Annotated in this window: 48 protein-coding genes and 1 pseudogene (1 of these 49 only partly in view); 28 read left to right on the forward strand and 21 right to left on the reverse strand. The window is 63.9% G+C overall.

The window, feature by feature from the left end; translation table 11 throughout:
- The 3 genes from UP09_RS10605 to metG form a co-directional block, all read right to left on the reverse strand.
- Nucleotides 1-2865: EAL domain-containing protein (locus tag UP09_RS10605; RefSeq protein ID WP_044538095.1), on the reverse strand; the 2865-nt coding region annotated here is incomplete at its 3' end.
- A 117-nt stretch (nt 2866-2982) separates the two neighbouring features.
- Nucleotides 2983-3984, reverse strand: a complete 1002-nt coding sequence (locus tag UP09_RS10610; RefSeq protein ID WP_044538096.1) for an NAD(P)H-quinone oxidoreductase — start codon at nt 3982-3984, stop codon at nt 2983-2985.
- 69 nt (nt 3985-4053) lie between these two features.
- Nucleotides 4054-5733 carry a methionine--tRNA ligase gene (gene metG / locus UP09_RS10615; RefSeq protein ID WP_044538097.1) on the reverse strand — a complete coding sequence of 560 codons (1680 nt, stop codon included), beginning with the start codon at nt 5731-5733 and terminating at the stop codon, nt 4054-4056.
- Nucleotides 5734-6013: 280 nt separating this feature from the next.
- Here metG and UP09_RS10620 point away from each other — a divergent pair, with 280 nt between their 5' ends.
- From UP09_RS10620 to rcdA, 3 genes are all read left to right on the forward strand, one after another.
- Entirely contained in the window at nt 6014-6205 is a 192-nt protein-coding gene (locus tag UP09_RS10620; protein ID WP_044538098.1) for a DUF1192 domain-containing protein, read from the forward strand.
- A 38-nt stretch (nt 6206-6243) separates the two neighbouring features.
- A complete protein-coding gene (locus tag UP09_RS10625; protein ID WP_044538099.1) occupies nt 6244-6504 on the forward strand; it encodes a hypothetical protein in 261 nt (86 codons plus the stop codon).
- Between the two features lie 471 nt (nt 6505-6975).
- Complete coding sequence (gene rcdA, locus UP09_RS10630) at nt 6976-7488, forward strand: protease adaptor protein RcdA (protein ID WP_044538100.1); 513 nt, start codon at nt 6976-6978, stop codon at nt 7486-7488.
- An 18-nt stretch (nt 7489-7506) separates the two neighbouring features.
- Here the strand turns inward: rcdA and pdxR are convergent, their stop codons facing one another.
- Nucleotides 7507-9015 (reverse strand): MocR-like pyridoxine biosynthesis transcription factor PdxR, encoded by a 1509-nt coding sequence (gene pdxR / locus UP09_RS10635; protein ID WP_044538101.1) that lies wholly within the window; start codon nt 9013-9015, stop codon nt 7507-7509.
- Between the two features lie 88 nt (nt 9016-9103).
- On the opposite strand from pdxR, the gene UP09_RS10640 reads away from it, so the two are divergent.
- Both UP09_RS10640 and UP09_RS10645 read left to right on the forward strand, forming a co-directional pair.
- The gene (locus UP09_RS10640) at nt 9104-9730 is read left to right on the forward strand and encodes an FMN-binding negative transcriptional regulator (protein ID WP_044538102.1); all 627 of its coding nucleotides are present in this window, start codon (nt 9104-9106) and stop codon (nt 9728-9730) included.
- 14 nt (nt 9731-9744) lie between these two features.
- Nucleotides 9745-10362, forward strand: coding sequence for a LysE family translocator (locus UP09_RS10645; RefSeq protein ID WP_044538103.1), 618 nt, complete (start codon nt 9745-9747; stop codon nt 10360-10362).
- Nucleotides 10363-10672: 310 nt separating this feature from the next.
- Here UP09_RS10645 and rpmE read toward each other — a convergent pair whose 3' ends face one another.
- Nucleotides 10673-10900: a 50S ribosomal protein L31 gene (gene rpmE / locus UP09_RS10650; RefSeq protein ID WP_044538104.1), complete on the reverse strand. Its 228-nt coding sequence runs from the start codon at nt 10898-10900 to the stop codon at nt 10673-10675.
- 195 nt (nt 10901-11095) lie between these two features.
- Between rpmE and UP09_RS10655 the strand changes: the two genes are divergently transcribed.
- From UP09_RS10655 to UP09_RS10665, 3 genes are all read left to right on the forward strand, one after another.
- Nucleotides 11096-12952, forward strand: a complete 1857-nt coding sequence (locus UP09_RS10655) for an ABC transporter ATP-binding protein/permease (RefSeq protein ID WP_044538105.1) — start codon at nt 11096-11098, stop codon at nt 12950-12952.
- A 149-nt stretch (nt 12953-13101) separates the two neighbouring features.
- Nucleotides 13102-14595, forward strand: coding sequence for an amidohydrolase family protein (locus UP09_RS10660; RefSeq protein WP_044538106.1), 1494 nt, complete (start codon nt 13102-13104; stop codon nt 14593-14595).
- Nucleotides 14596-14597: 2 nt separating this feature from the next.
- Nucleotides 14598-15527 (forward strand): CobW family GTP-binding protein, encoded by a 930-nt coding sequence (locus UP09_RS10665; RefSeq protein WP_044538107.1) that lies wholly within the window; start codon nt 14598-14600, stop codon nt 15525-15527.
- A 5-nt stretch (nt 15528-15532) separates the two neighbouring features.
- Here UP09_RS10665 and UP09_RS10670 read toward each other — a convergent pair whose 3' ends face one another.
- Nucleotides 15533-17065 carry an FAD-dependent monooxygenase gene (locus tag UP09_RS10670; protein ID WP_044538109.1) on the reverse strand — a complete coding sequence of 511 codons (1533 nt, stop codon included), beginning with the start codon at nt 17063-17065 and terminating at the stop codon, nt 15533-15535.
- Between the two features lie 141 nt (nt 17066-17206).
- On the opposite strand from UP09_RS10670, the gene UP09_RS10675 reads away from it, so the two are divergent.
- On the forward strand, nt 17207-17803 hold the full coding sequence (locus UP09_RS10675) for a TetR/AcrR family transcriptional regulator (RefSeq protein WP_044538111.1): 597 nt from the start codon (nt 17207-17209) through the stop codon (nt 17801-17803).
- A gap of 55 nt (nt 17804-17858) precedes the next feature.
- Here the strand turns inward: UP09_RS10675 and UP09_RS10680 are convergent, their stop codons facing one another.
- Both UP09_RS10680 and UP09_RS10685 read right to left on the reverse strand, forming a co-directional pair.
- A complete protein-coding gene (locus UP09_RS10680; protein ID WP_156164551.1) occupies nt 17859-18728 on the reverse strand; it encodes a GNAT family N-acetyltransferase in 870 nt (289 codons plus the stop codon).
- Between the two features lie 722 nt (nt 18729-19450).
- Nucleotides 19451-20008, reverse strand: coding sequence for an HNH endonuclease (locus tag UP09_RS10685; RefSeq protein ID WP_044538112.1), 558 nt, complete (start codon nt 20006-20008; stop codon nt 19451-19453).
- 262 nt (nt 20009-20270) lie between these two features.
- Here UP09_RS10685 and UP09_RS10690 point away from each other — a divergent pair, with 262 nt between their 5' ends.
- Nucleotides 20271-22031: a chloride channel protein gene (locus UP09_RS10690; RefSeq protein WP_044538114.1), complete on the forward strand. Its 1761-nt coding sequence runs from the start codon at nt 20271-20273 to the stop codon at nt 22029-22031.
- Nucleotides 22032-22210: 179 nt separating this feature from the next.
- Here the strand turns inward: UP09_RS10690 and UP09_RS10695 are convergent, their stop codons facing one another.
- The 5 genes from UP09_RS10695 to UP09_RS10715 form a co-directional block, all read right to left on the reverse strand.
- The gene (locus tag UP09_RS10695; protein ID WP_044538115.1) at nt 22211-23188 is read right to left on the reverse strand and encodes a peptidyl-alpha-hydroxyglycine alpha-amidating lyase family protein; all 978 of its coding nucleotides are present in this window, start codon (nt 23186-23188) and stop codon (nt 22211-22213) included.
- A 133-nt stretch (nt 23189-23321) separates the two neighbouring features.
- Nucleotides 23322-25109, reverse strand: a complete 1788-nt coding sequence (locus UP09_RS10700; protein WP_044538116.1) for a flavin-containing monooxygenase — start codon at nt 25107-25109, stop codon at nt 23322-23324.
- Between the two features lie 110 nt (nt 25110-25219).
- Nucleotides 25220-26320: a DUF2855 family protein gene (locus UP09_RS10705; RefSeq protein WP_044538119.1), complete on the reverse strand. Its 1101-nt coding sequence runs from the start codon at nt 26318-26320 to the stop codon at nt 25220-25222.
- Between the two features lie 90 nt (nt 26321-26410).
- Nucleotides 26411-27970, reverse strand: a complete 1560-nt coding sequence (locus UP09_RS10710; RefSeq protein WP_283806003.1) for an acyl-CoA synthetase — start codon at nt 27968-27970, stop codon at nt 26411-26413.
- Nucleotides 27967-28938, reverse strand: coding sequence for an NAD(P)H-dependent flavin oxidoreductase (locus UP09_RS10715; RefSeq protein ID WP_044538123.1), 972 nt, complete (start codon nt 28936-28938; stop codon nt 27967-27969). The genes UP09_RS10710 and UP09_RS10715 overlap by 4 nt, the downstream gene beginning before the upstream one ends.
- Before the next feature lie 174 nt (nt 28939-29112).
- Between UP09_RS10715 and UP09_RS10720 the strand changes: the two genes are divergently transcribed.
- The 4 genes and pseudogenes from UP09_RS10720 to UP09_RS10735 form a co-directional block, all read left to right on the forward strand.
- Nucleotides 29113-30000 (forward strand): LysR family transcriptional regulator, encoded by an 888-nt coding sequence (locus UP09_RS10720; protein WP_044538124.1) that lies wholly within the window; start codon nt 29113-29115, stop codon nt 29998-30000.
- Between the two features lie 540 nt (nt 30001-30540).
- On the forward strand, nt 30541-32109 hold the full coding sequence (locus tag UP09_RS10725) for a prenyltransferase/squalene oxidase repeat-containing protein (RefSeq protein ID WP_044538125.1): 1569 nt from the start codon (nt 30541-30543) through the stop codon (nt 32107-32109).
- A 9-nt stretch (nt 32110-32118) separates the two neighbouring features.
- Complete coding sequence (locus tag UP09_RS10730; RefSeq protein WP_044538126.1) at nt 32119-32709, forward strand: NAD(P)H-dependent oxidoreductase; 591 nt, start codon at nt 32119-32121, stop codon at nt 32707-32709.
- A gap of 650 nt (nt 32710-33359) precedes the next feature.
- A pseudogene (locus UP09_RS10735) lies at nt 33360-33566 on the forward strand (LysR family transcriptional regulator); the annotation flags it as partial.
- Between the two features lie 289 nt (nt 33567-33855).
- Here the strand turns inward: UP09_RS10735 and UP09_RS10740 are convergent.
- Both UP09_RS10740 and UP09_RS10745 read right to left on the reverse strand, forming a co-directional pair.
- Nucleotides 33856-34182 (reverse strand): cupredoxin domain-containing protein, encoded by a 327-nt coding sequence (locus UP09_RS10740; protein WP_044538128.1) that lies wholly within the window; start codon nt 34180-34182, stop codon nt 33856-33858.
- 26 nt (nt 34183-34208) lie between these two features.
- Nucleotides 34209-35567: a hypothetical protein gene (locus tag UP09_RS10745; RefSeq protein ID WP_052833050.1), complete on the reverse strand. Its 1359-nt coding sequence runs from the start codon at nt 35565-35567 to the stop codon at nt 34209-34211.
- A gap of 300 nt (nt 35568-35867) precedes the next feature.
- On the opposite strand from UP09_RS10745, the gene UP09_RS10750 reads away from it, so the two are divergent.
- Nucleotides 35868-38201, forward strand: a complete 2334-nt coding sequence (locus UP09_RS10750) for a putative bifunctional diguanylate cyclase/phosphodiesterase (RefSeq protein ID WP_052833051.1) — start codon at nt 35868-35870, stop codon at nt 38199-38201.
- A 374-nt stretch (nt 38202-38575) separates the two neighbouring features.
- On the opposite strand, the gene UP09_RS10755 is transcribed toward UP09_RS10750, so the two are convergent.
- Complete coding sequence (locus UP09_RS10755) at nt 38576-39223, reverse strand: DNA-3-methyladenine glycosylase family protein (RefSeq protein ID WP_044538129.1); 648 nt, start codon at nt 39221-39223, stop codon at nt 38576-38578.
- A gap of 152 nt (nt 39224-39375) precedes the next feature.
- Here UP09_RS10755 and gluQRS point away from each other — a divergent pair, with 152 nt between their 5' ends.
- The gene (gluQRS, locus tag UP09_RS10760; RefSeq protein ID WP_044538130.1) at nt 39376-40245 is read left to right on the forward strand and encodes a tRNA glutamyl-Q(34) synthetase GluQRS; all 870 of its coding nucleotides are present in this window, start codon (nt 39376-39378) and stop codon (nt 40243-40245) included.
- A gap of 87 nt (nt 40246-40332) precedes the next feature.
- The gene (locus UP09_RS10765) at nt 40333-41577 is read left to right on the forward strand and encodes an ATP-binding protein (protein WP_044538131.1); all 1245 of its coding nucleotides are present in this window, start codon (nt 40333-40335) and stop codon (nt 41575-41577) included.
- Here the strand turns inward: UP09_RS10765 and UP09_RS10770 are convergent.
- A complete protein-coding gene (locus UP09_RS10770) occupies nt 41504-42364 on the reverse strand; it encodes a YihY/virulence factor BrkB family protein (RefSeq protein ID WP_502689041.1) in 861 nt (286 codons plus the stop codon). The two genes, UP09_RS10765 and UP09_RS10770, sit on opposite strands and share 74 nt — an antisense overlap.
- Nucleotides 42365-42522: 158 nt before the next feature.
- On the opposite strand from UP09_RS10770, the gene UP09_RS10775 reads away from it, so the two are divergent.
- The 7 genes from UP09_RS10775 (at nt 42523) to UP09_RS10805 (ending at nt 47924) form a co-directional block, all read left to right on the forward strand.
- Complete coding sequence (locus UP09_RS10775) at nt 42523-42717, forward strand: twin transmembrane helix small protein (protein ID WP_044538134.1); 195 nt, start codon at nt 42523-42525, stop codon at nt 42715-42717.
- Between the two features lie 135 nt (nt 42718-42852).
- Nucleotides 42853-43425: a cob(I)yrinic acid a,c-diamide adenosyltransferase gene (locus UP09_RS10780; protein ID WP_044538135.1), complete on the forward strand. Its 573-nt coding sequence runs from the start codon at nt 42853-42855 to the stop codon at nt 43423-43425.
- Nucleotides 43426-43546: 121 nt separating this feature from the next.
- Nucleotides 43547-44296, forward strand: coding sequence for an electron transfer flavoprotein subunit beta/FixA family protein (locus tag UP09_RS10785; RefSeq protein ID WP_044538136.1), 750 nt, complete (start codon nt 43547-43549; stop codon nt 44294-44296).
- Nucleotides 44296-45246 carry an electron transfer flavoprotein subunit alpha/FixB family protein gene (locus UP09_RS10790; protein WP_044538137.1) on the forward strand — a complete coding sequence of 317 codons (951 nt, stop codon included), beginning with the start codon at nt 44296-44298 and terminating at the stop codon, nt 45244-45246. Before UP09_RS10785 ends, UP09_RS10790 begins: the two co-directional genes overlap by 1 nt.
- A gap of 149 nt (nt 45247-45395) precedes the next feature.
- On the forward strand, nt 45396-46277 hold the full coding sequence (locus UP09_RS10795) for a 3-hydroxybutyryl-CoA dehydrogenase (RefSeq protein ID WP_044538230.1): 882 nt from the start codon (nt 45396-45398) through the stop codon (nt 46275-46277).
- 254 nt (nt 46278-46531) lie between these two features.
- Nucleotides 46532-47626, forward strand: coding sequence for a branched-chain amino acid aminotransferase (locus UP09_RS10800; protein WP_044538138.1), 1095 nt, complete (start codon nt 46532-46534; stop codon nt 47624-47626).
- A 103-nt stretch (nt 47627-47729) separates the two neighbouring features.
- Complete coding sequence (locus UP09_RS10805) at nt 47730-47924, forward strand: YjfB family protein (protein WP_044538139.1); 195 nt, start codon at nt 47730-47732, stop codon at nt 47922-47924.
- Nucleotides 47925-47927: 3 nt separating this feature from the next.
- Here UP09_RS10805 and tlpA read toward each other — a convergent pair whose 3' ends face one another.
- Nucleotides 47928-48608, reverse strand: a complete 681-nt coding sequence (gene tlpA, locus UP09_RS10810) for a thiol:disulfide interchange protein TlpA (protein WP_044538231.1) — start codon at nt 48606-48608, stop codon at nt 47928-47930.
- A 127-nt stretch (nt 48609-48735) separates the two neighbouring features.
- Between tlpA and argH the strand changes: the two genes are divergently transcribed.
- From argH to lysA, 3 genes are all read left to right on the forward strand, one after another.
- On the forward strand, nt 48736-50133 hold the full coding sequence (argH, locus tag UP09_RS10815) for an argininosuccinate lyase (protein ID WP_044538140.1): 1398 nt from the start codon (nt 48736-48738) through the stop codon (nt 50131-50133).
- A gap of 187 nt (nt 50134-50320) precedes the next feature.
- Nucleotides 50321-50593 carry an LPS translocon maturation chaperone LptM gene (gene lptM / locus UP09_RS10820; RefSeq protein ID WP_044538141.1) on the forward strand — a complete coding sequence of 91 codons (273 nt, stop codon included), beginning with the start codon at nt 50321-50323 and terminating at the stop codon, nt 50591-50593.
- Nucleotides 50594-50689: 96 nt separating this feature from the next.
- Nucleotides 50690-51955: a diaminopimelate decarboxylase gene (gene lysA, locus UP09_RS10825; RefSeq protein WP_044538142.1), complete on the forward strand. Its 1266-nt coding sequence runs from the start codon at nt 50690-50692 to the stop codon at nt 51953-51955.
- A gap of 79 nt (nt 51956-52034) precedes the next feature.
- Here the strand turns inward: lysA and UP09_RS10830 are convergent, their stop codons facing one another.
- The 3 genes from UP09_RS10830 to UP09_RS10840 form a co-directional block, all read right to left on the reverse strand.
- A complete protein-coding gene (locus UP09_RS10830) occupies nt 52035-53762 on the reverse strand; it encodes a tannase/feruloyl esterase family alpha/beta hydrolase (protein ID WP_044538143.1) in 1728 nt (575 codons plus the stop codon).
- Between the two features lie 118 nt (nt 53763-53880).
- The gene (locus tag UP09_RS10835) at nt 53881-54792 is read right to left on the reverse strand and encodes an NAD(P)-dependent oxidoreductase (RefSeq protein WP_044538145.1); all 912 of its coding nucleotides are present in this window, start codon (nt 54790-54792) and stop codon (nt 53881-53883) included.
- A gap of 119 nt (nt 54793-54911) precedes the next feature.
- Nucleotides 54912-55295: a carboxymuconolactone decarboxylase family protein gene (locus UP09_RS10840; RefSeq protein ID WP_044538146.1), complete on the reverse strand. Its 384-nt coding sequence runs from the start codon at nt 55293-55295 to the stop codon at nt 54912-54914.
- A gap of 181 nt (nt 55296-55476) precedes the next feature.
- Here UP09_RS10840 and UP09_RS10845 point away from each other — a divergent pair, with 181 nt between their 5' ends.
- Nucleotides 55477-57671, forward strand: partial view of a TIGR02302 family protein gene (locus UP09_RS10845; RefSeq protein ID WP_044538147.1) — the 5' portion only. The gene runs 433 nt beyond the window's last position; the window shows 2195 of its 2628 coding nt (coding positions 1-2195); its start codon is at nt 55477-55479; its stop codon lies off the right edge, out of view.

Consider the following 57671-nt stretch of genomic DNA (forward strand, 5'->3'; position numbering starts at 1 on the left):
CTCGAGCCGTTCCTCGGTGAGTAGCCGCGTCGCGGCGTCGGCGTCCATCGGCTCGCCGAAAGCAAAGCCTTGGGCGTATTCGCAGCCGAGCTGGTAGAGTTCGACCGCGTCCGAGTCCGTTTCGGCGCCTTCCGCCACCACGTCCATGCCGAGGTCGTGGGCCAGCGCGATGATCGATTTGAGGATCACCGGGCGGGTGCCGCGGCTGGTGGTGCGGACAAAGGACTGGTCGATCTTGATGGTGTCGAACGGGAAGCGCTGCAAATAGGACAGCGAGGAGTGGCCGGTGCCGAAATCATCCAGCGACAGCCCGGTGCCGAGCTCGCGGATCCGCGCCAGCATCTGGGCGGCGTGCTCCGGGTTCTCCATGACCAGCGATTCCGTCAATTCGAGCTTGAGCGTGCCGCGCGCCACCGAGGAGCGCGACAGCACCGTGCGGATATCGTGGATCAGATCGTGGCGCAGCAATTGCCGGGACGAGACGTTGACGGAGGCGAAGATCGGCTCGCGCGCGCGCATTGCGCGCTGCCACACCGCGAGCTGGCGGGCGGTCTGGTCCATCACGAACATGCCGAGATCGACGATCAGGCCGGTCTCCTCGGCGACGCCGATGAATTCCGACGGCGACATCCGCCCGAGCTTGGGATGGTCCCAGCGAACCAGCGCCTCGAAGCCGGCGATTGAGCGATCCTCCAGCCGCACGATCGGCTGGTACAGGATGGTGAGCTCCTGGCGCTCGATGGCGCGGCGCAGGTCGCTTTCCAGCGTCAGGCGGTCGGTCTTCCGCGCGCGCATCGCCGGCTTGTAGACGTCGATGCGGTCGCCGCCGATGCGCTTGGAATGATACATCGCAAGTTCGGCATCCTTGATGATCTCATCGGTGAGCGGCGCCTGCGGATCTGACAGTGCAAGGCCGATCGAGGCGGTCAGGAAGATCTCGCGGTCGTTGAACGCGATCGGGGCGCGGATGGTCTTGCGGATGGTCTCGGCGAAATTGGTGATCCGCGCCGAGTCCTGCTCGGACAGCAGGATCAGGCCGAACTGGTCGCCGGCGAGCCGCGCCAGCGTGTCCTGCGGTTTGAGGATGCGGGTCAGCCGTCGCGCCAGTGTCAGCAGGATCGAATCGCCGACCGCGATGCCGACGGAGTCGTTGACCTGCTTGAAGCGGTCGAGATCGATCACCATCAGCGTCGGCCGCAGCGTCGGCATGGTCTTGGCGAGGTTTGCGACCGCGCCGAGGCGATCCATGAACAGCCGGCGGTTCGGCAGGCCGGTCAGATTGTCATGCACGGAGTCATGAAGCATCCGCTCTTCGGCGTTCTTGGCCTCGGTGACGTCGGTCAGCGTGCCGACCACGCGCGAGACTTCGCCATCGGAGCCGACCACGGGCCGCGCCTTGAGCGCGAACCACATGAAATGGCCATCCGGGGTGCGCAGCCGGAAATCCTGCACCAGGCGGCCGCGGCGCTGGTCGAGCACGCTGTCGAGTGCGGCGCGGAAGCGGTCCTGATCGAGCGGATGCAGCACCTCGAGCCATTTGGCGGCGGGGCCTTCCAGCGTGCCGCGCTTGAGGCCGAGCAGGGCTTCGGTCTCAGGGCTGGTGAACACCTTGTCGGCGGAGACGTCCCAGTCCCAGATCAGGTCGCCCGAGCCGGTCAGCGCCAGCGCGCGGCGCTCGACGTCGGAGACGATTCCGGTGGTCGCGCCGCCGCCGGCGAAGGCGTGCTGCATCACCGTAAATCCGATCAGCATCACGATCAGCACGAGGCCGCCGAGCAAGGCCGGGCCGACGATGTCGTTGGTCACCGAGCCGGCGACCGTCATGCCGGCCGCGATCACCCAGATCACCAGCAGGAACCAGGTCGGGATCAGCAGCACCGCGCGGTCGAAGCCGTGGGTCGAGAGATAGACGATCAGCGCAAAGCCGGCGAACGCGATCATCACCAGCGACATCCGCGCGATGCCGGAGGCGACCGCAGGATCGAACAGCGCCAGCGCCACCAGCGAGCCGAGGAAGGCGAGCCAGCCGATCGTGATGTGCGAGTAGCGCACGTGCCATCGGCTGAGATTGAGATAGGCGAACAGGAACACCAGCAATGTCGCTGCCAGGATCGCCTCGCCTGCCGCGCGCCAGACGCGCTCGGCGTTGTTCGACATGTCGAGCACCTTGCCCCAGAAGCCGAAGTCGACGCCGATGTAAACCAGAACCGCCCAGGCCAGCGCGGCGGCGGCCGGGAACATGATCGAGCCCTTCACGACGAACAGAATGGTGAGCACGAGGGCTAGAAGTCCGGAGATGCCGATCACGATGCCCTGGTAGAGCGTGAACGAGTTGACCTTGTCCTTGTAGGCGTCGGGTTCCCACAGATAGAGCTGCGGCAGCTTGTCGGTGCGCAGTTCGGCGACGTAGGTGACGACAGCACCGGGATCGAGCGTGATGCGGAACACGTCGGCGGTCGGGCTCTCCTGCCGCTCCGGACGATCGCCGACCGAGGGCGTGATGGTGGCGATGCGGGACAGGCCGAGGTCGGGCCACAACAGGCCGGATGACACGATGCGATAGTGCGGCGCAACGATGAGGCGGTCGAGCTGGTCGTCGGTGTTGTTGGCGAGCGCGAACACCACCCAGTTCTGGCCGCCTTCGCGGGCGCGGACCTCGATGCGGCGGACGATGCCGTCGGTTCCGGGCGCGGTGGAAACCTGGATGCGGTCGGCCTCGGTGTGCTGATGGTCAAGCACGGCGGTCAGGTCGATCGCGGGCGCGTCACCGCGGACGCTGACGGCGTCGATCGCGTACGCGTCAGGCGCAGCGGCAAAAATCATGAGGCCCAGCGCCAACAGCGCAAGGCACCTGATCAGACGCAATGTCAGTACTCCGCGATCGACAATCTGTCCGAGCCCGGCGACCGGCTCGGTGGCGCGATAGATGACACGAAAGCGAAGGAAATCAAAGGGTTTCCACCCCTGCTTCGGTCGCGATCGTTAAGCGACCAACACAATTTTGCCAATATGTTCGCTGGTCTCCATGCGCCGGTGTGCGTCCGCGGCCTTTTCCAGCGGGAATGTGCTGTCCATCAGCGGCTTGATGCGGCCGTCGCGCAGCAGCGGCATCACCTTCGCCTCGATGGCCGCGACCATTGCCGCCTTATCCGCATTACTACGGGGACGCAGCGTCGAGCCGGTGTGATGGAGACGCTTGACCATCAGCTTGGCGAAATTGGCTGAGGCCTTTGGCGTTCCCGAGAGGAACGCGATCTGGACGATGCGTCCCTCGACGGCAGCGGCATCATAGTTCCGATCGATATAGTCGCCGCCGACCATGTCGAGGATGACGTTGGCGCCTGTGCCGCCGGTGATTGTCTTCACGGCCTCGACGAAATCCTCGGACTTGTAGTTGACGGCGTGATCGGCGCCGAGCTTGAGGCAGGCCTCGGCCTTGTCCTTGGAGCCGACAGTGACGATCACCTTGGCGCCGAATGCTTTCGCAAGCTGGATCGCCATGGTGCCGATGCCCGACGAGCCGCCATGGATCAGAAGCGTCTCACCGGCCTTCAGCGCGCCGCGCTCGAACACATTGTGCCAGACCGTCATCAGCGTTTCCGCGGTGGCGCCGGCTTCCTGCATCGACAGCGCCGGCGGCACGGTCATCGCCTCCGCGTCCTGCGCGATGCAATATTGCGCGTAACCGCCGCCGGCGACCAGCGACATCACCTTGTCGCCGAGCTTGTGCCTGGTAGCACCGTCGCCGAGCGCGACCACTTCGCCTGCGATCTCGAGGCCGGGCAGATCGCTCGCGCCGGGCGGCGGCGGATAGGAGCCGGAGCGCTGCGCGACATCAGGGCGATTGACGCCGGCGGCCGCGACCTTGACCAGGATTTCGCCCGGACCGGGCACCGGCACCGCGCGGGTCTCCGGCACTAGCACCTCCGGGCCACCCGGCTTGCTGATGGCGACGACGGTCATTTGCGTGGGGACCTGTGGCATGGTGTGTCCTTGGTCAGGGAAGGGGATCGGCGGATGGCATAACGCCTTTTCCGCCGAAGTGAAACGTCGTTAGGCCCCGAACCTTGCAGCCAGTTGGCCTGCTCGCTCAGGCGTGATTTTTTCAACCAGCGGGCCGAGTTGCACCACAGGCGTGCCGGCGCCGGCGTCGAGCAGGTCAGCGAGTGGGCCATTGGGCCAGCATGGCACGGCATCGTCGCGGCCGAAGGCGCTCAGCACGCGTTCCGACAAATGGGGCACGATGCTCCACGCCAGCACGGCGCAGATGCCGACCAGATTGAGCCCGGTCCGCGTCACGACAGCTGCGCGAAGGCGATCGTTCCTGATCGCCGTCCAAGGTGCTGTGTGCTGCAGATAGGCATTCGCGAGGTCCCAGATCGTGCGGGTCGCAGCCGCAGCGGCACGAAATTCCAGCGCGTCGTGATGGCGGCGCAGCGCTCCGATGCGCTGCTCCAAATCATCCGCAAGCCGCCGCTCGGCCTCGTCGGGCACGCCGCCTGCGGGGATGCGGCCCTCGAAAGCGTGATGGGCGAAGCTGATAATGCGGTTGACGAGGTTGCCGAAGATATCAGCGAGATCCTTGTTCACGTCACCGACGAATTTCGCGACGCTGAAATCGGTGTCGGCGCTCTCAGGCGCATTTGATATCAGCCACCAGCGCCAAAGGTCGGCAGGAAGTTCCTCCAGCGCCTGGTCGGTGAAGATGCCGCGATTGCGGCTGGTCGAGAACTTGCCGCCTTCGTAAGTCAGCCAGTGAAATCCCTTGATCACATCCGCCGTCGTCCAAGGTTCACCGGAGCCGATCAGCGTGGCCGGGAAGCTCACAGTGTGGAACGGGATGTTGTCCTTGCCGAGAAACTGGATGTAGCTGACGTCATCGGCCTGCCACCACCAGTCTTGCCAGTCGCGGCCCGGCCTGGCTGCCGCCCATTCCTGCGTGGCGGCGATGTAGCCGATCGGCGCATCGAACCAGACGTAGAACACCTTGCCGTCGAATCCGTCGCACGGCACCGGAATGCCCCAGGCCAGATCGCGCGTGATGCAGCGGTCTCTAAGTTCGGCGTTGAGCCAGCTCTTCGCCGTCGAGACCACGAAGGGCGGCCAGCCGGTGCGGCTGTCGATCCACGCACTCAGCTTTGCGACCAGCTGCGACTGGCGCAAAAACAGATGACGGCTTTGGCGGAGCTCGAGCGCATTGTCGCCCGACAGCGCGGATCGTGGCGCGATCAGCTCGGGCGGATCGAGCAGTGTGCCGCAATGGTCGCATTGATCGCCGCGCGCGGAAGCATCGCCGCAATGCGGGCAGGTGCCGAGCACGTAGCGGTCGGGCAGGAAGCGCCGGTCGGCGGGCGACCAGACCTGCAGGACTTCGCGCGCCTCGATCAGTCCGGCGGCGTCGAGCTTGCGATAGAAGTGCTGCGTCAGGGCGCGGTTCTGCGGCGAAGAGGTGCGCCCGAAATGATCGAAGGAGAGGCCGAACCGACGGTAGATGTCGGCCTGGACGGTGTGCTGGGTGTCGCAGAAGGTCTGGATGTCCTGGCCGGCCGCGATGGCGCCGAGCTCGGCGGGCGTGCCGTGCTCGTCGGTCGCGCAGATGAACAGCACATCGCAGCCGGTCTGCCGCCGGTAGCGGGCATGGACGTCGGCGGGTAGCAGGGAACCGACGAGATTGCCGAGGTGCTTGACGCCGTTCACATAGGGAAGGGCGCTGGTGACGAGAATCCTGGTCATGGGTGCGTTCTTTCGCGTTTGCCGATGCCGACCCGGAAAAATCAAACCGGAAAATCAAAAAGCCCTCCCGCATGATCGGAAGGGCTTGGGGTCGGCTCATGCCTCGCGCGCGTGGACGCGCACTATCCCGTCCGGTCAGACTCCTTGCGGTCGGGCCGGGGCATTCGCGTCAGATGTTGCGCGCACACGAAAGTCACTGCAAATTCTCCTTGCACGCGGATAGATATCATCTCGTGGTGCAAAATGCCAGATCAGGCTTCGGGAATCGCCGGGAGGACACATGCCGATTGAGGAAGACGACCGCCCGCGCAAGAAGATCACCCACGAGATCGGACAGGATCTCTCGCTGTTGTCGGTCGAGGAATTGACCGAGCGCATCGCGCTCTTGAATGCCGAGATCGATCGCCTGAACGAGGCGATGACGAAGAAGCGCGCGTCAAAGGATGCCGCGAACAGCATCTTCAAGTCGTAATTCAAGAGGCGACAGTGAGAACAAAGTGTCTGGTCGGCTTGATCGCGGCCGTGATGATTGCCGGTGCGGCCCGCCCGGCCTTGTCCGTCACGCCGGCAAATTGTTCGAAGGGCGAGAGAACCGCGCGCGAATGCAAGGAGCGCGACTGCCGGCGGCTGTTCGAATCGAACCTCGCCGCGTGCAACGAACTGCCTGCCAACAAAGCATGTGTTGATATGGCGAAGTCGCAAAAAGGCCGCTGCGATCAATATTGCGACGCCAACTATTCCGACGCCGGGGTTGGCTGTCCGGAGAAATAGTCGCGCGCGATTTCACGTAGCCCGGATGGAGCGCAGCGCAATCCGGGAATCCAACCACGCGGTCAGACCGACCCGGATTACGCTGAGCCTGTCATCGGGCGCGCGTTCGCGCGACCCGCTGGCTTCATCCGGGCTACGCGTCAGCACGGCTGTCCCAGACTGGGCCATTGGCCGACATGGCAAACAAAGTCTCAAGAAATCCGCTCATTTACGGTCGGTTAAGCTTTCTCGATTATGACTACATTGTCCTCGTTTGGACACCGAGTGGCTCCTGTCCACTCTGTTTGACGCCTCCCTGTTATCAACTTCAAAAGCCGCCGGAAACGGCGGCTCTTTTTTTTGCGCCCCACCAGCTGGAAACCATAACTATGGTTGCGGCTGGACTCTTGGCCACGCCCGCGCAATGATTTGTTCATCATAAGCCGGCGCGTGAGAAGCCGGCGGCGTTACGGTGGTGTGAGGGCGTTAACCATGGCGGATCGTTCCCTGAGCGAATCCGGTCTCGTGCTGTTCAGTGAACGGCTGACCAATTCTGCGGCCTTTGGCGTGCTGTTCCGGGAAGGTATGGACCTGGTCGAGCAGACCGCGGCCTATCTCGACGGCGACGGCCGCAACGAAGCCAAGGCGCTCGAACGCGCCGTCAGCCTGACCTATGCCACCGAGAGCATGCGCCTGACCACGCGGCTGATGCAGCTCGCGTCCTGGCTGCTGCTGCATCGCGCGGTCAAGGAAGGCGAGATGACGCTGACCCAGGCCAATCGCGAAAAGACCAAGGTCAAGTTGTCGGCCGCCGATCCCGGCGCATCCGACATGATCGAGAAACTGCCGCAGCAATTGCAGGACCTGATCTCCCGCTCGATGGACCTGCAGACGCGGGTCCGCCGGCTCGACACCACGATCCATGCGCCTGCACCCGATCACGCCTCGATCGGCAATCCGCTGGTGCCGCAGCTCAACCGGCTGAAGGCCGCGTTCGAGCGATAAGGTCAGCGCGAGACGGCGTTACGGCGTGCGGTGTGCCCGTCGCGCTGGCCGCAATCCGTCCTGGTCCATCACACGTCTCAATCGAAGTGCCGCGCTCTCCAGTTCATCCGGCGCAAATCCGCCGAAGCCGAGCATCAGGCCGGGCCGGGGCTTTCGCTTGTACATCGGTGAAATCGCCCGCGTGACGATCCCCTCGGCAAGCGCAGCCTTCGCCAGCTGAACATCGTCGACGCCCTGCGGCAGCCACAGCAGCAGATGCATGCCCTGGTCGCTCGGCTGCAGCGTGGCATCGCGGGGCATGTGGCGTTCGAGCGCCGTAATCAGCGTTGCGCGTCGCGCGGCGTAGACGCCGCGGATGCGCCGGATATGGGCTTCGAAAAAACCCTCCCGCATGTAGGCCGCGAGGACGTGCTGGTCGGCGGTCGGTGAATGCCGGTCGAGCAGGGCGCGTGCGCCGGCGAAGGCGTCGATCAGCGGCGCGGGTGCCACGATGTAACCAAGCCGCAGCGACGGGAACAGCACCTTGCTCAGCGTGCCCAGATAGACCACGCGCGACGGGTCGAGGCCTTGCAGCGACGGAAAGGGATGACCGGCGTAGCGCAGCTCGCTGTCGTAATCGTCCTCGACGATCCAGGCGTTGTGGCGCTGTGCCCATGCGACGAGAGCCTTGCGGCGCGCCATGCTGATCGGCATGCCCAGCGGATAGTGGTGCGAGGGCGTGACGAAGGCGGCGGCCGCGTTCGGGCAGGTGGCGATGCCGGCATCGACGTCGATACCCTGTGCGTCGACCGGGACGCGCGTCGTGACGACATCGAGATCGTCGAGCACGGCGGTCATGCCGGGATAGGCGGGATCCTCGGCCCAGACATGGTCGCCGCGTGAGAGCAGCACGCGGCCGGCAAGATAAAGCCCCTGCTGGGTGCCGGCGGTGATCATGACCTGTTCGGGTGCGCAATGCACCGCGCGCGATTTGCGGACATAGTCGGCGATCGCCTGCCGCAACTCCATCACGCCGCGTGGATCGCCATAGCTCGATGGCGCTGCCACGCGCGAGGCCCGCACCCGGTTGCCGAGGCGCCGCCAATTGTCGTCGGGCGCGACGGCGCCCGCGGGAACCGGAATCGCAAACGGCGCTTCCGGCATCGGCGTGAAGGCGGCGGCGACCGCGGCAAGCCGCCTGGCGCGCGGTGTCATCGGAAGCGGCGATGTCGGGGCATTCCGATCGAGCTTTGGACGAACAGGCCGCGGCTGATCCGCGAGCATCGCCGCCACCCGCGTGCCGGCGCCGATGTGCGAGTCCAGATAGCCCTCGGCCTGCAACTGCTCGAAGGCCTCCACGACGGTGCCGCGGGCGACGCCGAGCGAGACCGACAGCGCGCGGGTCGAGGGCAGCAATTCGCCGGCCTTCAACGCATTGCCGGCAATCGCCGCACGCAGCGCCCCGGCAATCTGGCGTCCGACCCGGCCTGCGGCGCGGTCGACCGTTCCGAGCCAAGGGATGCTGGTCGTGGCGCGCGGGCGGGGCATAGTGGTCTATCCAGAATGACAGCAAGTGGACCTTATCATAGACCACTTTCCCGCTAAGATGCGAGCCGATCACTTGACGAGGTCCCCGATGTACTTGCCGCCCCATTTCAAGATCGACGAACTCGGTGCGATCCACGCCGCGATGCGCGCCTCCCGGCTTGCGACGCTGGTCACCGCTACCGCCGACGGACTGATCGGAACACCGCTGCCGCTGATCCTTAGCGAGAGCGAGGGCGAGTACGGCACGCTGTATGGCCATGTCGCGCGGCCCAATCCGCAGTGGAAGCTGCCCGCAATCGGCGAGGCGATGGCTGTTTTCGCCGGGCCCGACGCCTATGTGACGCCGTCCTGGTATGTGACCAAGGCCGAGCACGGCAAGGTGGTGCCGACCTGGAATTACGTCGCCGTGCACGCCTATGGATCGGCGGAATTCTTCGAGGATGCGGATCGCCTGCTCGATGTCGTGACGCGGCTGACGCAGCTGCACGAGAATTCGCGCGACGAAGCCTGGCAGGTCAGCGACGCGCCGGCCGATTTCATCAAGGCTCAGCTCCGCGGCATCGTCGGCTTCCGGATGCCGATCACGCGGATCGATGCCAAGAAGAAGATGAGTCAAAACCGCAAGCTCGAGGATCGCGCCGGCGTCATCGCGGGTCTCGACGCCAGCGACAGGCCCAGCGATCGCGAGGTTGCCGCGTTGATCCCGACCATCTGAGGCCAGCGTCCGCGATGGAATTGTATCTCGCTTTCGCGATCACGACCGCGACGTTCGCATTGATGCCGGGGCCGGCCATGCTCTACGCCGCGGCCCGCACGCTGGCGGGCGGCAGGCGCGCTGGCCTGATGGCCTCGCTCGGCTTGCATCTCGGCGGCTATGTGCATGTGGTGGCCGCGGCCGCCGGCCTCGCCTTGCTGTTTCATGCGGTGCCGCCGCTGTTCGTGGCGATGAAACTCGCCGGCGCCGCCTATCTGGTCTGGCTTGGGCTGTCGCTGTTCCGCGATCGCGATAGTGCAAAGCGGCCGGAGCTTGCACCCGTCTCGGAGCAGCGCGCGTTCGCGCAAAGCGTCGCCGTCGAGGTGCTCAATCCGAAGACCGCGATCCTCTTCCTGGCGTTCCTGCCGCAATTCGTCGACGCGTCGGCAAGCCTGCCGGTCTGGAGCCAGCTTCTTGTGCTCGGCATCATAGTCAACCTGACATTCTCGCTGGTCGACATCGTCTGCGTGGTGTTCGCGAGTTCGGTGATGTCGAAGCTGCAACGCTCCCGCAGGTCGCAGCGGCTGATGCAGAGGATCGGCGGCAGCATCCTGATCGGACTCGGGGCAAGGTTGGCGTTCCAGGATCGGTAGCGCAGGGCGTAGCTAACGCGCGCATCGCTCTCGCAATTTCCTTCGAACGCGGATGTATGACTCACAAGCCGTGCAACATACTCGGTGTCGTCCCGGTGCAGGCCGGGACCCATAACCACCGATGTCAGTCGTTGTGCAACGCTGGAACGACGAGTCTCGCCTACAACACCCGCCGCGGAGTATGGGTCCCTGCTTCCGCAGGGACGACAGCGAATATCAGGCAGCGGCAGCGCATCGACCCACCCCACAAACAAAAACGCCCCCGCGATGGGGGCGTTTGCATCGGATCGCAGAGGCGATCTGATCAGGCTTAGTCCTTCTTGAGGAAGCCCGAAAACTTCTTCTGGAAGCGCGAGACACGGCCGCCACGGTCCATCAGCTGCTGGCTGCCGCCGGTCCAGGCCGGGTGCGACTTGGGGTCGATATCGAGGTTCAGCGTGTCGCCTTCCTTGCCCCAGGTGGTCCGGGTCAGGTACTCGGTGCCGTCGGTCATGACGACCTTAATCGTATGATAATTCGGGTGAATATCGGCTTTCATGACAGTTCCTTCGGCGCGCCGGCGCCCGTCTCAAGATCAATCGGATACGGGATTTGGGCGGCTCTATAACCCATGGGGCCTCCTAAAACAAGGCCAGGAAACCAGCCAAAACTATCACCGGATTGGGACTTTCCGCCCATTTGCCAGCCGGGGTGGACGGGCCTATCTGGGGGCGCAGAAACCGGTCCGGGATTCATGAGCGTAGCCGAACAGATTGAGCCCCCTCGCAGCACGCCGCAGCCCCCGCGCGACGCCCTGCTCGAGGAGGAAGCCTTCATCGAGAGCCAGCTCACGGAGCCGGCCAAAAACCGCGCCCGCTTGCGGCCGCTGCTGGCGCTCGCGCCCTATGTGGCGCGCTACAAGGGCCGCGCAATCCTCGCCTTCATCTCGCTGACGGTCGCGGCGATCACCACGCTGATCGTGCCGGTCGCGGTGCGGCGGATGATCGACATGGGCTTCACGCCCGAAGGCATCGCGATGATCAACAGCTATTTCAGCGTGATGATTGCGGTGGTCGCAGCTCTCGCCGCCGCCAGCGCCTCGCGCTACTATCTCGTGATGACGATCGGCGAGCGCATCGTCGCCGATCTCCGGCGCGACGTCTTTGCGCATCTCGTCGCGCTGTCGCCGGCCTTCTTCGATTCCTCGCGCTCCGGCGAATTGGTGTCGCGGCTCACCGCCGACACCACCCAGATCAAGTCGGCGGTCGGCGCGTCGGTGTCGATCGCGCTGCGCAACATGATGCTGTTCATCGGCGCCGCCGCGATGATGGTGATCACGAGTCCCCGATTGTCCGGCTTCGTGCTGCTGGCGATCCCGATCATCGTGATTCCGCTGGTGGCGTTCGGCCGCTGGGTCAGGCGGCTGTCGCGCAACGCGCAGGATACGCTGGCGGATGCCAGCGCCTACGCCTCGGAATTGATCGGCGCGATCAGGACCGTGCAGGCCTATACCAGCGAGCGATTCGCCAACACGCGCTTTGCCCGCGAGGTCGAACAGGCCTATGAGGCGGCGCGCAGCTCGACCAAGGCGCGCGCGGTGCTGACGCTGATCGTCATCTTCATCGTCTTCTCCAGCGTGGTCCTGATCCTCTGGGTCGGTTCCCACGACGTGCTGACGGGGGCGATCAGTCCGGGACGGCTCGGACAATTCATCCTCTATGCGGCCTTTGCCGCGAGCGGCCTCGGCCAGCTCAGCGAGGTCTGGGGCGAGGTCTCGGCCGCATCGGGGGCTGCCGAGCGGCTGTTCGAGATTCTGCGGGTCAAGCCGGAGATCGCTGCTCCCGCCAGGCCGCGCGCGCTACCACAGCCTGCGCGCGGCGACGTCGGCTTCGATCAGGTCAGCTTCGCCTATCCGACCCGGCCCAATGCGCTGGCCATCGACGGCGTCTCGCTGTCGGTCCGTTCGGGCGAGAAGGTCGCGATCGTCGGCCCGTCCGGCGCCGGCAAGAGCACGCTGTTCCATCTCTTGCTGCGCTTCTACGATCCGAAGTCGGGCACGATCTCGCTCGACGGCGTGCCCATCAAAGAGGTCGATCCCGTCGACGTCCGGGCGCGCATCGCGCTGGTGCCGCAGGATTCCGTGGTGTTCGCGACAAGCGCCCGCGACAACATCCGCTTCGGCCGCCCCGACGCGTCAGATGCGGAGGTCGAGCGCGCTGCGGATTTGGCGCACGCCACCGAATTCCTGCGCCGCTTGCCCGGCGGCTTCGAGACCCAGCTCGGCGAGCGCGGCGTGACGCTGTCCGGCGGCCAGCGCCAGCGCATCGCGATCGCGCGCGCGATTTTGCGTGATGCGCCGCTGTTGCTGCTCGACGAGGCGACCTCGGCGCTCGACGCCGAAAGCGAGACGCTGGTGCAAACCGCGCTGGAAGAGCTGATGCGCCACCGCACCACGCTGGTCATCGCGCATCGCCTCGCCACCGTCTTGTCCTGCGACCGCATCCTGGTGATGGACCAGGGCAAGATCGTCGAGCAGGGCACCCACACTGAGCTGGTCGCCGCCAACGGCCTCTATGCGCGGCTGGCGCGGTTGCAGTTCGAGGGGATTTGATCCTCTGCGGGTTGTCACAACAATCCTGCCCCGGTTGTTGCGATGAGTGCGATGCATTTTTGTGTCTTGGCCCCGCATGGCACCGGTCGTAAGCCTCTCGCGGGCCGTCGGCCCTGGGGACCTCAGTTTCGGAATGCGGGAGCGGCAATATGGGTGGTTTGGTGATCAGCGGCGGCCGGGTGGTGGATCCGGCCAGCGGGATGGACGCCGTCGGCGACGTGGCGGTGCTGGACGGCCGGATCGCCGCTGTCGGCACCGGGCTCGGCGGCGCTGAGCGCCAGATCGACGCCACCGGGCTCGTGGTGGCGCCCGGCTTCATCGATCTCCACGCGCATGGCCAGACCATCCCTGCCGACCGCATGCAGGCCTTCGACGGCGTGACGACGACGCTCGACCTCGAGGCCGGCGTGTTGCCGGTCGCATCCTGGTATGAGCGCCAGGCCGCAAAGGGACGCGTGCTGAACTACGGCGCCGCCACCAACTGGGCGTTCGCCCGGATCGGTGCGATGACGGGCTCCAACGCGGAAAGCTCGCTGGAGGCGTTCGGCAACGCGATGCGCGATCGCCGCTGGATGGACAATGTCGCCAGCGAGACCGAGATCGCCGGCATCCTCGAGCGCATCGGCAACGGCCTGAACGAGGGCGGCATCGGCATCGGCATTCTCAACGCCTATGCCCCCGGCGCCGGCGTCCAGGAGCTCACCGCGGTGTGCCAGCTGGCGGCGGCGCAGAATGTGCCGACCTTCACCCACGTCGCCTACATGTCGCGCATCGACCCGGAAAGCGCGGCTGAGGCCTATATCCGCCTGATCGGTTATGCCGGCGCCACCGGCGCGCACATGCACATCTGCCATTTCAACTCGTCCAGCAAGACCGACGTCGAGCGCTGTGCCGTGCTGATCGCCAAGGCACAGGCGCAGGGCCTGCCGATCACGGTGGAGGCCTATCCGTATGGGACCGGTTCGACCGTGCTGGCGGCGGCCTTCTTCAGCGATCCCGAGTTCGAGGAGCGCAATGGCCTCGGCTACGATTCGGTGCAGCGCGTGACCGACGGGCACCGCTTTGGAAGCCGGGAGGAATTGCTGGCGGCCCAGGCGGAAGAGCCCTCCACGCTGGTGCTCTGGCATGTCCTTGATATCGAGAATAACCCGCACCATCGCGACCTCCTCGACATGTCGGTGCTGTATCCCGGCGGCGCGATCGCATCCGACGCGATGCCGTGGACGCTGTCTGACGGCAGCGTTTACACCGGCGACGCCTGGCCGCTGCCGGACGACGCCACCTCGCATCCGCGCTCGGCGGGTTGCTTCACCCGCTTCATCCGCGAATGGGTGCGCGAGCGCCGGAAAGTGTCGTTGCTCGAAGGCATCCGCAAATGCGCGCTGATGCCGGCGGAGATCCTCTCCGCCAGCACGCCGGCGATGCGCAGCAAGGGCAGGCTGCAGGCGGGCGCCGATGCCGACATCGTGGCATTTGATTTCGAGACGCTGAGCGACCGCGCGACCTTCACGGCGATGAACCGCGCATCGGAGGGCGTCCGGCATCTGGTGGTGAGCGGTCAGCCGCTAATCACCGACGGCGTGATGGATGTGGCGGTGCGGCCGGGACGGCCGGTGCGCCGGCCCGTCGTCGCCGAGAGCTGATTGTGCCGGTCCCGATCCTGCTCGTCGCGGGTTTCCTGGGAGCGGGCAAGACCACGGTTGTGAACCATCTGCTCGCGCACGCGGAGGGACGGCGGATCGCCGCCGTGGTCAACGATTTCGGCGCTGTTAACATCGATGCGGAGCTGATCGCAGGCGCCAGCGACGGCGTGGTGAGCCTGAGCAATGGCTGCATCTGCTGCACGCTGGAAGGCGATCTGCTTCGCACGCTCGCAACGCTGTTGCGGCGTGATCCTCGCCCCGAATTCATCGTGATCGAAACCAGCGGGGTGGCTGATCCGTCGGATATCGTGCGCAACCTGATGGATCCCGTGATCTGGAAGGAGGCGCCGCTTGAGACCGTGCTGTGCGTGGTGGACGCGACGCAACCTGCGTCTGTGTTGAATGATGCGCTGGTACGGTCCCAATTGCGCGCCGCCGATGTGGTGGCACTGAATAAGGTGGACCTGGTGGATGCGGGGAGCCGTACACAAATGCGCGATGCGATCCGGGCATTGCGTCCAGCCGCGGTGATCGTCGATGCGATGCATGGCGAGGTGCCGACGGCGCTGTTGTTTCCAACTGATATCGATCATGTGCCGGAGCCGCGCGAGCCGGGGCCGCGGCGGCCGACGGTCGATCGGTTCGAGACGCTGAGCTGGACGTCGGAACGGCCGGTGTCGTTGCCGCGCTTGCAGCAGGCGATCGGCCGGCTGGCGCCGAAGCTCGCGCGCGCGAAGGGGTTGTTCGAGACAACGGAGCAGCCCGGGCGGCTGATGGTGTTTCAACTCGCGGGCGGACGCGCGACGTTGGCACCCGGCGGAGTGTCGGCGCCGGGCGTGCCGCGAACACGGATCGTGTTCATTGCCGAACTCGGCGTTCTATCGCGCGCCGAGATCGATCGGATCATGGAGGGATGTGTCGACGCCGGATGAAGGATTCACTGCGCTTCGTCGGGTTCGCCGAACCATCGCGACGCAGCCTGAGACGCTTCGTCAAGGTCGGGGGCTGATTCAGCGGCCCAGGCGACGACGCCATCAGGGCGCACAAGCACAGCGCTCAGATCCAGCCGATCCTTCACGTCGCTTGCGACATACGCGATCCGGTCGCTCCAGCGGCCTGCCAGCGTCCGCAGCGATCCCCGCGCGCCAAAATCCAGCAACAGGCCTCGTCCCGTCCTGAGGAGTTCGCCGAGCCTCGTCCCATCGGCCAATTCGAAATCAGGTACGCTGCGGCCCACCAGCGGATGGCCGCCGCCAAGATCGTAGCGGAGAGACACGCCCCAGACGCGCTCAGCGAAGTATGTCGCGCCGTCACGCGTGTCGATGAGATCGCGGATGATGGCTTCGAGCGCGCGCGTACTCCTCGTCGGCCGCATCAGCGCGACCTGGGCGCGCGACCAGTCGAGAATCTGCGCGCCCACCGGGTGCCGTTCGCTCAGATAGCTGTCGAGCAGGCCGGCCGGCGCGTCGCCACGGATCGTGGACGCCAGTTTCCAACCAAGGTTCATCGCGTCGCCGAGCCCGAGGTTGAGCCCCTGGCCGCCCAGCGGGGAATGGATGTGCGCGGCGTCGCCGGCGAGCAGCACCCGACCATTGCGATATTCGGTCGCCTGGTGGGCGCGATCCGTCCAGGTCGTGGCAAGCTGAAGGGCGGTCAAGGTGACGTCGGTGCCGGAGACACGGCTCAGGACCGTCTGCACATGCTCAAGCGTGATCGGCTGGATTCGATGGAAAGCGCCGCCGTCGAAATCGACCATCGCGATCGTCCCTGGTAGCGCGTAGGTATACATGCCCGTCGGCGTGTAGTGGCGGCCCGGGCGGAGCTTGTCCGGATCGGCCATCTCGACCTCAACGGAATAGCCGGTGAACTCGGGATCGGTGCCGACGAACGCGAAACCGCCGGCCTTGCGAACCGTGCTGCGGCCGCCATCGCAACCGACCAGCCAGCGTCCGCGAAACGTCTCGCCACCAGCGCGAATGCTCACGTCTTCGTCCGATTGATCGAAATCCCCGACGCCGACGCCGCGCCTGATTTCGACCCCCATCGCGGTTGCGCGCGCGGCCAGGACGGATTCGAGGTGCTCCATCTCGACCGCGATGGTGCTGCCGGCCGGACCGGGCAAGCGATACGGCCACTTCGAGGGTTCGATGTTGTCGTGGAAAAACTGGATGCCGGCGAAATGGCCGCCCGGGCGGCGCTGTTGTTGCATCCAATGCGCCGATGTCGAAGCGCTGCTGCCCGAGTCGTCTTTCGCGCGTGGCGGCGCCGCGATGTCGTCGAGCAGCCCGCGACGATAGAAGGCTTCGATGGTCGGCACCGAGAGGCCGCGCATGCCGAATGGAAGCCGCTTCAGGGGCGAGTGCGGGTTCGGGGCCTGCTCCAGCACTAACACCGAGAGGTTTGCGAGACGGAGCTCACAGGCGAGAAACAGGCCGACCGGGCCGCCACCGGCAATCACGACATCATACATCGAAAGACAAATCCTGATCCCTGTCGGCAGCAATTCTCTCTTGAGACATGGCGCCGATCCATCTATAAATTCGCACTGAGTGCGATTTATTATCGCACTCAGTGTAATTATGCAAGTGGGCCTTCGGCGGAGCTGGCTTAGATGAAAGATGCGTCGGAACGGCCGCAGGGCCTGCGGGAACGCAAGCGGCATGAGACGTCCGAGCGGATCATCGAAAAGGGTCTGAAACTGTTCGTGAAGAACGGTTACGAAGGCACGACGCTCGACGCGATCGCGGAGGCCGCCGGCATCTCGCGCCGGACCTTCTTCTACTATTTCAAGTCCAAGGAGGACGTTCTGTTGGCCGCGCATGATAGCGGCCTCAAGAAAGCGCTAGGGCCCGCGATGCTCGACGAGGCTCCCGATCAGGCTCCGCTCGAAGCCGTCCAAAGGTGCCTAATCAAGCTCGCGTCCCGCTACGAGACGAAGGAATCCGTCGTCTTCGACCGCCTGATGCAATCGACCGAAGCGCTCCGCGCACGCAAGGAAGCCGTTTTCGTCGAGACGGAGCAGATCCTGCTGGACGCGATGTGCGAACTTTGGCCGTCACCGGCACGACGGGACGGGCTTCGGCTGGTCGCGATGGTGGCGATGGGGACGCTGCGTCTGGCGCTCGACAAGTGGAAACAGAACAACGCGGCGCACCCGCTGGCCTATTATATCCGTCAGGGCTTTACCCTGTTGGCAAAACAGTTCTGAGCGGGTACTCGGCTTTAGGATGCGAATGCGTCTAACGCCAACGCGCTGCCCGATCTCAGCCGAAGTCGTGCATCAACCGGCTCCAGTCTTCGCCGGCGAGGCCGCCGATGTAGATATCACCGCGCACAACGGCCTCGTTCACTTCCGGAATTCGTGTCAACGCCATGGCGAAGGCGCGGTGCCGGAACACGAGCCGGCGCTGCATCCCAAGCCCTGCCATCAGAGACGGTTGCGCACGGCCGCGGGCTTCGACATGGCCGGTGCTCTCGAGATGGCGGAACATCGCAGTCAGCACGCCAGCCTCCTGGCCGGGAAGTGACAGGACGTTGAGGACATGCGCGGTCCGCCCCGGAGCCGCATAGTAGACAAAACAGCCAATGATCGCGCCTGAGGGATCGGCGATCGCGCGGATCGTGAACGCGCCGAGTTTGGTGTTCTGCGCTGCCAGGCCCACCAGCCAACCGAGCTCGTCCTCCGACCAGAGCGGCCGCACGGCGTAGTGGGCAATGAGCCGGGGCGCGTGCGCGAGGAAGTCCGGGACGGACATCTCCAGCACCTTCAGGTCGGCGGCGCCCACGATGTCTTCATCGCCGCGCAGGCGGCTCAGCAGAACGTCAACGGGACGAGCGAGTGTTGCGAGGCTCAGATCGAATCGGCGCAAGAAGCGCGGCGAAAGCCGTCCGACGAGTGCTCCCAGCGGACGGAAGGTGCGCATCCATTCCAGGTTCTGTATCGGAATCGTTTTTCCGCCGATGGCCAACAGCGACTTGGCGCTGGTCGGCGATGCGCTGTCACAGAACGAAAAATCAGCCCGCTTCGGCCGCAAACCAAGATTGAGCTGGGCCGCGCCTGCGGCCTCCTTGTTCGTCATGAAGACGCCGAGAAGCCGTCCCGGAACGACATTGCCGCAGGCGATGAAACGCATCGGGACCGAGAGCAGCGCACTGGAGATGCGGCCGTCCTGCTGTTCATAGATCTTCGTGCCCGCCGCCTCGCTGTAGCAGGGAGATCCCAAGGTTAATGCGTGCAAATAGCCCTTGAGGTCTGCACTCGCGGGCTTGTCGACACCCCTGAAGACGTTGAGGAAGAGACGCGCGACCGCGGGAACGTCTGCCGTCGTCATGGGCCTGGCAGCGCCCTTGCGTGACGTTTGCCCGTCAGCCTGGATGATTGGTCCGGACGGCTGACGCGGACGATCTTGCGCCAACGATAGGCCGTCACGCGGATGGGTGACCTGGACAGCTGTATGGGACATTAAGCTTAACATGCATGTTCCGCCACTTCGTCTCTTGCCAAAATGCGACAGCGTCGTCGGACGGCAGGATCAAATGCAAAATCAAATGAATGTCGATAACCTCGGGTCTATCGACATCACGCAAGCAGCAAATCTGGATTTGCTCCGCCTCGGCGCGTCCTTGCGTCGACTCTCTAACTTCACGTCTGGGCCGTCAAGAAATTCAACTTGTGGAGGTTAATGCGACACGCCTTGCCGCCAGGCAGGTCGCAGCATTCCTGCTCCGCCGCTACTTGGGCGGAACGCCATGCGCAATCAGCCGGCTGCCTCGGTCGCTCAAATCGGGGTGTGGAAGAATAGCTGTTCTGACGTTCTTATAAGTCGCAGCACAGGTGCGCTGAACGCCTCGCGTCCTACGGATCCAGCTCCGTATCCCAGTAGAGATAGTCGAGCCAGCTGTCGTGCAGATAGTTCGGCGGGAACAGCCGGCCGTTGCGGTGGAGCTGGTGGACCGTCGGCGCATAGGCCGCCTGCCGCGGGAACATCCGGGCCTGCTGCGGCGTCAGATTGCCCTTGCGCAGATTACAGGGCGAGCAGGCGGCGACGACGTTTTCCCAGGTGGTCTGGCCACCCTTGCTGCGCGGAATGATGTGATCGAAGGTGAGGTCGTCATCCGCCGAGCAGTATTGGCAGACGAAGCGGTCGCGGAGGAAGACGTTGAAGCGGGTGAAGGCGGGGTGGGTGGACGGCTTGACGAAGGATTTGAGGGATACGACGCTCGGCAGCTGGATTTCGAAGGACGGACTTCGGACCGCCCTGTCGTAATATTCGACGATGTTCACGCGATCGAGAAACACCGCCTTGATCGCGTCCTGCCAGGACCAGAGCGACAGCGGGTAGTAACTCAGCGGCCGGAAGTCCGCATTCAGCACAAGTACCGGCCAACCGCCTTGTGAGACATGTGCGTTCAACTAACGCTCCTGACTCCCATTAGCTGCGAAGCAGCATGCACTCACATACTACAGGCAGCGTGACGGGATTGTGAAGAGCAATGAGCGGCTTATCCGCGGCTTGGCGCCATGTTCCTGCCCCGATTGCGTCCCGGCCATAAGGGCCGCTAAAGGGTACCGTGAGACCTTGACGGCCGTCCACGGACCCCGCCCATGAACTACCGCCCATGAACTACCGCCCATGACCCGCTGCCCATGACCCGCTGCCCATGACCCACTGCAGATGACCACGTCGACCCGCTATCTCGAGGCGCCGCGCCGCATTCGCGCGTTCGTTCGCGCGCATGAAACCAGCCTGGTGCTGTTGGCGGTGCTGATCGGCACCATTGGCGGAGTGGTCGTGCTGGCGATGAGCGTGGCGGTCGCCGGACTTCACGCACTGTTGTTCAACATCAACATCCATGAGCGGCTGTCCGCCCAGTCGAGCATCGACCCGCTTCGGGCCCTGCTGATTCCGAGCTTGGGTGGGCTGCTGCTGGGGCTCGTATTCCTGCTGCTGTCACGCTGGCGCCCGGGGCGCGAGGTCGACCCGATCGAAGCAAATGCGCTCTATGGCGGGCGAATGTCGTTCCGCGGCAGCGTGATCGTGGCATTGCAGACGATCTGGTCGAGCGGGGTCGGCGCCTCGGTCGGCCTCGAGGCCGGCTATACCCAGCTTGCGAGCGGGCTTGCCGCCTCGCTTGGCCGCGCGTTCCACATGCGCCGGAACGACCAGCGGATCATGGTCGGATGCGGCGCGGCGGCGGCGATCGCGGGCGCATTCGGCGCGCCGCTGGCCGGCGCCTTTTACGCCTTCGAGCTGGTGATCGGCGGCTATACGCCGGCGAGCCTGGCGCCGGTCGGGGTTGCCGCGGTCGCGGGCTATTTCGTGACCCACGGATTCACCGAGCTGAGGCTTGGCATCGTCGTCGGCGCGGTCGGCGATGTGCTCGGCCGGGATCTTGCCATTGCGGCCCTGCTCGGGCTGCTCTCAGCATTGACGGGGATCGCGATCATGCGCGGCGTCACGCTGTGTGAGGCGGTGCTGGCCAGGACCAGGCTGTGGCCACCGCTGCGCCCCGCGCTCGGCGGGCTCGCGGTCGGCGGGCTGGCCTTGTTGACGCCGCATGTCATGTCGTCCGGCCACGGCGCGCTGCAGTTCGCCAGCATCGTGTCGATGCCGCTCGGCTTCATCGCGGGCATCTTCGCACTGAAGGCGCTTGCGTCGATCATCTCGCTCGGCTCCGGCTTCCGCGGCGGACTATTTTTCGCAACGCTGTTCATGGGCGCGCTCGGCGGCCGGCTGTTTGCCGCCGGCGTCGACATGGTGTGGCCGGGACTGAACCTCGACCCGAACGCCTATGCGGTGATCGGGATGAGCGCGCTGTCGGCCTCGGTGATCGGCGGTCCGTTGACGATGTCGTTCATCGCGCTGGAATCGACCGGCAATCTCTGGCTCTCCACCGCGGTGCTGGCCGCCGTCATCATCTCGACCATGATCACGCGCGAGCTGTTCGGCTATTCGTTCGCGACCTGGCGGCTGCATCTGCGCGGCGAGACCATCCGCAGCGCCGCCGACGTCGGCTGGATTCGCGATCTGACCGTGAACAGGATGATGCGGCAGGACATGACGACGGTGGACGCCGCGATGCCGATCGAGACGTTCCGCGAGAAATTCCCGCCGGGCTCGAAGACGCAGGTGGTGGCGGTCGACGGCGAGGGGCACTATGCGGGGCTGGTGCTGATCGCGGAGGCGCATGCGCCCGACATCGAGACCGGGAAGGGGCTCGCCGGCATCCTGCGCCATGCCGACGTCGCGCTGCATCCGCTGATGAACATCCAGGAGGCGATCGCGGTGTTCGACGCGGCCGAAGCGGAATCGCTCGCCGTGATCGAGGCCGATGGCGATCGGCGGCCGCTCGGGACCCTCTCGGAGGCGCATGCGATGCGGCGCTATGCGGAAGAATCCGAGCAGCGCCGGCGCGAGGTCAGCGGGGAGATTTGATTTCGCGGGCGGCAGTGAGGCGCAAAAGAATCAGACCCGTCATCCTGAGGTGCGAGCTCCTGCGAGCCTCGAAGGATGCACGGCCATCAGCCGGGCCGTCCATCCTTCGAGGGCCGCTGAAGAAGCGGCCACCTCAGGATGACGGTACAAAGTGAAGGCGTCGCTTCGACACGCGAAGCCTACGCCGTCACCCGCTCCAGCTTCTGCAGACACCGCGTTACCCGCACCGACGCCGGCATCTCGGTATCCGGAAAGCTGGTCTTCCAGTCGGTGACGCCGACCTCGCCGACATAGATGTCGCCGCGGGAATCCAGCGCGAGGCCGTGCGGGGCCAGGAATTTTCCGGTCTCGACGCCGGGGCCATGCTCGCCGCCGAGGCGGGCGATACGGTTGCCCCGGCTGTCGACGATGGAGAGCCGCGGGCCGAGATTGGGCACCTTGCGATTGACGGGCATGCCGGGGCCGAGTTCGCCGATGATGAAGGTCGGCTGCTTGCCGCCACCGCAGCAGCACAGCGCGCAGGGCCGGTGCAGATTGTTCCACTGCGTCTCGTATCTGCCGTTGCCGTCGAACATCTGGACGCGATGGTTCTCCCGGTCGGCGACATAGACCCAGCCGTCGGCATCGGTCGCGATGTTGTGCACGATGTTGAACTGACCGGGATCGGTGCCGGGTTCGCCCCAGCTTTTGATCAGCCTGCCATCGGGCGTGTATTTGTGGACGCAGGCATTGCCGTAACCATCAGAGACGTAGATCTCGCCCTTTGGCGACAGCGCGGTGTGGGTGCAGCGGTGGAACGGCTCGCCGCTCATGAACGGCGCGGGCTTGTTGGGGATGCCGATCGTCAGCAGCACCTTGCCGTCAACGGAGCATTTGCGCACGGTGTGGTCGCCGTCATCGGTGCAGTAGAGATTGTCGTCGGTGTCGATGTGCAGGCCGTGGGCGCGGGAGAACAGCCCTTCGCCCCAGCTCCTGATGAAGTTTCCCGCGCGGTCGAGCACCACCATCGGATGTTCGCCGCGGTTGAAGACGTAGACGTGGTCCTTGCTGTCGACCGCGACGGAGGCGACGTCGGTCAGGCTCCAGCCGTCGGGTAATTTCGCAAAGTTCTCCACCACGCGGTAGCGATGCTCGCCGGTGCCCAGGATGGTTGGCATTGTTCGTCCTCTCTCTTCTCTCGTCATTCCGGGATGCGCGAAGCGCAGGCCCGGAATCCATTCATCCACAGAGTTTGCGGCCAGATGGATTCCGGGCTCGATGCTACGCATCGCCCAGGAATGATGGTGGGGGCTATGTGAACTTCGCGACCGGTCCGACGTCGCGCGGCAGCAGGCCCGCCTCGATCGCCTTGATCTGCAGCGCCAGATATTGCGAGTTGATGCGGCATTGCGCGAGGCTGCCGGCGATGAACCACAGGCCCGGCTGTGGCGTGCGGGTGTACATGTTGCGCAGCTCCTGGCCGTCACCAAAGCCCCAGATCGGGCCGACGCGCGCGGCGATGGCTTCGCCGAACAATTTCCGCACCAGCTCCTCCTGCGGCCGGTAGCCGGTCGCGAGCACGATGAGGTCGGCGGTCAAAGTCTCGCCGCTCTTGAGCCGTGCGCCCTCGGGTACGAATGTCTCGATATCGGCGAACTGGGCGAGCTTGATCGCGCCATCAGCGACGAGATCGGAACAGCCGACGTTGAAATAATAGCCGCCGCCGCGGGTGAGATACTTGAACTGCCAACCGGTGCCGCCGTCGCCGAAATCGAGCCTGAAGCCGACGCGCGCGAGCCCGTCGAGCAGGGTCTTGTCGAGTTCTTTCGATTGCTCGGTGATCAGCACGTGGCTGCGCTTGGCGAGCGCCAGCGGCATCGAGCTCGCGATCAGATCATTGTCCTCGAGCGAGCCTTCGTTGTAGGCGGCATAGGAGAGTTGCGCCGACGGCTCGATATTGGTGATCAGGGTCGAGGAACGCTGCACCAGCGTGACCCCGGCGCCGGAGGAATGCAGATCCTGCGCGATGTCGTGGCCGCTGTTGCCGGTGCCGATCACCAGCGCGCGCTTGCCGGACCAGTCCTCGCCGTCTTCGTAGCGGCTGGAATGCATGACCTTGCCGGAAAAATTTGTCAGGCCGGGAATCTCGGGCAGGTTCGGGATGCCGCTGACGCCGGTCGCCAGCACGACATGGCGCGGCTGCATCTTGCGCGTGGTGCCGTCGGCGCGGCGCAGCTCCACGTTCCAATGTCCATGCGCGTCGTCATAGCTGCCGCCGGCGAATTCCGTGCCGGTCCAGAAATTCAGCTCCATGGCGTCGACGTAAGCTTCGAACCAGTTGGCGAGCTTGTCCTTCGGGATATAGACCGGCCAGTTCGGCGGGAACGGCATGTAGGGCATGTGATTGACCTGCACCTGGTTGTGCAGGGTCAGCGCGTGATAGCGCTTGCGCCAGTTATCGCCGACGCGTGCCTCGCGGTCGACGATCAGCGTGTCGATGCCGAGCTGCTTGAGCCGTGCCGCGATCGCAAGCCCGGCCTGTCCGCCGCCGACCACGAGCACATCAGGATCACGGTCGGTGTATTCAGCCGATGCCTTGCGCAGGTCGAGCCAGTTGGGCCCGCGGAAGTCGCGGGAATACGCCTGGCCGCGCGGCCTTGTGTGGCCTTGCTGTTCTTCAAATCCCTTGAGCTCCTCGAGCGCAGTGAGCAGCGTCCAGGCCTTCAGGCTGTTGTCGTCGGTGGTATCGGGGATCAACCGCACGATGCCGTGGCCGCGGCCGACGGAGGTCTCGAACTTGAAGATTGCCTCGATCGCGTTGGTGCCGGCGCGCACCACCCGACGCGGCGGCGCGCGATCGGCATCGATGCGGAAGTTATGCGGCGTGCTGCGCAGGGCGTGCGCGGGCAGTTCCTCGAGGATGGCGAAGGCGCGGTTGACGGTCTGGATGTTCCAGCTCAGCGCCAGCACGTCGCGCCAGTGGCTGTCGGGATGGAACAGCGGCTTCAGCAGCACGTCATCGGGACTTGCCAGTGCATCTTCGAACTGCACAAGCCAATTGTCGGCGGCGACCGAAATATCGTCCGTCTTGTCGAGCATCCGGCGTTTCTCGTCATCGGCCGCAATGGCGATTTTTCTTGGCGGCGTTCCGTTAGGGCCGACCCTATACCCATTCGGAAGCCCGCAGAAAGGGCGTGACGAGATGCCGCCTATTCGGCAAGCGACAGGATCAGCCCTTGATCCGGCGGCACGCGGCCATTGAGGGTATCGAGATAGGCCTCGCGCACCGCCTCGGGTCCGCGTCGCTCGACGATCTCGAGCCATTCCGGCAGATGCGGCGCGAGCCCTGCCCAGGCGGCGCCAAAGCGCTGCTCGATGCCGCCCGGCCCCCATTCCTTGGCGCGTTTGCGGATCTGGTCGGGGGCGAAGAACCAGACCGGCTTGGCGCCGGGCAAGACAGCCTCGTCCGGTTCGCTGGCGCGATGGGTCAGTCCGATCCGGCCGGAATATTTCATCTGCGCGCCAAAGTGCCGATGCAAGGTCTCGCGCAAGGCGCTGTTGCCGGCCATGTCGACATAGGCGACCGGTTCCGTCGCCGGCGTCGCGGTGACGCGGTCATAGGTGACGACCTCGTCGTAGCAGCCGAGCGAGGTGACGAAATCGACATTGCCTTTCGACGTCAGGCCGACCACCCGGATGCCTTGCCCGGTATCTTGCCGCTTGTGCAGGAGATGGGCGAGCCCGAATGCGGTCTTGCTCGAGGCCGACGACAAGATGACGCTGCGTGCGCCGTAGAACTCAATCTCCGCCAGGAAATCGTCGACCAGGAACGACAGCATGAACAAGGGCACCATCAGCGCCCGCTCATCGCCGCGCGGGCCGGCATAGGTCGGATCGCCGGAGACACGGGCATAGTTATTGTAGACCGGCGAGACCTCCTGCCGGTGCGCGGCCGCATCGCGCAGGCCGCGCTTGCTGACGTCGGCGGCCTCGATGACGAGATGCGTCGCCATCGGGAAATAGCCGAACAAGGTCTCGCCGACAGCGACGTTTGGATGTTTTGAAGCGATCACCTCGCCAAAGCCCCAGACCGGGATGATGCCGTGTCCCTCCGGCGCGGGGAACAGTTGCCAATACTTCAACTGTTCGCCGATCACGGCGTAGGTGATGTTGTTGGCGGTGAGCGCGAAACGTGTGACCTTCACCAGCAGCGCGTCGGGCGGCAGCGCAGCGGCATCAGGCAATTCGGTCTGGATCACCTTGCATTGCTGCAGATCGTTGCGGATGACGATGAAGTCGGTGGATTTCATGTCGGTGCTCCCGGTCTGTTTGCGTGCGGTGATCTCTGCCCCACCTCTGATGCCTTCGCAACAGCAACAAAGTTTGAAACGCTGTTCGCGTCACTTCGCCGCGTGGAGCTGTCCGTCGCGGTAGAGATCGCGCAGCTTGCGCTTGAATATCTTGCCGGTGGCCTCGCGGGGCAGGGCGTCCAGGAACTGGATATCCCTCGGCACCTTGAAATTGGCGAGCTTGCCGCGCAGGAAATCCTTGATAGCGGCGACCGTGAGCGCCGCGCCGGTGTCCGGCTCGACGCAGGCGAACAGCCGCTCGCCATACTCATCGTCGGGAACGCCGAACACCGCGCAGTCGCGCACGCCGGCCATGCCGATCAGCGCATTCTCGATTTCGGCGGGATAGATGTTGACGCCGCCCGAGATCACCATGTCGCGCTTGCGGTCGCACAGGAACACATAGCCGTCGGCGTCGAGATAGCCGACGTCGCCGACGCTGACGAGGCCGTCGCGGTCGGCCTCGGCGCGTGCCTTGGCGTTGTCGTGATAGTCGAAATCCGATATCGCGGTCTGACGCATGAAGATTTCGCCGGGCTCGTTGACGTCGCACAGCGTGCCGTCGGGCCGGAAGATCTTGACGATGCCGCCCTCGATCGCGCGGCCGACGGTGCCGGGCTTCGCCAGCGCTTCCGCCGCCGAATGCCACACCGGGATGCCGGTCTCGGTGGCGCCGAGATATTCGTTCACCACCAGCCCCCACCAGTCGATCATTGCGCGCTTGACGTCAGGAGGGCATGGCGCAGCGCCGTGGACGATGAACCGCAGCGACGATAGGTCGTAGCGATGCCGTGTCTGCTCCGGCAGGCGCAGCAGCCGCACGAACATGGTCGGCACCATGTGCATATGGGTGACGCGGTGGCGCTCGACCAGTTGCAGCAAATCCTCGGGATCGAAGCGCGGTTCGAGCACGATGGTGCAGCCGTTGCGGAACGCGAGCATGCCGTAGGAGTGCGGGGCCGAATGGTACATCGGCCCGTTCATCAGGATCACCTGATCCTCGTTCGGCTTGATGCCAAAGGTGATGGCGCCGACGCGCGCGGCGCCCGCCTGCTGCTCCGGCCGCATCGGCTTGCGCAGTACGCCCTTCGGCAGGCCCGTGGTGCCCGAGGTGTAGAACATCGGCGCTGCGCCGATCGGCGCGTCGGCCAGCGGCTGCTGTGTGTCGCGCCAGCTGTCCCAATCGGTCATGCCATCAGGTACCCGTGCGAGTGCCGGCGCCACGCCATAGGTCGCGGCGATCTCAGGCGGGGTCGCAACGACCAGCAACTTGATCCCGGCCGGCAGGCCATCCCGGACCTGCGGCAACAGGTCGGCATGGCAGACCAGCGTATCGGCGCCAGAGTCGGAGAGGATGTAGGCGACCTCCTCGGCCTTCAGATGCCAGTTGATCGGCACCACCGGGCTGCCGAGCGCGGCCGCGGCGGCGACCACCTCGAACAGCGCAAAATCATTGCGCAGCATCATGCCGACCGGCTTGCCGCCCTGCACGCCGAGCGCCCGGAAACCATTGGCCGCCCGTGCGATGCGGGCGTGAATCTCGCCATAGCTGATGCGTCGCTCGCCGCTGATGATCATGGCGTGTTCTCTCGGCGCTCGCGCGAAGGTCAGGCGCTGGCCCGCAGGAAATTGCTGCGCGCTTCGGTGTACTCCGCCTTCAGCCGCGACACCAGTTCGGCGACCGGCGGTGCATCGGTGATCTGGCCGATGCCCTGGCCCGAGCCCCAGATGTCGCGCCAGGCCTTGGTCTTCATGTTGCCGCCGGAGCCGAAGTTCATCTTGGTTTTGTCAGCAGCCGGCAGATTGTTCGGATCGAGCCCGGCTGCGGCGATCGACGGCCCGAGATAATTGCCGTGAACGCCGGTGAACAGGTTCGAATAGACGATGTCGTGGGCGGCGTATTCGGTCAGCGCCTGTTTGTAGCCGAGATCGGCGTTGGCCTCCTCGGTCGCGATGAAGCGGGTGCCGATATAGGCGAGGTCGGCGCCGAGCGCGAGCGCGGAGGCGATACTCCAGCCGTCGGAGATCGCGCCCGATAGCAGGATCGTGCCCTTGAACCATTGCTTGACCTCGCGGACCAGCGCGAACGGCGACAGCGTGCCGGCGTGCCCGCCGGCGCCGGCGCAAACCAGGATCAGCCCGTCGACGCCCTGCTCGGCGGCCTTGCGTGCGTGCTTGACGTTGATGACGTCGTGGAACACCACGCCGCCATAGGAATGCGCGGCCTCGACGATCTCCAACGGCGGCCGCAGCGAGGTGATGATGACAGGCACCTTGTGCTTCACACAGGTGTCCATGTCGTGCATCAGCCGGTCGTTGGAGGCGTGGCAGATCTGGTTGACGGCGTAGGGCGCGACCTTCTTCTCCGGATGCAGCGCCTGGTACTCGCCGAGTTCGTTCTCGATCCGCGTCAGCCACTCGTCGAGCTTTTCGACCGGGCGGGCGTTCAGCGCCGGGAACGAGCCGACGATGCCGGCCTTGCACTGCGCGATCACGAGCTCGGGCCCGGACACGATGAACAGCGGCGAACCGACGACCGGCAGTTCAAGCTTGTTGGCGAGTGAAGCGGGTAGCGGCATCGTTCGGGGTCCTCGATGTGGACGTCGATCGGGGCTGATGGCCTGGCCGATAGCGTCTTGTTGGTGGCCGCGGCGGCGGCCCTGTTGCTGTGCAATATAAGGCTGGACGGCCGTCCTGCGACGTTCAATATTGAACAGTAGCTTGATCAAATATGAACGCCGGGGGCAGGGCGCATGGACTGGGATCTTTGCAAGACATTCGTCGCCGTTGCGGAGACGCGGAGCCTCGCCGGAGCGGCGCGCCGCCTGCGCATCAGTCATCCGACTGTGGGCCGCAATGTCGCGGCGCTGGAGAAGCAGTTGGGGACCCGCCTGTTTGCCCGTTCCGATGACGGGCTGTCGCTGACGTCGCACGGCCGCAAGTTCCGCGAGCACGCCGAGGCGATGGCCGCAGCTGCGTTGCGCGCGGAGGCCTCGGCGGCGGCGACCGGTGAGCAGGCCCGTGGTATCGTGAAACTATCGATCGGCGCGACGCTGGCCGCGCATTGGCTGATGCCGCGTCTCGGGCCGTTCCTGCGCGATCACGCCAACGTCCAGCTCGAAGTCATCACCCATCCATTTCCGGCCAGCGTACGCCGCCGCGAGGCCGACGTGGTGTTGCGTCCTGTCGATGCCGGGGACGAAAACCTGATTGGGCGCAAGATCGGACGGCTCGGCGCCGGCTTCTACGCCTCACGCGACTACGCGGCAGGGCGAAAGCTTCCAGAGCGGCGCGACGAGTGGAAGGGCCACAGCGTGATCGGCTTTGCCGACCAGGCCTCGAACGCGCATCTCGCACGTTGGAGCGATGCCATCACGCGGCAGGGCACGCTGGTGATGCGCTGCTCCTCGCAAGGCGACATGCTTGCGGCCGCGCGGGCCGGGCTCGGCATCTGCGCGCTGTCCTGCCTGGTGGCCGCGGATTATCCCGATCTGGTTCGGGTCGCGCCGCAAAAGCTCTCGAGCATCTCCGACCTCTGGCTGCTCGCGCATCCCGATCTGGTCGAACTGCCCGCGGTGCGCGCCGTGATCGGCTTCGTCACCGACTGCGCCCGCGCGGACCGGATTCGATTGCGCGGCTGACGGTGCAATTTTCACTCAGAATGGCCTGACTCGGTACCGTCAAGCCGGCTTGCAATGTCCGCTGTCCAAGGAAAACCGGAAGTGGCGCCGCGGAGGTGTTAGGTCTCGCTTTGACCCATAGCAGACTTTGGACGCATTTTTTAGCTAAGGTTCCCGCGCTCGTCCCGAGTTCAACTCCAGCTTCTTCACGGACGACCGACTATGCTCGTGCGCCTTTTCCATTCTGCAAGCGAGGCTGTGGGTACATTGCGCTCGGCATTCCCCACCTGCTCACAGAGGGTAGCGAGGCTCATTACTCGGACGCGCCAGCGCCGCAAGAATGCCATTGCATGTTCCGCGGCCGCCATCCCTGCGAATGGGGCCATACAGAAGGGCGCGAGCCGCCACATATCCGGTTCGGCGAGGCTACAAGTACGCTGTAGCACGACATCGTTTCCAATCTATAGTTGCATTATGATCTCGACCAGGACTAGAATGCGAACATTTCCTGTCGATTTTTGATTTTGCGTAGCGCTGTTTGAAAATGGAAGAGGGGCACGAATGGCAAAGGTGCGCTTCATTGAAAAGTTGGAAAAGTTCTTCAAGCACAAGGCAGCTCCGATCGAAGGTGACGGTGCGGCGACGAAAGCACCGGCCTCGGTAGCGCAGTTGCAGGGACTCATCGGAATCATTTCGGTCGGCATCGGAAACATTGCGGCGATCGTTACGCATGTCGATACGATCAGGAAGTTCGTTTCGGCGCATCTTGGCCCGGAATGGCTGTTCCGGTTGCATAATGTTCTCCTTTTTGGAGCGTCGGTATTGCTGCTCGTAGGCTATCTTTGCCTGAGCTACTGGCTCTATCTAAACTTTGTCAGGCGTCGGTCGAAGCTCACCCAGAGTGCCTTCTCGCTGCTAGCTCTTGTCGTTGTCAGCGTGACAGTGACCGGCTCCTACTATTTCTTTCGAGAAGTTGAAGTGAGGCCGATCGTCGAAGAACAAACGATCGGCGACGTTCAAAATGTTCTGAGTCAGCAGACCTTTAAGGAAGGTGCGGAGGGCGGCTTCAGGTTTTCTCAATCCGGTACATCTAATGATGTTCAAGGCTGGACGACTGCGCAGTGCCTTGCGGCGATCCTGCAACGAAAGGAAAATCTCACTAAGGACATGGGTCCGGCTTTACATCAAGCATTCGACTATCTCGAGCGTGAGCGCTTGACCAATCCCGATGACGGTTGGCCTTATATGCAAGGTATAAAGTGGGGAGTTACGGAAATCGATGCTTGGGTAGCACTAGCCTATTTGTATTCACTTCGCGACGAGGTTTCGGTGGCTGTCTGGAAGGCGGAGGAACTGCCCCAGGTGCGGGAGAGGACACGCTCCGTCCTGAAGCTGTTGCTGAAGCGGCAACACGACGACGGCAGCTGGTCCATTATCGAGAAGACTGATGATCCGCGTCACGTAAGAATGTATTCCACCATCATGGCGATGTGGGCGCTTTCGACTGCGGAAAAAAATGGCGACATTGTTTCGGGGCACGAAGCGGAATATGGCGGTGCCGTCGTATTGGGCGCCAAATGGCTTTTGACCGCCCACGCGTCCAACGCTGACTTAGGCTTTTCCGGATGGTGGCCAAATCCCTCCGTCGGCGGCGGAGTGGGAGAGCACCCCGGATTGACGGCTCACGTCCTTTTTGTGCTGGGTCAGGCCAAGGTCACACACGCGTTCATCGGAGCCGATTCCCGCTACAAGGAAGCGGTTGAAGCATTTCTGAAGGCGGCCACGGAAGGTGGCGACAACTTCGAATCCCTTATCAAGCGGAAGATTGGACAGAACGAGCAAGCGCACGACTCAGACCGATATCTGCCAGGTCGAACGGAGACGGCCGAACAAAGTACCTTTCTCTGGTACCCTTGGACCATTATCCTCAGTACTGCCTTGCAGAACGATTCAGGGTTGAAGGACTATCAGCGTGATCAGTTTAGGAAGCTTACCTACGCGCTGTTCAGGAGGATTGACGAGGAGATCAAGTTTGAGCGGAGCAATGAGGTGATATATCCCACGGCAGAGTTTTTGCTGGCGGAAGGATATTATCTCCAATCCATCAGTAAATCCCTAGCACCGAAGTGAGAGGTTGCGTTGAAGGTATTGGTGGTCTTTTCCCATCCCAGCCGCTGCAGTCTATGCGGCTCGATCCTTGCAGCGGTCTTGAAGGAATTGGAGATTCGAGGGGATGCGATCGAGCTGCTGGATCTCTACACCGACCGGTTTGATCCGGCTCTTTCACTCGACGACTGGGAGAATTATGAAGCCGCTTCAAACGAAAGCATTCGGCGGTACGTCGATCAAATTCAGACCGCGCAAGGGCTAATCTGGGTATTTCCGACCTGGAATTACGGATTGCCCGCTGTCCTCAAGGGTTACGTCGACAGGGTTTGGAAGCCGAATGTTGCGTTCAGGTTGAGCGCCGACCGCGACGTTATTTTCGATCTGTTCCCGCACATGAGGTTTTTCCTGGCGATCACCACGTTTGGTGGCGGATGGTTGCCTAATACGCTCATCGGAAATCCGTGCAAGCGAACAGTAGCGTCCGGTCTGCGACGGCATTTCTCTCGACGGACCCGTTTCAACTGGCTGGCACTGTACAATGTCGACAGGACCCAAGCTCATCGTGTTGATCGCTTCATGAAGAGAATTCAGTCGACCATCCGATCGTTGGCAGTGAATTAAAGTCCGATTCTGGACCCGAAGGAGGTCCAAACCATAGTCAGCCTTACGGCCAAGGGAGTTCGTCAGGCGTGCCACCGCCTGCGCGGGCATGACGTGAAGGTGTCTACTTTGGACACCCTAACTGGGTTGTGCGAAGCGCTAGAATCCGATTTTGAGTGCGGTCACCGAATGACCGCTTGTGGCCCATAGCAGACCAACCGGGCCGATCTGATAATGTCCGTTGATAGCGGCGGACTAGCACATGTCCATCGCGATACAATCATCCACGCCGTTTGTTGGTGCCGGTTTTCCCTTTGTCTGCGTTCTTTGCCATCGATAGCCCCGGCCGAGCATGCACTGCTTGAATGCAGCGGTATCCGCGAGACCTCGAATATCACCGGTCTGACTATAACAATAATCGAGCGCGGCCTGTGAGTCAGCGGCACCTCGCGGGTGGCCGTGCGGTCTGATCAGATCTCGGTACATTTCATTGACAACTTGGTCTGCGTGGGCAGTCGCGCCACTTGCCAGCAAAATGACTGAGATAACCATCGCCAATCGCATGATCGCAACCTTTGACTATTGAATGACCCTTCAATAGTTGGTCACGTTCATTACCGCTCCGGTTCGACACTCCGGCGGTTTTCACGGTGCCCACCGCAACAACGGCGCGGGCGGGGCTCGGCATCCGCGCAATGTCCTGCCTGGTGGCCGCCGACTATCCCGAACTGGTCCGGGTCGCGCCGCAAAAGCTCTCAAGCCTCTCCGACCTCTGGCTGCTCGCGCATCCCGATCTGGTCGAACTTCCGGCAGTGCGCGCCGTGATCGGCTTCGTCACCGACTGCGTCCGCGAGGATCGCGTCCGGCTGCGCGGCTAACGGTGCAATTTTCACTCAGAAAGGCCTGACTCGGTACCGTCAAGCCGGGTTGCAAAGTCCGCTGTCCGATGAAAACCGGACGTGGCGCCGCGGAGGTGTCAGGTGTCGCTTTGACCCACAGCTGACGTGGTTCCGGGGTGAGCGATGTCCGTACCTGGATGAAAAGCAGACATCCATAACATTCGATTGCGATTGACCGCTATTGGCGCGAAGCGGCCATTGGGCGAAGCGTTCACGTCGGCTTACCGGCACAAGCCGACTTGCGGCGTAAAGCAACAAGCTAAATCTTCTACTTCACGGTTACCGCCATTTTCACTGACGGATGGATGTTACACCGGACCCTGTAAGCTCCGGCCTTGTCGAACTTATAGCTAAGCAGCTTGCCCGGCTTTTGCAGGCCCAGATCCATGTTCTCATCGGTTCCGGGCCCGAAGATATGAATGTTGTGTATGACGTCGTCGTCGTTGGTGAAGCTTAGTCGATCACCCTTGGTCAGCGACACCGACGCCGTGTTCAAGGCCAGCCCACGCTGGATCACTGTAATCGTGGTCGCCGCCGGTACGGCAACGACCAGTCCCATCAAAATGGCGATGGCGATTGCGAGGCGAATGGGCATATTGACTCCTTTGAAGGCTGGCGCGGCTAGAATTTCACCGCGGTCCAGAGACTGAAGTAGAAGTGATCGTTTCTGTTGGCATTGGCGTAGCTGCCGTCAAAGCTGAAGTACTTCACGTACTGCACGGCCAGCCGCACATTCATGTTCTGAAACGGCGAATCGGGCTTGCCCCAGGGTACGTAGGCGACTTCGACGATCATGCCGTCCGAGTTGGGGCTGCCGTTCGGCGTGGCCCAGTAAGCGGCGTCGGCCATGCCAACGGTGCGGAAATACTGCATTGAAGGCGTGACCGTGGCCGCGATGCTGTAGGAGACATCGAAGCGCATCGTGTCCAGCCAATGATCCGAGAACGCCCCCAGCGCCAGCGCGTCGCCCCACGCCAATTTTGCGGTCTCGTGAATATAGGTCGCATGCGCCGACAATCTGTCGCTGGTCACCTTGGCGGGATCGGAGATGAACTGGTACGTCGCATCGACCGCGATATCGGTTTTGTGGACATTGAATCCGAGGGTCTGGCCGCCACCAGGAACGACATTGGCTGACAGGGCATAGGCGCCGATCTCCGCGTGATGCTTCTTGTCTCCCCAATCCTTGATCATGGCAACGCGTGCATACGGGAGAAAGGACGTGGTTTGGTCGCCGTCGTCCGGCACCTGGCCCAGCGCAGTCATCGCGGGTGCGCTGAGGCCCCTGTAGGCATCGCCCTCCAGGTAGAGGAAGTCGTTCCACATCGTGTAGACGCCGACGCCGGCGACGCGCTGTCCGAGACCGCCGTCGACCAGGGTCGAAGCCGTCGGTGTCGGCGCCAGCGCCGATTGGTTGTACGGGAATCCCCAGGCCGGCGTCGAGTTCCAGGGGTCCTGAACGGTCGGGTTGTTGTTGACCGTGACGCCTATGAGTACGTCCTGGCCGAACAACTGACCCTCGCTCACGTGGCGAATATCGACATTGTTCAGCGCAGCCTTCTGGGCCACGCCGTCGTAGTTCAGCTCGATGAAGCCGCCGACCTCGGGCGCAATTTGTCCCGCATAGTAGAGCGACAATTGATCGAACGCGAAGTTGTCGTTGTCCCTGAATCCGGGCGCGGCCCCGCCGGGCTGTGGCTGCATCGTGTGAGTGAAGGAGGATTGCGTCGTCATCGCCAGCGGCAGTCCATGGTCCTTGCCATCGTTGGCGGTATAGCCATGCAACTTGAAGTCGCGACCATAAGGGGTCAGTTGCGGGCCGAATGCTCCGATATGGCAGGCGGCGCAAGGTTGGCCAGTCTGAATCGCGAAAGACGGTACAGCGAGCGCCGGTCCAGCCATCATCGGGACTGCAAGCAGCGTCATCGGCGCCAGGATACGCAAACCCCGGGCAAAAATGCGCGCGACCGGCTTGCCCATCCAGGCTTTTGATTGGCGCGCTATGGTCCTGCGCAACAAGTCCAAAAACATGTTCCGCATCTCGAGATCTGAGTACCAACCCGCGAAGCCAGTGAATCCGAATATGGTTAATGGTCCGTCAAATGAAGCTCTGGAGCCTCAAATGACAACGAACGGCAGGCCGTCCGCAGCGATCGTTAGCCGGCTAAACGGATCGAAACGGATTGGAATTTTGGCCCACTGGCCGATCGTCCACCTCACTTTAACTCAAGGGGTTTAGCGTCTCCCGGTTCGGGCCAATACGGCTGGGGGAGCGATCAAGTGGCGTCGGCTGAAATTGATGTGGGAGCGGAACAGGCCCCGGATCATCCCGACCGGCATTCTGGCCGGCCAGGCGACCGATACGCCATCTCGTTTCGTCGGCAATTCCTGGTCGTCACGGTCTGCCTGCTGGCGGTCAATCTCATGATCGGACTCTTCGCGCGCCACCAGCAACGCGCGATCATCGATTATGCCGTCAACGTATATGACACCGCCTTTATCTCCACCAACTATGTCAGTCTCGCGCAGATCGCGTTTCAGCATTATATCGACGAACAGTCCCGCGCCATAGGACCGGACCAGGCGTCCAAGGCCAACGAACTTCTCGAAACTGTGCTCGACGATATCGACGTTGCCATCGAAAGGTCGAGCTCGCACCTTACGCGCGCCGAAGGACTAGAACTCAGGACGAATATTTCCGAGCTCCTCAAGCTTGGCGTCGACTCCCCGGAGTTACGGAGTCTGACGGACGATGTTCAACAAAAATTGGAGCGGCTGCATCAGAACAATTCGGCCATTGGCCTGCAGGCGCGAGACGACATCGAAGCGTTTTCCTACAGGTCCGATTTGCTGCTGCTGGCTTCAACCCTCACCAGCATTATGTTGGCGGGGCTGGTCCTGCTGGTGACCCATCGCATGATCCGATCGTTGAATCAGCGATCGAGTGACCGTCTTTACGCGGCTCTGGAAGGCATGCCGCAAGGTCTCACCATGTTCGACGATAAGCAGCGCCTGATCATCTGCAACGCAGAATTTGGTGCGATGTATGGACTCGGTGTCGGGCTGATTGAGCCCGGCACCCCGCTTCGAGCCATTCTGGAACACCGGATGGAGAATGGAACAGCCGCGATCAACGCCGAGAATTTTGTAGAAGAGGAATTGGCGTCGGCGTCCCAACCGACGGCCATCGCTTTGGAGCATCAACTGCAGGATGGACGCACGATTGCATTGACCAAGGCGCCTCTGAGCACCGGTGGTGCGGTTACCATCCACATGGATGTGACCGAAAAACGAAATTCAGAGAAGCAGATTGCGTTCCTAGCACATCACGACGCGCTGACCGGATTGGCAAACCGCGTTCAATTGCGCGAACATATCGACAAGATTCTGGAAAAAGTCAGGCGTGGCGGAACGGCGTCCGTCCTCTGTCTGGATCTCGACAACTTCAAGATCATCAACGACACGCTCGGCCACTCCGTTGGGGACGCATTGCTGTGTGCGGTTTCCAAGCGAGTGCGCGATCTGGTGCGCGACAGAGATCTGGTCTCCCGGACCGGTGGCGACGAGTTTTCGATCGTGCAATTCGGCACGGATCCGCCGATGGAAGCCTCTGCTGCGCTGGCTGCCCGCATCGTCGAGGCTCTGAGCGCGCCATTTGAGCTCGGCGATCATCACGTTGTCATTGGCGCGAGCGTTGGAATTGCAATTGCACCTGACGACGGCGACAGCGCGGACCAGCTTTTGAAGAATGCCGACATGGCATTGTATCGTTCCAAGGAAGAAGGGCGCGGAAGGTTCCATTTCTTTGAACCTGAAATGGACATCAAGGCCCAGACCCGGCGCGTTCTCGAGCTCGATCTTCGCAGTGCGATCGCTGCGGGAGAGTTCGAAGTATTTTACCAGCCTATTGTCAATCTCGCGGAAAACAGGATTACCGGATTTGAAGCACTGCTGCGCTGGAACCATCCAACCCGTGGAAGGGTCGCGCCAAATGACTTCATTCCGCTGGCTGAGGAAACAGGGCTAATTGGTGCGATCGGCGAGTGGGTGATCCGGCAGGCTTGTGCCGAGGCGAGGAGATGGCCGTCCGATACGAGGGTGGCGGTCAACGTCTCACCAGTGCAATTCCGTAACAAAACGTTGGTCCTTGCTGTTGTGTCCGCTTTGGCGGCCTCGGGATTGCGCCCAGATCTATTGGAGCTCGAGATCACCGAGACCGTATTGATGAACAACAACGAGGCAACGTTGGCGGCGCTGCACCAGTTGCGAGCCCTAGGCGTCAGGATATCGATGGACGACTTCGGGACCGGATACTCGTCGTTAAGTTACCTCCGCAGCTTCCCGTTCGATAAAATAAAGATCGATCAGAGTTTCGTTCGGGACCTTTCCGAAAGACCCGACTCTATCGCAATCATTCGCGCGGTCGCAGGGCTTGGCCAAAGTTTCGGCATGACCACGACAGCAGAAGGCGTCGAAACCCAGGAGCAATTGGATCAGATGCGCGCGGAGGGGTGTAGCGAGGTGCAGGGATACTTCTACAGCAGGCCCGTGCCGGCTAGCGAGATCGCCCAGCTACTGATTGGCTTCCAGGAACGAGTCCGGGCGGCGGCGTAGTCGCCGCCTTTCCCGATCTACGATCATGCGGCGCCCATCAGGCCGTAATGTCCAAAGGCGCTTTTGCGCGAGCGCGCAGAGCGACCGCTTCTGGCGACTTTTGCAACAAAATCGGCCCATAGCAGACCAACCAGGCCGATCTGATGATGTCCGTTGATAGCGGCGGACCGGAAGTAGCTGGCAAGAGAAACGCATGTTTCGGCCAAACTGCCCGGTAGCGCAAGGTCGCTACGGCCAGGTCCCCCCGCCAAATCCCGGTCCTGCGAGCGGGCCCCATTCTTACTTTGCATGGGGTTGTTTTCGATATTTTGTATCTGGGCCCTAGGTGCGCCGCCGAAGGGCGCTGGACCCCGTCTGGGACACGCGACCCCGATCTATTGCGCAAGCACACCTTCGCGCTTTTTCAGTACGCGATAGTAGCTCCACCACAGATGCGCGGCGGCGCCACGCAGCGGACGCCATGGTTCGGCGAGTGGCGCCATCTGCTTTGGCGTCGGCCGCTCCTTCAGCCCGAGGCCGACCTTGACCGCCTCCTGCACGGCGAGGTCGCCGGCCGGCCAGGCGTCGCCATGGCCGAGGCAGAACAGCAGATAGACGTCGGCGGTCCATGGGCCGATGCCGGGCAGCGCGGTCAGCGTGTTGTGCGCGGCGTCAGCCTCTTCATTGGCGAGCACGTCGAGGTTCAGCCGCTCCTCAGTGAGCTCGCGCGCGATGTGCTTCAGCGTCTTGATCTTGGCCGCAGATAGCCCGAGCCGGCCGAGCCGGTCGGCGCGGGCTTTGCGGATCGCGTCATGATGGAACGGATCGAACGCCGTGCTGACGCGTCCCCAGATCGCCGCGGCGCTGGCGGTCGAGAGCTGCTGGCCGCAGACGATCGCGGCCAGTCCCGCAAAGCCCGGCTCGCGCTGCCGGATCGCCGGCATGCCGGTCAATTCAAGGATCGGCCGTAGCCGACGGTCCTGATCGACGAGCTTGTGGATGGCGTCGTCGAGGTCGGCCTGGGTTTCGAGGTGGATCAGCATGGGGGACCGGCATCTACTCGTCATGCATGGGCTTGACCCGCGCATCCATCTTCTAACTGAGTCTTGTTTAGATGGATCGCCGGGCATAGGCGAGCGGAAGCGACGCCGTCCTTCAGACGGCTGTGCCCGGCAATGACGCGCGACCCATAGCCATGTCACAAATTTTCCGTTTTGCGCCGAGCCCGAACGGTGACCTGCATCTCGGCCATGCCTACTCGGCGCTGCTCAATTTCGAGCTGGCGCGGCGGTCGGGCGGGCGTTTGCTGCTGCGGATCGAGGACATCGACACGACGCGCTGCCGGCCGGAGTTCGAGGAGGCGATTTACGAGGACCTCGCCTGGCTCGGCATCGCCTGGGAGACGCCGGTGCGGCGGCAGTCGGAGCATCTTGCCACCTATCGCCAGGCGATCGATCGCCTCTCGGCGCAGGGACTGATCTATCCGAGCTTCGAGAGCCGCGCCGAGATCGCGCGGCTTGTCGCCGACAAGGAAGCCCGCGGCGCTTGGCCGCGCGATCCCGATGGGGCGCCGCTCTATCCGGGCACGGCCAAATCGCTGCCATCCGAGGAGCGCGGCCGCCTGATCGAACAGGGCGTGCCTTTCGCCCTGCGGCTCGACATGGCGGCTGCGTTGGCGCGCGCAGGCCATCCGCGCTGGCGCGAGCAGGGTGAAGGCCCCGCCGGCCAAACCGGCGACGTCACCGCCCGGCCCGAAGCCTGGGGCGACGTCATCCTGGCGCGCAAGGAGATCCCGACCAGCTACCATCTCTCGGTCGTGATCGACGACGCCCTGCAGGGGGTCACCGATGTGGTGCGTGGACAGGACCTGTTCTGGTCGACCAGCGTCCATCGCCTTTTGCAGGATCTGTTCGGTCTGTCCCCACCGGCCTACCGGCATCACCCGCTGATCCGCGACGCGGCCGGGCAAAAGCTCGCGAAATCGACCCGGGCGACCGGGCTGCGCGAATTGCGGGCGGCGGGCGCGAGCCCGGCCGACATTCGCCGCCTGGTCGGCCTGCCGTAGTTTTGCGGTTGGTAATCAGGCGGCGCCGCCGTGACTCCGAGGCTGCGGGCGTGGCATGCTGGTTCCCGGGCAGGGACAACGGAGATTATGGCGGTACCATCGCGCGGACGGCGCAGCTCGCGGCAACTGAGAAAGAAGCCGCCGAAGAAGCGTGCCCCGGCGAAGGCCAAGCCGCGCCGCAAGCCTGCTCTCGCAAAACCCGATCCCGGCATGATCGAAACCGCGCTCGCCGCCTTTGCCCATGAGGTGCGGACGCCGCTGACCGGGATCCTCGCGATCAGCAATCTGCTCGCGACCTCCGATCTCGGCGAGCGCGAGCGGCGCTGGGTCGACACCATCAAGGCCGGCGCGGAACATCTGGCGAGCCTTGCGACGGTGTTCGTCGACGCCGCCCGGAGCGAGGGGCCGGGGCTCGAGGTCCGGCAGGATTTCTTCGATCTGCGCACGCTGGCGCGGAACGTGGGCGACTCACTGTCCGGCCGCGCTGCGGCCAAGGGGCTGCAGGCCTCCGTCGAGATATCGAACAAATTGCCCGCCTTCGCGGTCGGTGATCCCGTCCGCCTGCGCGCGGCGCTGGAAAACCTGATCGACAATGCCGTCAAGTTCACCGAGCAGGGGCGCGTGGCGCTGCATGCCGCGCCGGCCCGCGCGCCCAAGGGCAAGATCGGTGTCGTCTTCGCGATCTCCGACAGCGGCATCGGTCTGACGCTCAAGGATGCGAAGCGGCTGTACCGGCCGTTCTCGCAGGCCAATGTTTCGATCGCCGCGCGGTTCGGCGGCGCCGGGCTCGGCCTGTCGTCGGTCAAGCAGCTCGCGCGCGCCATGGGCGGCGACATCGTTGCAACCGAGCGCAAGGGCGGCGGCACCGTGTTCACGCTGAATGTGTTGCTGACACCGGCGCAGGGACCGGTCACCATCATGTCTGACGTTGACGCGGCCGGGGAAGCGACGCAGCCGCTGCGGCTGCTCAGCGTCGAGGACAATCCGTTCGGCCGCGTCGTGCTCAACACCATCCTGACCGAACTCGGGCATCATACTGAATTTGTCGGTCAGGGCGAAGCCGCGCCCGATCGGCTCGGCCAGGGCGCCTTCGACGCGGTGCTGATGGACATGGTGCTGCCGGGCATCGGCGGGGTCGAGGCGATCAGGCGCATCCGCGCGCTGCCGGCGCCGCACGGCCGGATCGCGATCATCGGGATTTCCGGCCGGGCTGAAGACGACGCTGCCGCGCGTACCGCCGGCGCCGACGGCTTCCTGGTCAAGCCTGTGTCTCCGCGGGCGCTAGCGACTGCGCTGCTTGAAGCGACACGCCGCGCGGCAGCCGCGACTTGATGATCGCCGCATTCAGCTCGCCGCCATAGACGAAGATCGCGGCGATGAAATACATGAACACCAGCGCGATGATCACCGAGGCGAGCCCCGCATACATCGTGACGTAATTGTTGGCGAAGCGCGCCAGATACATGCCGAACCCGATGCCCGAGATCAACGACGCCACCACGGTGAAGATGATGCCGGGCAGGATCTGCAGGAAGCCGCGGCGGCCGGCCGGCAGCCAGGCATGCAGGAAGAAGAGCACGACGATCAGCGCCAGGGTCGTGACGCCGTAGCGGGCGGTATTGAGCAGGCTCTCGTTGGATTCGACGAAGAATGGAATATGGCGCCGCGCCGCTTCAAGGAACAGCGGTCCGAGCACGATCAGGAACGCCATCGCCAGCGAGGTGACCGCCGCGACCAGCGTGTAGCCGATCGATTCCAGCCGTAGCCAGTACCAGCGCCGCGGCTCGGCCATGGCATAGGCGCGGTTCAGCGCCACCCGCAGCGCCTCGACACCGTTGGAGGCGAAGTAGACCGCAAGCACGGCGCCGATGGTGAGGATGTCGCCGCGGGTCGTGGTCAGCACCTCGTGGATCTGGCCGGACAGGGCGTCGGCGACCTGCTGCGGCCAGACCTGCAACAACAGCCCGACGGCCTGGTCGGCGAGTTCCTTGGACCCGAAAAAGCCGGCCAGCGACGTCAGCACGATCAGGAACGGAAACAGCGCCATCAGGGTCGACAGCGCGATATGGCTCGCGATCGCCCAGCCGTCGTCGGCGAGGAACGTGTAAAAGGCATCCATCACGACGTGGGTGACGTAACGAAGCTGCTTCACATTCCACCCGGCGAACGGCTCGATCCGAAAACAGGCCCAGCTTGTGATATTACGCGGCAAAATGCCAGTTGGTTGCATCGCCGGGGTGTGTGGAAGTCTGCCCCACGCGGTGTTATGTACCGTCGATGACATCCCTTCTCAGCATGATCGTCCTTCCCATCGCCGTCGCCGCCGTGGCGCTGGTGCTGCTGCTCGGCCTCGTCAACATGATGAGGGGCGGCTCGCCGAACCGTTCGCAGAATTTGATGCGATGGCGCGTCCTGCTGCAGTTCATCGCGATCGTCATCACCATGGTCACGGTCTGGGCGATGGGGCACTAGAGCGTTTTCGAGCGAAGTGGATACCGGTTCGCGTAAAGAAAACGCGCCAAAAGAAGAATCTAGAGCCCCGTTCCGATTCCATCGGAACGGAAGTGGCTCTAGAGCGCGATGCGCAAACCCTAGGAGACCACGACGATGGTCGTTCTCAATCGGATCTACACGCGCACCGGCGACGATGGCACCACCGCGCTCGGCTCCGGCGAGCGCCGCCCGAAATACGATCTGCGCGTAGCGGCCTATGGCACGGTCGACGAGACCAACGCTGCGATCGGCGTGGTGCGGCTGCATCTGGCTGACGCGCGCGAGCTCGATGCGATGCTGGGGCGGATCCAGAACGATTTGTTCGATCTCGGCGCCGACCTCGCGGTGCCCGCGCGCGAGGGCAAGGCTGAGCGCTTGCGGATGCTGGCGAGCCAGGTCGAGCGGCTCGAGCGCGACATTGACAGCCTGAACGACCAGCTCGCGCCGCTGACCTCGTTCGTGCTGCCCGGCGGCACGCCGGCGTCTGCATATCTGCATCTCGCCCGCACCATATGTCGCCGGGCGGAACGGATCATGGTGGAACTCGCCGCCCAGCCGGACGAGCCGGTGAATGCCGCTGGCATCCAGTATATGAACCGGCTGTCGGATTTCCTGTTCGTTGCCAGCCGCTTCCAGAACAACAAGGGGGCCGGGGACGTGCTGTGGGTGCCGGGCCAGAACCGCTAGCTAGACCGGCTCAAATTCGGGGGGCCGATTTTTGACTTTCGCGCGTTGACCGGGGGTAGCGGGACCTTTAGGTTCCGCGCCAGCCAATGGAAACCCATAAAATCAAAGCGAAAGAGGATCGATGAAGGTTCTTGTGCCGGTAAAGCGGGTCGTCGACTACAACGTCAAGGTCCGCGTCAAGAGCGACGGATCGGGCGTGGAGCTCGGCAACGTCAAGATGTCGATGAACCCGTTCGATGAAATCGCCGTCGAGGAAGCGCTGCGGCTGAAGGAAGCCGGCAAGGCGACCGAGGTGGTGGTGGTGTCGATCGGACCCGCACAGGCCTCGGAGACCATTCGCACCGGCCTCGCGATGGGCGCCGACCGCGGCATCCTCGTGAAGGCGGACAGCATTGTTGAGCCGCTTGCGGTCGCCAAGATCCTGAAGGCAGTGGTCGATGCGGAGAAGCCAGGCCTCGTCATTCTCGGCAAACAGGCGATCGACGACGATAGCAATCAGACCGGCCAGATGCTGGCTGCGCTGCTGGGCTGGTCGCAGGCGACCTTCGCCTCCAAGCTCGAAGTCGATGGTTCCGACTTCAAGGTCACGCGCGAGATCGACGGCGGCCTGCAGACCATCAAGCTCAAGGGCCCGGCGATCGTCACCACCGACCTGCGCCTCAACGAGCCGCGCTACGCGTCGCTGCCCAACATCATGAAGGCGAAGAAGAAGCCGATCGACGACAAGAGCGCGGCTGACTATGGCGTCGATCTCACGCCGCGCCTGGAAGTGCTGAAGACCACGGAACCGGCAGGCCGCAAGGCGGGCGTCAAGGTCAAGGACGTCGCCGAACTCGTGAACAAGCTCAAGACCGAAGCCGGGGTTATCTGATGACGACGCTGCTGATTGCCGAACATGACCACGAGACCCTGAAGGATTCGACCAACAAGGCGCTGACCGCAGCGAGCCAGCTCGGCGGCGACGTGCATGTGCTGGTCGCCGGCGGTGGCCAGGGCACCAAGGCGGCGGCAGAAGCCGCGGCCAAGCTCGATGGCGTGAAGAAGGTGCTGGTCGTCGAAGGTCCCGCCTATGAACATGACCTCGCCGAGCCTCTGGCCGCGCTGATCGTCTCGCTGGCGCCCGGCTATGACGCATTCGTTGCGCCCGCGACCTCGCGCTTCAAGAACGTGATGCCGCGCGTCGCAGCCCTGCTCGACGTGATGCAGGTCTCGGAGATCATCAAGGTGGTCGCGCCCGACACCTATGAGCGGCCGATCTATGCCGGCAACGCAATCCAGACCGTGAAGTCCAAGGACGCCAAGAAGGTCATCACGGTGCGCACCTCGACCTTCGCCGCCGCAGGTGAAGGCGGCAGCGCGTCGATCGAAAACGCTGCGTCGGCGGCGGATCCGGGCCTGTCATCGTTCGTCGGCGAAGAGGTCGCCAAGAACGATCGTCCCGAGCTGACCTCGGCGAAGATCATCGTCTCCGGTGGCCGCGCCATGCAGAGCCGGGAGAATTTCGCAAAATACATCGAGCCGCTCGCCGACAAGCTCGGCGCCGGCGTCGGCGCCTCGCGCGCCGCGGTCGATGCCGGCTATGCGCCGAACGACTGGCAGGTTGGCCAGACCGGCAAGGTGGTGGCCCCGGAACTCTATGTCGCGATCGGCATCTCCGGCGCGATCCAGCATCTGGCCGGCATGAAGGACTCCAAGGTGATCGTCGCCATCAACAAGGATGAGGACGCACCGATCTTCCAGGTCGCCGATTATGGCCTGGTCGCCGACCTCTACCAGGCGGTTCCAGAGCTGACCGAAGCGCTCGGCAAGCTCGGAAAGTAAGCGACAAGACACCGGCCGGATGGCTAAGCTCCGGCCGGTGTTACATTTTAGGGCGTCTTCCGGCGAATTGGGCACCCGGAAGGCTGCGCTTTCGGGTATCGTTGGGATTGGGCAGGCGCTGTGAGCGCGCCGTTCCGGTGGATGGCAAGATGACGGTGGCAATCAAGAAAGTCGGCGTGATCGGTTCGGGCCAGATGGGCAACGGTATTGCCCATGTGGCGGCGCTGGCCGGCTTCGACGTGGTGCTCAACGACGTTTCCGCCGACCGGCTGAAGTCGGCGCTGGCCACGATCAACGGCAATCTGACGCGCCAGGTTTCGAAGAAAATCATCAGCGAGGCCGAGCGCAAGCAGACGCTCGACCACATCACGTCAGCCGAGACGCTTGATGCGCTGGCGGACTGCGATCTGGTGATCGAAACCGCGGTCGAAAAGGAAGAGACCAAGCGCAAGATCTTTCACGACCTCTGCGCGACGCTGAAGCCCGAGGCGATCGTCGCTTCCAACACCTCGTCGATTTCGATCACGCGGCTTGCGGCCTCGACCGACCGTCCCGAACGCTTCATCGGCATTCATTTCATGAATCCGGTGCCGCTGATGGAGCTGGTCGAATTGATCCGCGGCATCGCCACCGACGACAAGACGTTCGACGCCGCCAAAGCCTTCGTCGGCAAGCTCGGCAAGCAGGTCGCGGTCTCCGAGGATTTTCCGGCCTTCATCGTCAACCGCATCCTGCTGCCGATGATCAACGAGGCGATCTACACGCTCTATGAGGGCGTCGGCAATGTCGAGGCGATCGACGCGGCGATGAAGCTCGGCGCGCATCATCCGATGGGACCGCTCGAGCTTGCCGATTTCATCGGCCTCGATACCTGCCTGTCGATCATGCAGGTGCTGCACGAGGGCCTCGCCGACTCGAAGTATCGGCCGTGCCCGCTGCTGGTGAAATATGTCGAGGCCGGCTGGCTCGGGCGCAAGACCCAGCGCGGCTTCTACGACTATCGCGGCGACAAGCCGGTCCCGACCCGCTAAAGCGCGATGAGACTTGGTTGAAGCTTCATCGCGCTTTAGCTTCTTGTTTGCGCATGATCTTTTCGGAAAACCGCTTCACACTTTTCCGGATCTTGCGCTAGGGATTTTTACTTCCGGTATGCTGCGGTCGCGAAGGCGCATTTGCCTTTTGGCAGGCCTGACGGCCATTCCGCGGGCGCGCTTGACTTGATCCGCACAGGGCTTATCGAAAACCAATCTCCGCGCCGACCGCGCGCCTAGCAGGGTTTTGACCGATGGACGCTCATTCGAAGACCGCCTTCTCTCGTCGCCCCACGGAACGGCCGGTGGCGGCTGACGTCAGGGCGGGCCTGTTGAAGGATCCGGGCTTCGGCAAGGTCTTCACGGACCACATGGTGACGATCCGCTGGACCAAGGATCGCGGCTGGCACGACGCCGAGGTGCGCGGCCGCGCGCCGATCACGCTCGATCCGGCCGCCGCCGTCCTGCACTACGGCCAGGAAATCTTCGAGGGGCTGAAGGCCTATAACCTCAGTGACGGCTCGATCGCGCTGTTCCGCCCGGATCAGAACGCCCGCCGCTTCCAGCAATCGGCTGCCCGCATGGCCATGCCCGAGGTGCCGGAAGCCATGTTCCTGCAGGCGGTCGACGAACTGGTGAAGATCGATTCGGCCTGGATCCCGCAGGGCGACGGCAGCCTCTATCTGCGGCCCTTCATGTTCGCGACCGAAGCCTTCCTCGGCGTCCGTCCGTCCCACGAATATCTGTTCATCCTGATCGCGAGTTCGGTCGGCTCCTATTTCAAGGGCGGCGAGAAGCCGGTCACGGTGTGGCTGACCGACCGCTACACCCGCGCCGCCGAGGGCGGCACCGGTGCGGCCAAATGCGGCGGCAATTATGCGTCGAGCCTGCTCGCACAGGCCGAAGCCATGGAGAACGGCTGCGATCAGGTCGTATTCCTCGATGCGGCCGAGCATCGCTGGGTCGAGGAGCTCGGCGGCATGAACGTCTTCCTGGTCATGGACGACGGCTCGCTGGTGACGCCGCCGCTGTCGGGCACGATCCTGCCCGGCATCACGCGCGACGCCATCATCACGCTGGCGCGCAAGGACGGCCGCACGGTCCGAGAGGAGCGCTATTCGATCGATCAGTGGCGCGCGGATGCTGCGAGCGGCAGACTGAAGGAAGCGTTCGCCTGCGGCACCGCCGCCGTCGTTGCCTCGATCGGCAGGATCAAGAGCAGCGCGGGCGACATCGTGATTTCAGACGCTGCGACCGGCCCGGTCACGGCCGCCATCAAGGCGAAGCTGGTCGGCATCCAGCGCGGCGACGTCGCCGACGAATTCGGCTGGGTGCACCGGATCAAATAGGCCATCTGCTGCGCCACGAAATGCTGCGTCAGCGTGACGCGGCCGGCCCTACCATGCGTTAACTTTCCCGCGTTACGCCAAGGTCGTTTTGGGAGTACCGCGTATGGATATGATGAGCATGGTCAGCAGCATCCTGTCGATGCAGCAGGGCAATTTGCAGGGCCAGATCGCGACGACGGTGATGAAGCAGAACCTCGACGCGGAAAAATCAGCGGTTCAGACCCTGCTCGGCACCGGCACGCCGTCATCAACCAATCTCGGCCCGGGCATCGGCGGCAACCTCAACGTCACAGCCTGAAATCTAGAATCCAGCCGAGGCCGGCTGCACCGCGGCCTTGAGCAGCGTGATGGCGTCGTCGCTGGCCCATTCGGCGGGGCCGGCAATATTGGCGATCTCGCAGCCCTTGGCATCGACCAGCACCGAGGTCGGCATCCCCAGCGCCTTGCCTATATTCTTAAGATCCTGAAAGACCTTGGCTTTCTGGTCGCTGAAATAGCCCAGATTGGTCAGATTGGCCTCTTTCAGGAAGTTTCGGGGCTTATCGGGGTCGCGGGTGTCGATGTTGATCGCGACCACCTCGAAATCCTTGCCGCCGAGCTTGGTCTGCAGGCTGTCGAGTGCCGGCATCTCCCTGCGGCAGGGCACGCACCAGGTGGCCCAGAGGTTCACCAGCACGGTCTTGCCGCGGAAGTCCGACAGCTTCTTCGGCTGGCCGTTGGCGTCCTCGAAGGCGAGGTCAGGCAATAGGAGGGGTGTGGTGGCCATGGCCAGCGCCGCGACCTCGCCATGGGCCAGCGGGGCGATCTTGTTCGCCAGAGCCACCGCGCCGTTGCAGGCGACATCGCCAGCGGCGGGGCGCTTGAGGCTCGAAACCCCGATATAGCCAACGACGGCCCCGACCAGCACCGCGCCGATCACGAGCGGGATGCGCCGCGTGGCGGTCGACTTGGCAGTCGGTTCGGGTGAGGGCGTTTCGGGCATATCGTTTGTCATCCTGGGCCAGATGTGGCTATGCAATGCCGGGAATTACGTTCGGAACCTATGCGCCGTTTCGCCGATCTGGCCAGGAAACGGCGTGGCCTGAATACAAAGTCGTGAGCGAGAAGTCATGAGCAACAAGATGTGGGGCGGCCGGTTCTCGGAGCGTCCCGATGCGATCATGGAGGAAATCAACGTCTCCATCGACGTCGATCGTCACCTTTATGCCCAGGACATCGCCGCGTCCAAGGCCCACGCAGCCATGCTTGCCGCGCAAGGCATCATCACCGCGGGTGATGCGAAAAATATCGGCAAAGGTCTAGACACGATTTTGTCAGAAATCTCCAAGGGCGATTTCGACTTCAAGCGCGCGCTCGAGGACATTCATATGAATGTCGAGTCGCGGTTGTCGGAGCTGATCGGGCCGGCCGCGGGCAGGCTGCACACCGCGCGCTCGCGCAATGACCAGGTCGCGACCGATTTCCGGCTCTATGTCCGCGATACGATCGACGAGACTGACGCGGCGCTGGCCGCGTTCCAGCACGCGCTGGTGACCCGCGCGCTCGAGCATGCCGGCACCGTGATGCCGGGCTTCACCCATCTGCAGACCGCGCAGCCGGTGACCTTCGGCCATCATCTGCTCGCCTATGTCGAGATGGCGTCCCGCGACCGCGGCCGCTTTGCGGATACGCGCAAGCGGCTGAACGAATCGCCGCTGGGCGCCGCCGCGCTCGCCGGCACGTCGTTTCCGATCGACCGTGCCGCGACGGCCAAGGCGCTCGGCTTCGATCGTCCGATGGCCAATTCGCTCGATGCGGTCTCCGATCGCGATTTCGTGCTGGAGACGCTGTCGGCCGCCTCGATCTGCGCCGTGCATCTGTCGCGTTTTGCCGAAGAGATCGTGATCTGGACCTCGCCTTTGGTCGGTCTGGTCAGGCTCAGCGACAAGTTCACGTCAGGCTCATCGATCATGCCGCAGAAGCGCAACCCGGATGCGGCCGAACTGGTCCGCGCCAAGACCGGTCGCGTGATCGGCGCGCTCACCGCGCTCCTGATCGTGATGAAGGGCCTGCCGCTCGCCTATCAAAAGGACATGCAGGAGGACAAGCAGGGCGCGATGGAAGCCTTCGCCGCGCTGTCGCTCGCGATCCGCGCCATGACCGGCATGGTCGAGGACCTCGTGCCCGACGAAGGCCGCATGAAGGCAGCCGCGGGCGAAGGCTATGCTACCGCGACTGATCTCGCCGACTGGCTGGTGCGCACCCTCAAAATGCCGTTCCGCGACGCCCATCACGTCACCGGGCGTATCGTCGGCCTCGCTTCCAACCAGGGCATAGCGCTGCACGAATTGCCTCTGGCCGCGATGCAGGAGGTCGAACCCAAGATCACCGCGGATGCGCTGAAGGTGCTCAGCGTGGAGTCCTCGGTGAAGAGCCGGACCTCATTTGGCGGGACGGCGCCGAAGAATGTGCTGGCGCAGGCCAAAGCCTGGGCCAAGCGGCTGGAAAAAGAGCGAAAGTTGGGCTGAACAGAGCGTTTTCGAGCGAAGTGGGCCCGGTTCGCGTGAAGAAAACGCGTCAGAACAAGAATTTGGAGCCCTGTTCCGATTCCATCGGAACAGGGCTCTGGAAATTTCGCTGTCATTTCAGCGAGGCCAAGGTCTCGCCAGAGCGCGGCAATGTTTGTATGGTGCGGCCCGAATTGGGGATTTCGTCGTGACTAGCAAGACAAGCCTGACCCGGTCGGGATGGGCCATCATTGTGCTCTGCGCCACAGCTCTCGTGCTTGGCGGCTGTGGCCGCAAGGGACCGCTCGATCTGCCGCCGACGGCGTCGAACACGGCGCCAACGGCGACCGGTGACACCGAGACCGAGCGCGCGAGCCAGCCCAGCCTGTTCAATCCGAGCTACGGATCGGACGCCGCGCCGGCCGCGTCGAAAGGCACCAAAAAGCCCTTTATCCTCGATCCGATCCTCAATAGTAACTAAGCCGTAGAGTCCGGGCGCCGCCGCTCCAGCCCTCGCCTGACGCGTTGTCCCGACGCGGACCGGACCCACCTCGCTTAAAGCGCCATCGAGCGAACCATGAACCATTTCGACTATCGCAACGGCGTGCTGCACGCCGAGGGCGTCAACCTCATCGCGCTTGCGGAAGCCGTCGGCACGCCGTTCTACTGCTATTCGACGGCGACGCTGGAGCGCCACTACCGCGTCTTCACCGAAGCTTTCGCCGGCGAGAAGACCCTCGTCTGCTACGCGATGAAGGCGAATTCCAACCAGTCGGTGCTGCGCACGCTGGCCAAGTTAGGAGCCGGTGCTGACGTGGTCTCCGGCGGTGAATTGAAGCGAGCGCTGGCCGCCGGCATTCCGCCTTCGAAGATCCTGTTCTCCGGTGTCGGCAAGACCGAGGCCGAGCTGCGCGCTGCACTCGCCGCCGACATCCTCTGCATCAACATCGAGTCCGAGCCCGAGCTCGAGCTGCTGTCGCGGCTCGCGGTCGAGATCGGCAAGACCGCGCGCATCTCGGTGCGGGTCAATCCCGACGTCGACGCCGGCACGCATGCCAAGATCGCCACCGGCAAGTCGGAGAACAAGTTCGGCATTCCGCTGGCGCGGGCGCGCAAGGTCTATGCGCGCGCGGCGCAGCTGCCGGGCATCGAGGTGACCGGCACCGATGTGCATATCGGCAGCCAGATCACGGATCTCGGACCGCTCGAGGCCGCCTTCCGGCTGCTCGCCGAGTTCGTGCAGACGCTGCGCGCCGACGGCCACACCATCTCGCATGTCGATTTCGGCGGCGGCCTCGGCATTCCCTATCATCTGGATCGCGCCGCGCCGCCGGTGCCCGCCGCCTATGCCGCGATGGTCAAGCGCGTGACGCACAATCTCGGCTGCACGCTGATGTTCGAGCCGGGCCGCATGATCGTCGGCAATGCCGGCATCCTCGTGTCCCGCGTGATCCATGTGAAGCCGGGCGATGCGAAGAACTTCGTGATCATCGACGCCGCGATGAACGATTTGATCCGGCCGACGCTGTACGAGGCGCATCACGACATCCTGCCGGTGCGCGCGCCGGCCGAGGGCACGCCGGCCATCATCGCCGACGTGGTCGGGCCGGTCTGCGAGACCGGCGATTACCTCGCACTCGATCGCACGCTGCCGCGGCCGAAGGCCGGCGATCTCCTTGCGATCATGACCGCCGGCGCCTATGGCGCGGTGCAGTCCGGCACCTACAACACGCGGGCCCTGGTGCCGGAAGTGCTGGTCAAGGACGACCAGTACGCGATCGTCCGCCCGCGCATCGACGTCGACGCGCTGATCGCGATGGACAAGCCCGCGCCGTGGCTGTGACACGCTGAACCCACAACATTCTCGGTGTCGTCCCGGCTTTTGCCGGGACGACAATTGTTATTCGCCGGCATCGCACGCCTCACGGTCCGTACTTGGGCGCCGGCGTCTGGTTGTGGTCGTTCTCATCGACGATGCAGGTGAAGTTTGCCGCAATGCTGGTGCTGCCGCTGCCGTTGTACTTCGCGACCTTGGGGAAGACGCAGAGCGGCCGGGTCATCTGAACCGCGGGCGGCGTATCGGCGACGAATTTTGTCGCGACGATGGTTTGCGGCGCGACGCCGGTCTCGACCCAGTTGACCAGCGGCGTGAGCGCGTCGAACGTGTTGGGGCCGGGTCCGCCGGAGCAGTGGTACATCCCCGGCACCATGAACAGCCGGGCGTAGGTCTGGGTCCGCTGCAGCGCCGGGTTGCCACCCGGGAAGAAACCAGCCTGCTGGAATCCGCGGCCGTCGTTCCCGACCAGCGCATTGAAGTAGTTGATGCTGCTCTGCGATGGGATCAGCGGGTCGGCCCAGCCATGATACATCAACAGCTTGCCGCCATGTTCCCGGAACTCACCGAGATCGGTGCTGGTCGCGTTCAGCACCGCGGCAAGCTGGTCGTGGACGGTGTCGACGGCGTGGTGGAAGTTGAAATTCGCGAAATTGACCGAACTTGCCGGGTAGCCGAAGCTCGGTCCGAACACCCAATAGAACAGGCCGTCGAAGGCAGGCTCTGGAAGTCGCTCCTGGAATGCGAGGCCCAGCGCGAGGATGTCGTCGGTTTCGTTGCCGCGTTCGGAGCCCGGATTGATGAGCTGTCCGTTCACCGGGTCGATCGTGCCGGCGTAGTATTTCTGCATGGTCGCGACCTGGTCGGCGGTCAGGCATGCCGGCGGCAGTTGGCCGCCGGTGCACAGCAGCGCCTTTGGATCAAAGCGACAGTCGCGCGGATCGGTCAGGAACTGGTCGGTGCTGGCGCCGCCGTCCTGGCCGACGCACTGCTTGATCACGGCCTGATTGATCAGCGTCATCTGGCCGGCCTGGATGAATCGGCCGGGGCTCGCATGCGTGTTTTGCCAGCCCGCAAGCCCGGCCATGTGCAGGTGGGTGCGGTTGAACGCTGCGGCGCCCGCGAGAATGCCGTCATAGTCATTGGGGAAGCGCTGCGCCTCCATCAGGGCGTTCTGGCCGCCGGTGGAGCAGCCGGCGAAATAGGCCCTTTGCGCCCGCTTCCCGTAGAACGCGTTGGCGATCTCCTTGCCGTGCACCGTCATCAGGTGGATCGCCCGGAAGCCGAAATCCTTGATCCGCTCAGGATGCCCGAACAGTCCGGTCGACGGCGTCGTCGGATCGCCGAAGTCAATGGCGAGCGCGTTGCCCATGTTGCCGCTTGAACCGCAGAACAGCGGATTGCAGCCCGAGGATCCGGTGCCGAGATCGCTGTTGGTCGCGGCAAAGCCGGCTTTGATGCCGGCGGCAAGCTCGGTGTAGGTGATCTGACCCTGGAAGCCGCCGCCGCCGGTGCCGAGGAACCTGCCGTTCCACGCGCCCTCGGGCAGCCAGACCTCGATCTTGATGCTGGAATCGGAACTCGGGGTCAGAGTCGCGGTGACCCGGCAGAACGGCGGAAGGCCCGTGATTGGGCTGGAGCCGGGGACGACAAAGGTTCCCGTGGTGTTGTCTACAGCAGAATTGATCGTGGCGTACTGCAGTTGCAGGGATTGGAGATTGCTGCACGGCGTCGCCGCCGCGGGTGAGCTTCCGATCGCGACACCGGCAAACAGGGCCATGGTCGCGCCGACGAGAGTGGGTCGATGACGCCTCATTCTGTCCTCCCTGATTTTTTGTAGTTGTGGGACCGGCAGGATAGCCAACCAGGATCACAACTCAAGGATGAACTCGCGCGAAGACGTCAGAGGCCCACAAGGGAGGCGATCCGAGTATTTACTTGGCAGCGTGGCTGCCCTTTCCACCGCCGCCGACAATCACGCCCGCCGCTTTCTCGATCGGCTTGATCGCTTCGGTGAAATCCGACTCCGGCCCCTGGTCGCGGATGATGGTTTCCCAGATGCGGCCGACCGCCTCAGCCACTTCCATCGAGAGCCCGAGCGACCGCATCTCTTCCACCGCAAGCCGAATGTCCTTCACCATCAGCCCGGTGGCGAAACCGAAGTCGAAGGTGCGCGGCAGCACGGCACGCGGAAACTTGTCGCGGCTCGCGGTGTTCAGCCCCGAGCCCGCATTGATGACATCGATCATGACGGCCGGATCGAGCCCCGATTTGACGCCCATCACCACCGCCTCCGATGTCGCGACCATCGCGGTCGCCGAGAGGAAGTTGTTGGCGAGCTTCATGGTCTGGCCGGCGCCCGGCTTGGTGCCGATGAAGAACACCTTGCCGATGACGTCGAGCGCGGGTTTCACCAGTTCGAAGTCGGCTTTCGGGCCCGACACCATCACCGCCAGCGTGCCCTTCTCGGCGCCGCCGACGCCGCCGGAGACCGGGCTGTCGATCTGCACGATGTTCTGCTTTGCCAGTAGATCATGAATCTTCACCGCCATCTGCGAACCGACGGTGGAGAGATCGATGAAGCGCTTGACGCGCGTGCCCTCGATCACGCCGCCTGTGCCGGTCGCGACCTCGAGCGAGGCCTGCAGCGAGGGCAGGCTCGCCATCACGGTCTCGACGCGATCGGCGATGTCCTTTGGTGACGATGCCGCCTCGGCGCCCAGCGCCACGAGCTTGTCGACGGCGTTCTTCTGCGTGTCGAACACGGTGAGCGTGTGACCGGCCTCGATCAGCCGGCGCGCCATCGGGAAACCCATTTTCCCGAGGCCGATGAATCCGATGTCCATGGTGTTCTTCTTTCCCTTGCGTCATTGCGAGGAGCGAAGCGACGAAGCAATCCATGCCTCAGCTTGTGGCGCTATGGATTGCTTCGCTTCGCTCGCAATGACGGCGCAAACGGCTGTTGTTAGGCCTTGTTATCGATCTCGGCGAACACTTCGCGGGCGATGCGAAAACTGTCGACGCCGGCGGGGATGCCGGCATAGATCGACACCTGCATGAAGATCTCGCGGATCTCGTCGCGGCTGACGCCGTTGGTCAGCGCGCCCTTGATGTGCGCCTTCAATTCGTGCGGCCGGTTCAGGATCGAGATCATGGCGAGGTTGAGCATGCTGCGGGTCTTGTGCGGCAGTTCCTCGCGGCCCCACACCGCGCCCCAGCAATATTCGGTGACGAGTTCCTGGAACGGCTTGTTGAAGCTGTCGGCGTTCTTCAGCGCGTTGTTGACATAGGCCTCGCCGAGCACGGCCTTGCGGATCTCGAGCCCCTTGTCGTGCGTCTTCTGGTCCATGACGTTTCCTCATAGGTTAAGGCGATGGTTCGGCCTTGTTCCATCCTGGACGTTACGGGGTCGGACCGCCGCAGTCACGCCTTCGTGTTATGCGTATTTCCCGGTGTGGGTTACGCGCCGAAACGGGTGCCTCGATGCCGCCGTTGTGCTAGGCTGACCCGCCGGCGACTTGGAGATTTGATTGAGCGGCGCCAATCTCGACCCATCAGAGAACCCGTCACGTGGCGTGACCGACAGCGATGCGATCGCGCGGCTGAAGCTGACGCAGGCTCTGCAGCGGGCAAAGTTATCGATCGCATGGGAACGGGCCTGGCCGCATCTGGCGCGATTCCTGACGGTCGCCGGTCTGTTCCTGGTCGCATCATGGGCCGGGCTGTGGCAGGTGCTGCCGTTTGTCGTACGGCTGGCCGGTACCGCCTTGTTTGCGCTCGCCGCGCTGGCGGCGCTATCGCCGCTGGTCCGTTTCCGCTGGCCGACCCGTGAGGAGGGCCTGAGCCGGCTCGACCGCGGCGCCGGCATTCGCCATCGTCCGGCGACCACGCTCTCCGACACGCTGACGACGCAGGATCCGTTCGCCCGCGCGCTGTGGCAGGCGCAGCGCGAGCGCACGCTGGCCTCGATCAAGCGGATCCGCGCCGGCCTGCCGCAGCCGAAGCTCTCGATCCACGATCCCTGGGCGCTGCGGGCGCTTGTCATCGTGATGCTGGTGGCAACCTATGTCGCGGCCGGCGACGAGCGCGGCCTGCGGATCGCCTCCGCGTTCGACTGGAACGGCATCATGGCGCCGGCCAACATCCGGGTCGACGCCTGGGTGACGCCGCCGAATTACACCGGCAAGCCGCCGATTATCCTGTCGAACGCCAACAAGGACGCCACGGCGGCCGACAATGGCCCGCTCGCGGTTCCGGCCGGCTCTACGCTTTTGGTGCGCTCCAGCGGCGGCACCATTGACGTCGTGGTCGGTGGCAGCGTGACCGAAATTGCGCCGAGCGAGGAGGCGCCCAAGGGCACCAACGAGCGGCATTTCAAGATTGCCGGCGACGGCACTGCGCATGTCCGCGCCCCGGCCGGCCAGCCGCTGTGGAAGTTCACCGCGAGCCCCGACCGCCCGCCGACCATCGCGCTCGCCAAGGATCCGGAGCGGCAGGCGCGCGGCGCGATGCAGCTGTCCTACAAGCTCGAGGACGATTACGGCGTCACCGAAGCCCGCGCGCAGGTCGCGCTCCGCCCGGGGGAAGCTCAGAAGGATCCGAGCCGCGACGCTGCCAAGGATACCGCAAAGGACGCCACCAAGACCGCCGAGACGCATCCGCTGTTCGATCCGCCCCAATTCCCGCTGGTGCTGCCGAACGCCCGCACCCGCAACGGTGTCGGCCAGATGGTGAAGGACCTCAGCGAAGACCCTTACGCCGGCGCCGACGTGACGCTGACGCTGACGGCAAAGGATGAGGCCGGCAATGAGGGCAGGAGCGAGCCGTTCAACATGCGGCTGCCCGAGCGTCTCTTCACCAAACCCCTGGCGCGCGCGCTGATCGAGCAGCGCCGGATTCTCGCGCTCGACGCCAACCAGAATTCGCAGGTCTTCACCGCGCTCGACGCGCTGATGATCGCGCCCGAATTGTTCACGCCGGAGACCGGCTACTATCTCGGCCTCTACAGCGTGGCCCGGCAGCTCGAGGCGGCACGCACCGACGATCAGCTGCGCGAAGTGGTCGTGAGCATGTGGGCGCTCGCCGTCACCATCGAGGATGGCAACATCACCGACGTCGACAAGGCGCTGCGTGCGGCGCAGGACGCGCTCAAGCAGGCGCTGGAGCAGGGCGCGACCAACGAGGAGATCAAGAAGCTCACCGACAATCTGCGCGCCGCGCTGGATAATTTCCTGCGCCAGCTCGCCGAGCAATTCCGCAACAACCCGCAGCAACTGGCCCGGCCGCTCGATCCCAACACCAAGATGTTGAGCCAGAACGACCTGAAGAACATGCTCGACCGCATGGAGCGTCTGTCCAAATCCGGCGACAAGGAGGCTGCCAAGCAGCTGCTCGAGCAGATGCAGCAGATGCTCGAGAACCTGCAGATGGCGCAGCCCCAGCAGGGTGACCAGGACATGGAGCAGGCGCTCAACGAGCTCGGCGACATGATCCGTAAGCAGCAGCAGTTGCGCGACAAGACCTACAAGCAGGGCCAGGATTCGCGGCGCGACCGCATGCGCGGCAAGCAGGGCGACCAGTCGATGTCCGACCTGCAGCAGGACCAGCAGGGCCTGCGCGACCGGCTCAAGAAGCTGCAGGACGAACTCGCCAAGCGCGGCATGGGACCGGATCAGCGCGGCCAGAAAGGCCAGAAGGGCGATCAGGGCCAACAAGGCCAGCAGGG

It is taken from the genome of Bradyrhizobium sp. LTSP885 (assembly GCF_000938305.1).
GTDB lineage: Bacteria > Pseudomonadota > Alphaproteobacteria > Rhizobiales > Xanthobacteraceae > Bradyrhizobium.

Bases quoted from the DNA above. Each gene is read 5' to 3' on its own strand.
- UP09_RS10805 (WP_044538139.1), top strand. From the start codon at position 47,730: ATGGATATGATGAGCATGGTCAGCAGCATCCTGTCGATGCAGCAGGGC.
- UP09_RS10800 (WP_044538138.1), top strand. From the start codon at position 46,532: ATGGACGCTCATTCGAAGACCGCCTTCTCTCGTCGCCCCACGGAACGG.
- UP09_RS10770 (WP_502689041.1), bottom strand. From the start codon at position 42,364: ATGGATGCCTTTTACACGTTCCTCGCCGACGACGGCTGGGCGATCGCG.
- pdxR (WP_044538101.1), bottom strand. From the start codon at position 9,015: ATGCCCCGCCCGCGCGCCACGACCAGCATCCCTTGGCTCGGAACGGTC.
- UP09_RS10715 (WP_044538123.1), bottom strand. From the start codon at position 28,938: ATGCCGCTACCCGCTTCACTCGCCAACAAGCTTGAACTGCCGGTCGTC.
- UP09_RS10690 (WP_044538114.1), top strand. From the start codon at position 20,271: ATGACCACGTCGACCCGCTATCTCGAGGCGCCGCGCCGCATTCGCGCG.
- UP09_RS10830 (WP_044538143.1), bottom strand. From the start codon at position 53,762: ATGAGGCGTCATCGACCCACTCTCGTCGGCGCGACCATGGCCCTGTTT.
- UP09_RS10740 (WP_044538128.1), bottom strand. From the start codon at position 34,182: ATGCCCATTCGCCTCGCAATCGCCATCGCCATTTTGATGGGACTGGTC.
- UP09_RS10725 (WP_044538125.1), top strand. From the start codon at position 30,541: ATGGCAAAGGTGCGCTTCATTGAAAAGTTGGAAAAGTTCTTCAAGCAC.
- UP09_RS10695 (WP_044538115.1), bottom strand. From the start codon at position 23,188: ATGCCAACCATCCTGGGCACCGGCGAGCATCGCTACCGCGTGGTGGAG.
- UP09_RS10610 (WP_044538096.1), bottom strand. From the start codon at position 3,984: ATGCCACAGGTCCCCACGCAAATGACCGTCGTCGCCATCAGCAAGCCG.
- UP09_RS10645 (WP_044538103.1), top strand. From the start codon at position 9,745: ATGGAATTGTATCTCGCTTTCGCGATCACGACCGCGACGTTCGCATTG.
- UP09_RS10775 (WP_044538134.1), top strand. From the start codon at position 42,523: ATGACATCCCTTCTCAGCATGATCGTCCTTCCCATCGCCGTCGCCGCC.
- UP09_RS10720 (WP_044538124.1), top strand. From the start codon at position 29,113: ATGGACTGGGATCTTTGCAAGACATTCGTCGCCGTTGCGGAGACGCGG.
- metG (WP_044538097.1), bottom strand. From the start codon at position 5,733: ATGACCAGGATTCTCGTCACCAGCGCCCTTCCCTATGTGAACGGCGTC.
- UP09_RS10700 (WP_044538116.1), bottom strand. From the start codon at position 25,109: ATGCTCGACAAGACGGACGATATTTCGGTCGCCGCCGACAATTGGCTT.
- gluQRS (WP_044538130.1), top strand. From the start codon at position 39,376: ATGTCACAAATTTTCCGTTTTGCGCCGAGCCCGAACGGTGACCTGCAT.
- rpmE (WP_044538104.1), bottom strand. From the start codon at position 10,900: ATGAAAGCCGATATTCACCCGAATTATCATACGATTAAGGTCGTCATG.
- argH (WP_044538140.1), top strand. From the start codon at position 48,736: ATGAGCAACAAGATGTGGGGCGGCCGGTTCTCGGAGCGTCCCGATGCG.
- UP09_RS10835 (WP_044538145.1), bottom strand. From the start codon at position 54,792: ATGGACATCGGATTCATCGGCCTCGGGAAAATGGGTTTCCCGATGGCG.
- UP09_RS10840 (WP_044538146.1), bottom strand. From the start codon at position 55,295: ATGGACCAGAAGACGCACGACAAGGGGCTCGAGATCCGCAAGGCCGTG.
- lysA (WP_044538142.1), top strand. From the start codon at position 50,690: ATGAACCATTTCGACTATCGCAACGGCGTGCTGCACGCCGAGGGCGTC.
- UP09_RS10660 (WP_044538106.1), top strand. From the start codon at position 13,102: ATGGGTGGTTTGGTGATCAGCGGCGGCCGGGTGGTGGATCCGGCCAGC.
- UP09_RS10705 (WP_044538119.1), bottom strand. From the start codon at position 26,320: ATGAAATCCACCGACTTCATCGTCATCCGCAACGATCTGCAGCAATGC.
- UP09_RS10620 (WP_044538098.1), top strand. From the start codon at position 6,014: ATGCCGATTGAGGAAGACGACCGCCCGCGCAAGAAGATCACCCACGAG.
- UP09_RS10780 (WP_044538135.1), top strand. From the start codon at position 42,853: ATGGTCGTTCTCAATCGGATCTACACGCGCACCGGCGACGATGGCACC.
- rcdA (WP_044538100.1), top strand. From the start codon at position 6,976: ATGGCGGATCGTTCCCTGAGCGAATCCGGTCTCGTGCTGTTCAGTGAA.
- UP09_RS10790 (WP_044538137.1), top strand. From the start codon at position 44,296: ATGACGACGCTGCTGATTGCCGAACATGACCACGAGACCCTGAAGGAT.
- UP09_RS10755 (WP_044538129.1), bottom strand. From the start codon at position 39,223: ATGCTGATCCACCTCGAAACCCAGGCCGACCTCGACGACGCCATCCAC.
- UP09_RS10675 (WP_044538111.1), top strand. From the start codon at position 17,207: ATGAAAGATGCGTCGGAACGGCCGCAGGGCCTGCGGGAACGCAAGCGG.
- UP09_RS10785 (WP_044538136.1), top strand. From the start codon at position 43,547: ATGAAGGTTCTTGTGCCGGTAAAGCGGGTCGTCGACTACAACGTCAAG.
- UP09_RS10640 (WP_044538102.1), top strand. From the start codon at position 9,104: ATGTACTTGCCGCCCCATTTCAAGATCGACGAACTCGGTGCGATCCAC.
- tlpA (WP_044538231.1), bottom strand. From the start codon at position 48,608: ATGCCCGAAACGCCCTCACCCGAACCGACTGCCAAGTCGACCGCCACG.
- UP09_RS10795 (WP_044538230.1), top strand. From the start codon at position 45,396: ATGACGGTGGCAATCAAGAAAGTCGGCGTGATCGGTTCGGGCCAGATG.
- UP09_RS10680 (WP_156164551.1), bottom strand. From the start codon at position 18,728: ATGCGTTTCATCGCCTGCGGCAATGTCGTTCCGGGACGGCTTCTCGGC.
- UP09_RS10670 (WP_044538109.1), bottom strand. From the start codon at position 17,065: ATGTATGATGTCGTGATTGCCGGTGGCGGCCCGGTCGGCCTGTTTCTC.
- UP09_RS10765 (WP_044538131.1), top strand. From the start codon at position 40,333: ATGGCGGTACCATCGCGCGGACGGCGCAGCTCGCGGCAACTGAGAAAG.
- UP09_RS10655 (WP_044538105.1), top strand. From the start codon at position 11,096: ATGAGCGTAGCCGAACAGATTGAGCCCCCTCGCAGCACGCCGCAGCCC.
- UP09_RS10745 (WP_052833050.1), bottom strand. From the start codon at position 35,567: ATGGGCAAGCCGGTCGCGCGCATTTTTGCCCGGGGTTTGCGTATCCTG.